General features: G+C 70.7%; 59 protein-coding genes, 1 tRNA gene, 1 other RNA gene and 1 pseudogene (1 of these 62 only partly in view). 18 read left to right on the top strand and 44 right to left on the bottom strand.

The window, feature by feature from the left end:
• Positions 1-217: the end of an NUDIX domain-containing protein gene (locus tag AB0C15_RS19845; protein WP_357353912.1), read on the top strand. It extends 281 nt beyond the left edge of the window; the window shows 217 of its 498 coding nt (coding positions 282-498); its start codon lies beyond the left edge, outside the window; the stop codon is at positions 215-217.
• Positions 218-220: 3 nt separating this feature from the next.
• Here the strand turns inward: AB0C15_RS19845 and AB0C15_RS19840 are convergent, their stop codons facing one another.
• The 4 genes from AB0C15_RS19840 to AB0C15_RS19825 form a co-directional block, all read right to left on the bottom strand.
• Positions 221-1,210: a hypothetical protein gene (locus tag AB0C15_RS19840; protein WP_357353910.1), complete on the bottom strand. Its 990-nt coding sequence runs from the start codon at positions 1,208-1,210 to the stop codon at positions 221-223.
• Positions 1,171-1,503, bottom strand: a complete 333-nt coding sequence (locus AB0C15_RS19835; RefSeq protein WP_357353908.1) for a PadR family transcriptional regulator — start codon at positions 1,501-1,503, stop codon at positions 1,171-1,173. Before AB0C15_RS19835 ends, AB0C15_RS19840 begins: the two co-directional genes overlap by 40 nt.
• Positions 1,504-1,523: 20 nt before the next feature.
• Complete coding sequence (locus tag AB0C15_RS19830; protein ID WP_357353906.1) at positions 1,524-2,396, bottom strand: AraC family transcriptional regulator; 873 nt, start codon at positions 2,394-2,396, stop codon at positions 1,524-1,526.
• A 205-nt stretch (positions 2,397-2,601) separates the two neighbouring features.
• Complete coding sequence (locus AB0C15_RS19825; protein ID WP_357353904.1) at positions 2,602-3,225, bottom strand: GNAT family N-acetyltransferase; 624 nt, start codon at positions 3,223-3,225, stop codon at positions 2,602-2,604.
• A gap of 65 nt (positions 3,226-3,290) precedes the next feature.
• Between AB0C15_RS19825 and AB0C15_RS19820 the strand changes: the two genes are divergently transcribed.
• Positions 3,291-4,166: a transglutaminase domain-containing protein gene (locus tag AB0C15_RS19820; protein WP_357353902.1), complete on the top strand. Its 876-nt coding sequence runs from the start codon at positions 3,291-3,293 to the stop codon at positions 4,164-4,166.
• Positions 4,167-4,191: 25 nt separating this feature from the next.
• On the opposite strand, the gene AB0C15_RS19815 is transcribed toward AB0C15_RS19820, so the two are convergent.
• From AB0C15_RS19815 to AB0C15_RS19805, 3 genes are all read right to left on the bottom strand, one after another.
• Positions 4,192-5,127 (bottom strand): thioredoxin, encoded by a 936-nt coding sequence (locus AB0C15_RS19815; RefSeq protein WP_357353900.1) that lies wholly within the window; start codon positions 5,125-5,127, stop codon positions 4,192-4,194.
• 5 nt (positions 5,128-5,132) lie between these two features.
• Positions 5,133-6,359: an epoxide hydrolase family protein gene (locus AB0C15_RS19810; protein ID WP_357353898.1), complete on the bottom strand. Its 1,227-nt coding sequence runs from the start codon at positions 6,357-6,359 to the stop codon at positions 5,133-5,135.
• Positions 6,360-6,509: 150 nt separating this feature from the next.
• Positions 6,510-7,346, bottom strand: coding sequence for an SDR family oxidoreductase (locus AB0C15_RS19805; protein ID WP_357353896.1), 837 nt, complete (start codon positions 7,344-7,346; stop codon positions 6,510-6,512).
• A 124-nt stretch (positions 7,347-7,470) separates the two neighbouring features.
• On the opposite strand from AB0C15_RS19805, the gene AB0C15_RS19800 reads away from it, so the two are divergent.
• Positions 7,471-8,073: a TetR/AcrR family transcriptional regulator gene (locus AB0C15_RS19800; RefSeq protein ID WP_357353894.1), complete on the top strand. Its 603-nt coding sequence runs from the start codon at positions 7,471-7,473 to the stop codon at positions 8,071-8,073.
• On the opposite strand, the gene AB0C15_RS19795 is transcribed toward AB0C15_RS19800, so the two are convergent.
• Positions 8,074-8,874: a class I SAM-dependent methyltransferase gene (locus tag AB0C15_RS19795; RefSeq protein ID WP_357353892.1), complete on the bottom strand. Its 801-nt coding sequence runs from the start codon at positions 8,872-8,874 to the stop codon at positions 8,074-8,076.
• A gap of 137 nt (positions 8,875-9,011) precedes the next feature.
• Here AB0C15_RS19795 and AB0C15_RS19790 point away from each other — a divergent pair, with 137 nt between their 5' ends.
• The 3 genes from AB0C15_RS19790 to AB0C15_RS19780 all read left to right on the top strand — a co-directional run bounded on the left by AB0C15_RS19790 (position 9,012) and on the right by AB0C15_RS19780 (position 13,380).
• On the top strand, positions 9,012-9,923 hold the full coding sequence (locus AB0C15_RS19790) for an expansin EXLX1 family cellulose-binding protein (protein WP_357353890.1): 912 nt from the start codon (positions 9,012-9,014) through the stop codon (positions 9,921-9,923).
• 119 nt (positions 9,924-10,042) lie between these two features.
• Positions 10,043-10,414, top strand: coding sequence for a hypothetical protein (locus tag AB0C15_RS19785; RefSeq protein ID WP_357353888.1), 372 nt, complete (start codon positions 10,043-10,045; stop codon positions 10,412-10,414).
• A gap of 170 nt (positions 10,415-10,584) precedes the next feature.
• A complete protein-coding gene (locus tag AB0C15_RS19780) occupies positions 10,585-13,380 on the top strand; it encodes a TIM-barrel domain-containing protein (protein WP_357353886.1) in 2,796 nt (931 codons plus the stop codon).
• A gap of 62 nt (positions 13,381-13,442) precedes the next feature.
• Here AB0C15_RS19780 and AB0C15_RS19775 read toward each other — a convergent pair whose 3' ends face one another.
• Positions 13,443-13,607, bottom strand: a complete 165-nt coding sequence (locus tag AB0C15_RS19775; protein ID WP_357353884.1) for a hypothetical protein — start codon at positions 13,605-13,607, stop codon at positions 13,443-13,445.
• 83 nt (positions 13,608-13,690) lie between these two features.
• Positions 13,691-13,981 (bottom strand): hypothetical protein, encoded by a 291-nt coding sequence (locus AB0C15_RS19770; RefSeq protein ID WP_357353882.1) that lies wholly within the window; start codon positions 13,979-13,981, stop codon positions 13,691-13,693.
• Between the two features lie 242 nt (positions 13,982-14,223).
• On the opposite strand from AB0C15_RS19770, the gene AB0C15_RS19765 reads away from it, so the two are divergent.
• Together AB0C15_RS19765 and AB0C15_RS19760 are read left to right on the top strand one after the other, a co-directional pair.
• Positions 14,224-15,030, top strand: coding sequence for a helix-turn-helix transcriptional regulator (locus tag AB0C15_RS19765; protein ID WP_357353880.1), 807 nt, complete (start codon positions 14,224-14,226; stop codon positions 15,028-15,030).
• Positions 15,017-15,208 (top strand): DUF397 domain-containing protein, encoded by a 192-nt coding sequence (locus AB0C15_RS19760; RefSeq protein WP_357353878.1) that lies wholly within the window; start codon positions 15,017-15,019, stop codon positions 15,206-15,208. The genes AB0C15_RS19765 and AB0C15_RS19760 overlap by 14 nt, the downstream gene beginning before the upstream one ends.
• A 214-nt stretch (positions 15,209-15,422) precedes the next feature.
• Here the strand turns inward: AB0C15_RS19760 and AB0C15_RS19755 are convergent, their stop codons facing one another.
• The 3 genes from AB0C15_RS19755 to AB0C15_RS19745 form a co-directional block, all read right to left on the bottom strand.
• Positions 15,423-15,599, bottom strand: a complete 177-nt coding sequence (locus AB0C15_RS19755; protein WP_357353876.1) for a hypothetical protein — start codon at positions 15,597-15,599, stop codon at positions 15,423-15,425.
• 60 nt (positions 15,600-15,659) lie between these two features.
• Positions 15,660-15,983, bottom strand: a complete 324-nt coding sequence (locus AB0C15_RS19750; protein WP_357353874.1) for a nuclear transport factor 2 family protein — start codon at positions 15,981-15,983, stop codon at positions 15,660-15,662.
• Between the two features lie 124 nt (positions 15,984-16,107).
• The gene (locus AB0C15_RS19745) at positions 16,108-16,938 is read right to left on the bottom strand and encodes an SDR family NAD(P)-dependent oxidoreductase (protein WP_357353872.1); all 831 of its coding nucleotides are present in this window, start codon (positions 16,936-16,938) and stop codon (positions 16,108-16,110) included.
• 56 nt (positions 16,939-16,994) lie between these two features.
• Between AB0C15_RS19745 and AB0C15_RS19740 the strand changes: the two genes are divergently transcribed.
• Entirely contained in the window at positions 16,995-17,645 is a 651-nt protein-coding gene (locus AB0C15_RS19740; protein ID WP_357353870.1) for a TetR/AcrR family transcriptional regulator, read from the top strand.
• Between the two features lie 55 nt (positions 17,646-17,700).
• Here the strand turns inward: AB0C15_RS19740 and AB0C15_RS19735 are convergent, their stop codons facing one another.
• The 3 genes from AB0C15_RS19735 to rnpB all read right to left on the bottom strand — a co-directional run bounded on the left by AB0C15_RS19735 (position 17,701) and on the right by rnpB (position 19,339).
• Positions 17,701-18,024 (bottom strand): hypothetical protein, encoded by a 324-nt coding sequence (locus tag AB0C15_RS19735; RefSeq protein WP_357353868.1) that lies wholly within the window; start codon positions 18,022-18,024, stop codon positions 17,701-17,703.
• Between the two features lie 78 nt (positions 18,025-18,102).
• Entirely contained in the window at positions 18,103-18,777 is a 675-nt protein-coding gene (locus AB0C15_RS19730; protein ID WP_357353866.1) for a hypothetical protein, read from the bottom strand.
• Positions 18,778-18,923: 146 nt separating this feature from the next.
• Positions 18,924-19,339, bottom strand: an RNA gene (gene rnpB, locus AB0C15_RS19725) — RNase P RNA component class A.
• A gap of 127 nt (positions 19,340-19,466) precedes the next feature.
• On the opposite strand from rnpB, the gene AB0C15_RS19720 reads away from it, so the two are divergent.
• Positions 19,467-20,228, top strand: a complete 762-nt coding sequence (locus AB0C15_RS19720; RefSeq protein WP_357353864.1) for a sulfite exporter TauE/SafE family protein — start codon at positions 19,467-19,469, stop codon at positions 20,226-20,228.
• 48 nt (positions 20,229-20,276) lie between these two features.
• Here the strand turns inward: AB0C15_RS19720 and AB0C15_RS19715 are convergent, their stop codons facing one another.
• Positions 20,277-21,509, bottom strand: coding sequence for an MFS transporter (locus tag AB0C15_RS19715; RefSeq protein ID WP_357353862.1), 1,233 nt, complete (start codon positions 21,507-21,509; stop codon positions 20,277-20,279).
• 54 nt (positions 21,510-21,563) lie between these two features.
• Here AB0C15_RS19715 and AB0C15_RS19710 point away from each other — a divergent pair, with 54 nt between their 5' ends.
• Positions 21,564-22,025: a MarR family transcriptional regulator gene (locus tag AB0C15_RS19710; protein WP_357353860.1), complete on the top strand. Its 462-nt coding sequence runs from the start codon at positions 21,564-21,566 to the stop codon at positions 22,023-22,025.
• 127 nt (positions 22,026-22,152) lie between these two features.
• Here the strand turns inward: AB0C15_RS19710 and AB0C15_RS19705 are convergent, their stop codons facing one another.
• Positions 22,153-23,043: an NmrA/HSCARG family protein gene (locus AB0C15_RS19705; RefSeq protein WP_357353858.1), complete on the bottom strand. Its 891-nt coding sequence runs from the start codon at positions 23,041-23,043 to the stop codon at positions 22,153-22,155.
• Between the two features lie 85 nt (positions 23,044-23,128).
• On the opposite strand from AB0C15_RS19705, the gene AB0C15_RS19700 reads away from it, so the two are divergent.
• Entirely contained in the window at positions 23,129-23,692 is a 564-nt protein-coding gene (locus tag AB0C15_RS19700; protein WP_357353856.1) for a helix-turn-helix domain-containing protein, read from the top strand.
• A gap of 112 nt (positions 23,693-23,804) precedes the next feature.
• On the opposite strand, the gene mctP is transcribed toward AB0C15_RS19700, so the two are convergent.
• The 7 genes from mctP to AB0C15_RS19665 all read right to left on the bottom strand — a co-directional run bounded on the left by mctP (position 23,805) and on the right by AB0C15_RS19665 (position 30,514).
• Positions 23,805-25,454, bottom strand: a complete 1,650-nt coding sequence (mctP, locus tag AB0C15_RS19695; RefSeq protein ID WP_357353854.1) for a monocarboxylate uptake permease MctP — start codon at positions 25,452-25,454, stop codon at positions 23,805-23,807.
• Positions 25,454-25,696: a DUF3311 domain-containing protein gene (locus AB0C15_RS19690; RefSeq protein ID WP_357353852.1), complete on the bottom strand. Its 243-nt coding sequence runs from the start codon at positions 25,694-25,696 to the stop codon at positions 25,454-25,456. Before AB0C15_RS19690 ends, mctP begins: the two co-directional genes overlap by 1 nt.
• Before the next feature lie 134 nt (positions 25,697-25,830).
• Entirely contained in the window at positions 25,831-27,009 is a 1,179-nt protein-coding gene (locus AB0C15_RS19685) for a bifunctional RNase H/acid phosphatase (RefSeq protein WP_357353850.1), read from the bottom strand.
• A gap of 3 nt (positions 27,010-27,012) precedes the next feature.
• On the bottom strand, positions 27,013-27,750 hold the full coding sequence (locus tag AB0C15_RS19680; RefSeq protein WP_357353848.1) for a C4-type zinc ribbon domain-containing protein: 738 nt from the start codon (positions 27,748-27,750) through the stop codon (positions 27,013-27,015).
• Positions 27,740-28,612, bottom strand: coding sequence for a Nif3-like dinuclear metal center hexameric protein (locus AB0C15_RS19675; RefSeq protein WP_357353846.1), 873 nt, complete (start codon positions 28,610-28,612; stop codon positions 27,740-27,742). Before AB0C15_RS19675 ends, AB0C15_RS19680 begins: the two co-directional genes overlap by 11 nt.
• 83 nt (positions 28,613-28,695) lie before the next feature.
• Entirely contained in the window at positions 28,696-29,268 is a 573-nt protein-coding gene (locus AB0C15_RS19670) for a flavoprotein (protein ID WP_357353844.1), read from the bottom strand.
• A 16-nt stretch (positions 29,269-29,284) separates the two neighbouring features.
• Positions 29,285-30,514 (bottom strand): helix-turn-helix domain-containing protein, encoded by a 1,230-nt coding sequence (locus tag AB0C15_RS19665; RefSeq protein ID WP_357353842.1) that lies wholly within the window; start codon positions 30,512-30,514, stop codon positions 29,285-29,287.
• A gap of 248 nt (positions 30,515-30,762) precedes the next feature.
• Between AB0C15_RS19665 and AB0C15_RS19660 the strand changes: the two genes are divergently transcribed.
• Positions 30,763-31,434, top strand: a complete 672-nt coding sequence (locus AB0C15_RS19660) for a bifunctional DNA primase/polymerase (protein ID WP_357353840.1) — start codon at positions 30,763-30,765, stop codon at positions 31,432-31,434.
• Positions 31,435-31,963: 529 nt separating this feature from the next.
• Here AB0C15_RS19660 and AB0C15_RS19655 read toward each other — a convergent pair.
• Genes AB0C15_RS19655 through AB0C15_RS19635 form a run of 5 tightly spaced genes read right to left on the bottom strand, consistent with a single transcriptional unit; the run spans position 31,964 to position 38,227 of the window.
• Positions 31,964-32,686, bottom strand: a complete 723-nt coding sequence (locus tag AB0C15_RS19655; RefSeq protein ID WP_357353954.1) for an FAD:protein FMN transferase — start codon at positions 32,684-32,686, stop codon at positions 31,964-31,966.
• A 49-nt stretch (positions 32,687-32,735) separates the two neighbouring features.
• Positions 32,736-33,326 (bottom strand): FMN-binding protein, encoded by a 591-nt coding sequence (locus AB0C15_RS19650; RefSeq protein ID WP_357353838.1) that lies wholly within the window; start codon positions 33,324-33,326, stop codon positions 32,736-32,738.
• A gap of 13 nt (positions 33,327-33,339) precedes the next feature.
• Complete coding sequence (locus AB0C15_RS19645) at positions 33,340-34,758, bottom strand: ferredoxin reductase family protein (protein ID WP_357353836.1); 1,419 nt, start codon at positions 34,756-34,758, stop codon at positions 33,340-33,342.
• On the bottom strand, positions 34,755-36,137 hold the full coding sequence (locus AB0C15_RS19640; RefSeq protein WP_357353834.1) for a DUF1501 domain-containing protein: 1,383 nt from the start codon (positions 36,135-36,137) through the stop codon (positions 34,755-34,757). The genes AB0C15_RS19645 and AB0C15_RS19640 overlap by 4 nt, the downstream gene beginning before the upstream one ends.
• Positions 36,138-36,145: 8 nt before the next feature.
• The gene (locus AB0C15_RS19635; RefSeq protein WP_357353833.1) at positions 36,146-38,227 is read right to left on the bottom strand and encodes a DUF1800 domain-containing protein; all 2,082 of its coding nucleotides are present in this window, start codon (positions 38,225-38,227) and stop codon (positions 36,146-36,148) included.
• A 433-nt stretch (positions 38,228-38,660) separates the two neighbouring features.
• Between AB0C15_RS19635 and AB0C15_RS19630 the strand changes: the two genes are divergently transcribed.
• Positions 38,661-38,918, top strand: a complete 258-nt coding sequence (locus AB0C15_RS19630) for a DUF3040 domain-containing protein (RefSeq protein ID WP_357353831.1) — start codon at positions 38,661-38,663, stop codon at positions 38,916-38,918.
• 20 nt (positions 38,919-38,938) lie between these two features.
• On the opposite strand, the gene AB0C15_RS19625 is transcribed toward AB0C15_RS19630, so the two are convergent.
• Both AB0C15_RS19625 and AB0C15_RS19620 read right to left on the bottom strand, forming a co-directional pair.
• Positions 38,939-39,856 (bottom strand): SWIM zinc finger family protein, encoded by a 918-nt coding sequence (locus tag AB0C15_RS19625; RefSeq protein WP_357353829.1) that lies wholly within the window; start codon positions 39,854-39,856, stop codon positions 38,939-38,941.
• A complete protein-coding gene (locus tag AB0C15_RS19620) occupies positions 39,853-43,149 on the bottom strand; it encodes a DEAD/DEAH box helicase (protein ID WP_357353827.1) in 3,297 nt (1,098 codons plus the stop codon). Before AB0C15_RS19620 ends, AB0C15_RS19625 begins: the two co-directional genes overlap by 4 nt.
• Before the next feature lie 182 nt (positions 43,150-43,331).
• Between AB0C15_RS19620 and AB0C15_RS19615 the strand changes: the two genes are divergently transcribed.
• Positions 43,332-43,538, top strand: coding sequence for a hypothetical protein (locus AB0C15_RS19615; protein ID WP_357353825.1), 207 nt, complete (start codon positions 43,332-43,334; stop codon positions 43,536-43,538).
• 8 nt (positions 43,539-43,546) lie between these two features.
• On the opposite strand, the gene AB0C15_RS19610 is transcribed toward AB0C15_RS19615, so the two are convergent.
• The 3 genes from AB0C15_RS19610 to AB0C15_RS19600 all read right to left on the bottom strand — a co-directional run bounded on the left by AB0C15_RS19610 (position 43,547) and on the right by AB0C15_RS19600 (position 45,944).
• Complete coding sequence (locus tag AB0C15_RS19610; RefSeq protein WP_357353823.1) at positions 43,547-44,689, bottom strand: polysaccharide pyruvyl transferase family protein; 1,143 nt, start codon at positions 44,687-44,689, stop codon at positions 43,547-43,549.
• Between the two features lie 100 nt (positions 44,690-44,789).
• Complete coding sequence (locus AB0C15_RS19605; protein WP_357353821.1) at positions 44,790-45,245, bottom strand: GNAT family N-acetyltransferase; 456 nt, start codon at positions 45,243-45,245, stop codon at positions 44,790-44,792.
• Positions 45,246-45,338: 93 nt separating this feature from the next.
• A complete protein-coding gene (locus AB0C15_RS19600; RefSeq protein ID WP_357353819.1) occupies positions 45,339-45,944 on the bottom strand; it encodes an HAD-IA family hydrolase in 606 nt (201 codons plus the stop codon).
• Between the two features lie 253 nt (positions 45,945-46,197).
• On the opposite strand from AB0C15_RS19600, the gene AB0C15_RS19595 reads away from it, so the two are divergent.
• A complete protein-coding gene (locus tag AB0C15_RS19595; protein WP_357353817.1) occupies positions 46,198-46,938 on the top strand; it encodes a 3-oxoacyl-ACP reductase family protein in 741 nt (246 codons plus the stop codon).
• 149 nt (positions 46,939-47,087) lie between these two features.
• Here AB0C15_RS19595 and AB0C15_RS19590 read toward each other — a convergent pair whose 3' ends face one another.
• Positions 47,088-47,294 (bottom strand): DUF664 domain-containing protein, encoded by a 207-nt coding sequence (locus tag AB0C15_RS19590; protein WP_357353815.1) that lies wholly within the window; start codon positions 47,292-47,294, stop codon positions 47,088-47,090.
• A gap of 209 nt (positions 47,295-47,503) precedes the next feature.
• On the opposite strand from AB0C15_RS19590, the gene AB0C15_RS19585 reads away from it, so the two are divergent.
• Positions 47,504-47,962: a hypothetical protein gene (locus AB0C15_RS19585; protein ID WP_357353813.1), complete on the top strand. Its 459-nt coding sequence runs from the start codon at positions 47,504-47,506 to the stop codon at positions 47,960-47,962.
• Positions 47,963-48,026: 64 nt separating this feature from the next.
• Here AB0C15_RS19585 and AB0C15_RS19580 read toward each other — a convergent pair whose 3' ends face one another.
• Both AB0C15_RS19580 and AB0C15_RS19575 read right to left on the bottom strand, forming a co-directional pair.
• On the bottom strand, positions 48,027-48,230 hold the full coding sequence (locus AB0C15_RS19580) for a heavy-metal-associated domain-containing protein (RefSeq protein WP_357353811.1): 204 nt from the start codon (positions 48,228-48,230) through the stop codon (positions 48,027-48,029).
• An 8-nt stretch (positions 48,231-48,238) separates the two neighbouring features.
• Positions 48,239-48,643, bottom strand: coding sequence for a nuclear transport factor 2 family protein (locus tag AB0C15_RS19575; RefSeq protein ID WP_357353809.1), 405 nt, complete (start codon positions 48,641-48,643; stop codon positions 48,239-48,241).
• A gap of 83 nt (positions 48,644-48,726) precedes the next feature.
• On the opposite strand from AB0C15_RS19575, the gene AB0C15_RS19570 reads away from it, so the two are divergent.
• A complete protein-coding gene (locus tag AB0C15_RS19570; RefSeq protein ID WP_357353807.1) occupies positions 48,727-49,314 on the top strand; it encodes a TetR/AcrR family transcriptional regulator in 588 nt (195 codons plus the stop codon).
• Positions 49,315-49,701: 387 nt separating this feature from the next.
• Here the strand turns inward: AB0C15_RS19570 and AB0C15_RS19565 are convergent.
• The 6 genes and pseudogenes from AB0C15_RS19565 to AB0C15_RS19540 all read right to left on the bottom strand — a co-directional run.
• Positions 49,702-49,773: transfer RNA gene (locus tag AB0C15_RS19565), tRNA-Val, on the bottom strand.
• Between the two features lie 75 nt (positions 49,774-49,848).
• Positions 49,849-50,313, bottom strand: a complete 465-nt coding sequence (locus tag AB0C15_RS19560; protein ID WP_357353805.1) for a peroxiredoxin — start codon at positions 50,311-50,313, stop codon at positions 49,849-49,851.
• Between the two features lie 111 nt (positions 50,314-50,424).
• Positions 50,425-50,862: a DUF3052 domain-containing protein gene (locus AB0C15_RS19555; RefSeq protein WP_030330240.1), complete on the bottom strand. Its 438-nt coding sequence runs from the start codon at positions 50,860-50,862 to the stop codon at positions 50,425-50,427.
• Positions 50,863-50,974: 112 nt separating this feature from the next.
• Positions 50,975-53,704 carry a thiamine pyrophosphate-dependent enzyme gene (locus AB0C15_RS19550; RefSeq protein WP_357353803.1) on the bottom strand — a complete coding sequence of 910 codons (2,730 nt, stop codon included), beginning with the start codon at positions 53,702-53,704 and terminating at the stop codon, positions 50,975-50,977.
• A 51-nt stretch (positions 53,705-53,755) separates the two neighbouring features.
• Complete coding sequence (locus AB0C15_RS19545) at positions 53,756-54,160, bottom strand: MarR family winged helix-turn-helix transcriptional regulator (RefSeq protein ID WP_357353952.1); 405 nt, start codon at positions 54,158-54,160, stop codon at positions 53,756-53,758.
• 115 nt (positions 54,161-54,275) lie between these two features.
• Positions 54,276-54,528 (bottom strand): annotated as a pseudogene (locus AB0C15_RS19540) (hypothetical protein); the annotation flags it as partial.

The following is a 54,528-nucleotide window of genomic DNA, read 5'->3' as shown; positions in this document are numbered from 1 at the left end:
CCGCTGCGAGTACCTGAACCTGGGGTTCCTGTGCCGGCTGGTGGGCGGCACCGCCCGGGTCAACGACGACGAGTCGCTGGACGTGCGGTGGTTTCCGCTGGACCGGCTGCCCGAGTTGGACAAGCACGCCCTGCTGGTCATCGCGTACGCGTTGCGCGAGAACCGGTTGTCCGGCTACCTGGAGCCGGGCACGACGTTTGACGACGTACCCGACTGAGGTTCACGCCGGGGTGGGCGCGACGGCGACCGGCGCGGCGGGGGCCGACCGGGCCGCCCGGATGGTGTAGGCGAGCGCGTACGGCATGCAGGCCAGGTAGAGCATGGGCTCGATCAGCACCCGGTTGGTGATCAGGAAGATCTCCCAGTCGATCGGTCGGGGCAGGCCGAAGTTCCAGTCCGTCCAGCAGGCGAAAATCCACACCGGCGCGGAGATCGGGTCGACGCGCTCCCGTGCGTCGATGGTCGGCCCCACGCCGACTGCGGTCGGGTACGCGTCGACGATGGCGAGGATCACCGCGAGGTCCGCGGCGACGAGCGCGCCGAGCACGCCTACCCACCAGGCGGCGCGGAGGCGGCCCCGGGCGGCGAGGCTCGCCGCGGCCCAGAGCGCGAGGGTCAGGCCGGCCAACCAGAGCAACAGACCGGGTACGGCGCCGGCCAGGCTCTCCGGGCTGGTGATGCGCACGAACAGGATGACCGCCACACCGATGGGGAGCACCACGCCGAGCGTTGTGCGCAGCGGGCTGTCGAGGGCGTTGTGCCGGGCCCAGCGGGCAGCGAACGCCGCCAGCACCACCCCCAGCACGACGATGAACGCTGTCCAGATCGGCTTCTGCGCCCGTTCCGCCCAGCTTGCCCGGAACATCAACCAGTTGTAGATGGAGAACATCGCCCACCCGCCGAGGGCCACGATCCCGACGCAGGCGAGGGGGGACAGCAGCACCGCCGCGGCGGTCCGGCCGACCCGACCGCGCATCAGGGCGCGGTCGACGATCGGGGCGCCGGCCCGGCTGACGGCCAGACTCAGCGCGAAGCCCAGCACCTTCGTCCGGCGACCGCTCTCGGCGAGGACGTGCAGCTCAGCGGCCCACTCGCGGCGCAGGTCGTCGCGCACCCCGGCCGGCCACCGACGCGCGGCCAACCCCAACAGCAGCTCGGCGGCCCGGCGGGTCACCACGTCGGGGCCCCGGTGGGCTCGGTGCCGCCCCACGTTGGACGACTGTCGGGTATCGAGGCCCGCAGGTCGGCGAGCGCCTTTCGGGCCTGCGTCACGCCCTCGGCGGTGAGCCGGTAGTAGCGGCGGGCCGGCCGACCGGCCGCGACGGGATCGATCGCCTCCCAGTCGGCGGCCAGCCAGCCGGCCCCCTGCAACCGGTGCAGCACCGGGTAGAGGGTGCCGCTGGGCAGGCCGGTCAATCGCATCAGATCGAGCCCGTAGCGCTGCTCGTCGGGCTCGGCGAGCAGCGCCGCGAGCACCTTCGCGACCGGAATCGTCATCCGCATCCGGCCACTGTATCGGAACTCTACATAGGGGTGGGTACCCGTTCGACCGGGATCCACAGCTCGGCGTCCGCCTCGGTGCCGTCCGCCGACACCCGGACCCGGGAGATCTCCGGTCCGGGTCGGCTGCGGTACGGGTTGGACGGAAACCACTGGGTGAACACGTCGCGCCACAGGTACTGCACCGCCTGCGGGAACGCACCGGAGGTGCTGAACACCGCCCACGACCCGGCCTGCACCGGCAGCGCGTCCAGACCCTCCGGCGGTACGGCGCTCGTCACCACGCCGTGCCAGTAGTCCAGTTCGCTGCCCTCCTGCCGGGTGTCGGCGAGGTTGTCGCTGACGTTGACGATCCCCTTCGGCTCCTGATCGGAGAGCGCCTCGATCCGCCCGGTCGTCTCCCGGTCGATGCTCTTGATGAACGCGACGATCGCCGGGTTCATGCCCTCGTGCACCAGCGGCACCCGGGCCCTGCGCCCCACCAGCGCGAACGCGTCCTTGTCGACGATCCGGTACTCCATGCTGCCGCTCCCTTCCACGGTGAGTCGGAAGGACATCCGGGGCTGGGCGCGCAACGCTGCCCCCGTACGCCGGGCAACTCCTGGCCCCACGCCGTGCACGGCGTGGAACGCCCGCGCGAACGCCTCCGCGGAGCCGTAGCCGTGCCGCACCGCGACGTCGAGCAACGTCCGCTCCCCCGCCAGCACGTCCGCGCCGGCGACGGTGAGCCGACGCCGACGGATGTACTCCGACAGCGGCATTCCGGCCAGCGCGGAGAACAGCCGCCGGAAGTGGTACTCCGACGTCAGCGCGATCCGCGCCAACTCGGCCACCTCGATCTTCTGGTCGAGGTGCCGCTCGATGTACGCCATGGCCTCGTTGAGCCGATCCAGCACCCGGGTCTCCTTCCCTTACGAGCAGCAACGCTAGGCGGCAGGGTCGGTGGCCCACCCGACATCCGGTGCCCGCATCGGTCGGGTCGACAGGCACCTCCGCCGCTCGACCGTGTCGCGGCGGCGGTCACGCGCAGATCTTGGACAGTTTCCGTCAGCGCAGAACGGAAACTGTCCAAGATCTCGGCAAGAGCCAGCAGCCGCCCCGCTAGCGGGGTGGCTGCTGCATGATCCAGGTGGGTACGGGCTCCGACAGGGTGCCCACCACCTCCCAGCCGGCCCGGCGGTACAGCTCGACGTTGCCCGGTTTGCTGGTCTCCAGGATCGCCGGCAGGCCGTCGGCGGCGGCGCGATCCAGCCCGGCCCGCATGACCGCCCGGCCCCAGCCGCGTCCGGCGCTGGACGGGTGGGTGCCCAGCACACCGAGATACCAGAACGGGTACGTCGGCAGGACGTCGTGCACAACGTGGTCGTAGCCCTGCACGCGGGCCAGCACGTCGGCCGGGTACTGGACTTCCACCGGCGATTCGTGCCCGGCGGCCGGCGACCCGGCTGACACCTGACCGGGCGACCCGAGCGGCGCCTGACCCGACGACCCGGCCGGGGGCTCCCAGACGGCGACCGACGCGCCCCCGCCGATCGTCCAGATCGAACTCCTGTGCACCCGCTTGTCGAAGAGGTGGCCGAAGAAGACGGCGGCGTAGCGCGGGTAGGTGTCGTCGTCGGGGAACAGGTGCCGCAGGATGGGATCCTTCACGAACGCGGCAACCAGGGTGCCGACCACCGCGTCGCGGTCCGCCGGGGTGGCGATGGTGATCTCGGGCATCGTCATGACAATCAACGATATTGCAGGTCGGCTGCCCCCACCGGCCCGGCGAAACGGGGCAGACTCGTCCCATGAACGTCGATGACTACCGGCGGCACTCGCCGTACAGCGACCCCGGTCGGCACGGCGCGCTGCTCGACGCCGTGCCCACCGACATCGCGAGCATCGCGGCGACCGTCCGCAACGTGATCGTGCACTACCGCGCCGGCGGCGTCGAGTTGCCCCCCGACCGGCTTGAGGAGGTTAACTGCCGTTGGGTGGACCGCATCCTCGACACCGACCAGTCCCGTTTTCCGCTGCCGCTGACCGCCGAACGTCCGGCCGTCGACCGGGTGGCCGGCTGCTGCCGGGACCACACGCTGCTCTCGGTCGCGGTGTTGCGTCAGCACGGCATTCCCAGCCGCAGCCGGGTCGGTTTCGCCTCGTACTTCGCGCCCGGCTGGCACCACGACCACGTGCTTGTGGAGTACTGGGACGGCCACCGCTGGGTCTGGGCCGACCCGGAGGTCGACCCGGCCGGCGACTGGGGGTCCGACGGCTACGACATCGACCCGAAGGCCGGGCTCTTCGACTCGGCGGCGCGGGTGTGGTCGGCGTACCGGGCCGGCACGATCGACCCCGACCGCTACGGCGTCAGCCCGGACCTGCCGATCCGGGGCGACTGGTTCATTCACGACTACGTCCTGATCGAGCTGGCCCACCGGCAGAAGGACGAGCTGCTGCTCTGGGACGGCTTCGGCGGGATGACCGAGGACATCGCCACCGCCGACCTCACACTGGTGGACGAGATCGCCGCGTTGCTGCTCGCCGCCGACGACGGTGACGAGGCCGCGGAGAAGGCCCTCGCCGACAGGTACGCCGCCGACGCCCGACTCCGCCCCGGCCCGCGGGTGCACATGATGTCGCCGGTCTCCGGCACGGTCAGCGTGGTCGACCTGCGCCGCTGAGCGGCCGGGGCGTGCCCGGCTCCGACTAACCAAAGGTGAAGGCGTACGCGGCCGCACCGGGCTCGTCGAACGTGACCTCCAGGGTCCGCTCACGGACCGTGCCGTCCTGGCGTACGAGCTGGTAGAGGCGACCGTCGTGGAGCACCCCGTGGCCGTCGGCGTCGACGTCGTCGCCGTGGGACGGGCCGGGCGGCGTCCCGTCGAGGAGCACCCGGAACGGGATCGACCCTCCCGCCCCGGGGGCCAGCACGAGGTGTGCGTCCCGGGCGTGGAACCGGAAGGCGATGCTGCCGCCGGCCCGGTCGACCACGACGCTCTCCGCCCCGATGGTCCACTCCCCCGCCAGGGCCCACTGGTTGAGGCCGAGGCCCTCCGGCAGGTGGTAGGCGCGGCGTTCGTCGAGCGCCGGGCCGTTCGGCGACGCGAAGTGGACGCCGCGACTGAATCCGAGGTACGTCTCGGGCGTCCGCAGGTTGTTCCAGTCGGCCTCCGCCTCCGGGCCGAGACCGTGCACGGGCACGGGTGCTCGGTCGATGCCGAGCAGTTGCTGGAGCATCTGCTCGGACTGCTCGTAGCGCCCCTCACCGAAGTGCTCGTCGCGGATGACGCCCCCGGTGTCGGCGAAGTAGAGCGCCGGCCAGTAGTGGTTGTCGAAGGCGCTCCAGATGGCGTAGTCGTTGTCGACAGCGACCGGGTAGTCGATCGACCGGGCCGCGACCGCTCGACGCACCCACTCGACGTCGTGCTCGAACCCGAACTCGGGCGTGTGCACCCCGACGACGACCAGGCCGTCGTCCCGGTACGCCTGCGACCAGGCGCGCACGTACGGCTCCTGACGCAGCCAGTTGATGCAGGTGAGCGTCCAGAAGTTGACCAGGACGACGCGTCCGCCCAGGTCGGCGGGGCCGAGTGGCTCGGTGTTGAGCCACTCGGCCGCCCCGGTGAACGGGGGCAGGTGCACGGCCACTAGCGCAGCGACCGGAAGGCGGTGCGAAGCTCCTCGGAGAAGATCTTCGGCTGTTCCCAGGCCGCGAAGTGCCCGCCCACGTCGAGCTTGTTGTAGTAGATGAGGTTGGAGTACGCCTGCTCGGCCCAACTCTGCGGCGCCTCGTACAACTCGTCGGGGAAGACGCTCACCGCGACCGGGATCTTGACGCCCTTGGCGGCGAAGAACGACAGCTTGTTCTCCGCGTACAGCCGGGACGCGGAGACCGCGGTGTTCGTCAACCAGTAGAGCGAGATGTTGTCCAGGATGTCGTCACGGGTGAGGCCGGCTTTCGCCCCGTCGAAGACCTGCGAGATCAGGGCCAGACTCTTCGCGTCGTGGTCGAGCAGGAAGGACGCCAGGCCCACCGGAGAGTCGGCCAGCCCGGTCAGCGTCTGCGGACGTGTCGCCATCATGAGGGCGTACGCGACGTGCTTCCACACGTAGTTGGCTTCCTCGGCGGCACGCATCTCGTCGGCGGAGAGGCCGGAGGGCAGCGAGCCCATGGCGTTGTTCGCGCCGGTGGTGTCGCCCTGGAACAGCAGGTCGATCTCGGGTGGGATCGCACCGGGCATGTTGGTGTGGATGCCGAGCAGTTCCGGGGGTGCCTGGAGGCCCATCTGGTCGACGATGACCGCGCCCCAGTCACCGCCCTGCGCGACGAACCGGTCGTAGCCGAGCCGCTTCATCAGCTCCGTCCAGGCGGTCGCGATCTTCTGCGGGCTCCACCCCGACTCGGTCGGCTTGCCGGAGAAACCGTGGCCGGGCAGCGACGGGATGACCAGGTGGAAGGCGTCCGACGCGCTCGCGCCGTGCGCGGTCGGATCGGTGAGCGGCTCGATGATTTTCATCTGCTCGATCACCGAGCCCGGCCACCCGTGGGTGACGATGAGCGGCAGCGCGTCCTCGTGCTTCGAGCGCACGTGGATGAAGTGGATGTCCACCCCGTCGATGGTGGTCATGAACTGCGGCACGGCGTTCAGCCGTGCCTCGACCTTGCGCCAGTCGTACTCCTTCTCCCAGTAGCGGGCGACGGCCTGGATCGTCGCGAGTGGCACGCCTTGCGACTGGTCGTCCACCGTTTCCTTGTCCGGCCAGCGGGTGGCCTTGATGCGCCTCTTCAGGTCATCGAGGTCGGCCTGCGGAATGTCGACCGAGAACTGTCGAATCTCCGTGGTGCCCGGACGAGTCTTGGTTTTGACAGCCATGCGTGTTTCCTCTCCGTCTAGGTTTGCGCCTCGCGAGGAGAAATCATGGGGTGCAGGCTCTGCCCGGACTTATGTGCCGTGATTGGGCACGCCGCCGCCATATCTCGGAGCCTAGAACGCCGTACCCCTGGCCCGTGGCGATACGGCTGGTCAGTGCGTCTGCCCCGGTGCCGAGACGGCGTGCTCGGCGGCGCGGCTGACCTGCTCCCACCCCGCCCAGGTGTCCATCCGTCGACGGGCGATGTCGAACGCCAGGTCGTACACCATGCTGCCGAGCAGGAGCCGCAGCGGCGGGTCGTCGCTGTCGACCAGGCGCAGCAACGCCTCGGCGGCCAGTCGGGGTTCGCTGTCGACGGAGCCTTCCGCCCACTGCCGCTCCAACTCGGCGCGCAGTGGCGCGTAGGGCTCCATCGGGGTGGTGGCGCTCAGACTCGTGTAGAGGTCGGTCCAGTAACCGCCCGGCTGCACCATGCTGACCGTGATGCCGAAGGCCGCAGCCTCCATCGCCAGCGCCTCACTCATGCCCTCCAGGGCGAACTTGCTCGCGCTGTACATGCCGGTGCTGGGGAAGCCACCGAGCGCGGCGATGCTGGAGACCTGCACGATGTGGCCGGACCGTTGGGCGCGCAGGTGCGGCAGCACCGCCTGACTGAGCCAGAGCGCGCCGAACAGGTTGACCTCGAACTGGGCGCGCGCCTCGGCCTCGGTGAACTCTTCGATCATGCCCATCGACAGCGTGCCGGCGTTGTTGACGACGATGTCGAGCCGACCGAAGTGCGCGACGGCGGCGTTCACGGCGGCGACGACCGACGCGCGGTCGGTCACGTCGAGGGTCAGGGCGAGCAGCCGGTCGGCGTACTCCTCGTTGAAGGTGGCTTTCTCGATGGTCCGGGCGGCGGCGACCACCCGGTCGCCCCGCTCGAGTGCGGCGTCGGCGAAGGCGCGGCCCAGGCCGCGGCTGGCGCCGGTGATGAACCAGGTACGCATGCGGTCTCCTTCGATCACTGTGAGACGAGACGGTTCGTCTCGTTCATGAATCGAAGGCTAGGCCGGCCCGTCACGGCCGTCAAGACGATACGGTCCGTCTCGTCTCCTGGTATCGTGCCGCTCCATGACGCCGAACACGGCCCGCCGGAACGAGACCTCGCGACGGGCCATCCTCACCGCGGCCTTCGACCTGCTTCAGGACATGGGGTACGCGAAGCTCAGCATCGAGGGCATCGCCGCGCGGGCCGGCGTCGGCAAACAGACCATCTACCGCTGGTGGCCGTCGAAAGGCGCGGTCATCTTCGACGCCTTCCTCCTGCTCAGCGAGGCCACCGAGGGTGGGCCGCCGACCCTGCCCGACACCGGAGAACTGGCGGCGGACCTGACAGTGGTGCTGCGCGCCACGGTCGAGGAGATGAACGACCCCCGCTACGAGCAACCGATGCGCGCGCTGGCCACCGAGATCGCGCTCGACCCCGAGCTGGCCGCCGCGTACGCCGAACGCCTGGACGGGCCGTTGAAGGAGGCCAAACGGCAACGCCTGCGCAGCGCCCAGCGGGCCGGCCAGATCGCCGACGATGTCGACCTCGACGTGGCCGTAGACCTGATCTGGGGGCCGATACTCAGCCGCTGGCTGCACCGCAGCGGGCCGCTCACCACCGAGTACGCCGACCTCGTCGTCAGCACCGCCCTCAACGGCCTGCGTCCCCGCCGATCCGGCGCGTGACTAGCTCCGACGTGCCGTGCAGACCACGTAGCCCTTGGGGTCACGCCACGGCCCCACCTCGGCGGCGAACCAGGCGCGCACCTTCGCCTCGATGGCTCGCGTCAACTCCGGGCGGAGGGCCGAGTCGGGCTCGACGCCGTAGAACGACAGGTTGGCCGCGGCGAACGCGATGACCGGCTCCGGACGGTCGAAGACGAGAGCGTTGTCGTACCGGTGGACCGCGACCGCGCCGAACGTCGACTCGATCATCTCGGGCAGGTTGTCGCTATGGACGCGTGAGTTGGGCACGACGGGGATGTCGATTCCCGCCGACGTCACCACCTCAGCGAGGAGCGCGGACACCCGTGGTGTCGCGCCGGAGCAGTTGACCACGGCGGCGAAGACCCCCTCCGACCCGAGCACCCGCCGGCACTCGGCCAACGCCCGCCGCACGTCCGGCACGTGGTAGAGCATGTGACGCGCGGTGACGACATCGAAGACCCCCGCGTCGTACGGCAGGTCCGTCGCGGTGCCGAGGTGCGCCGACACACCCGCGACGTCATGGAGCGCGTGCACCGCCGCGGGTGACAGGTCCAACCCCACGAGCCGGCCGCGATGGCCCCGCTCGGCGAGGTTACGGAGAAAGGCTCCGGTGCCGCAGCCGACATCGAGCAGGTCCGCGTCCCCGGACAGCGACACCGCCTGCCGGACCGTGCCGTCGAGGTCGTCGCGATGTTCGCTGTAGCGCTGATGGGTCTGGATTCGCGTGGTCAACGCCTCCAGTGAGAGGTACTCCTGCACATCGGAGATGGAGGGCTTCACCCCGTGACCCCTTTCCCTGGAACGACTCCGCACCGTGATGGCGGGACGTCTCATAGTGCCCACGAGAATCGCGTCGGGCGAGTGCCGCAGTCGGCGTTGTTGCGCTGCCGCAACGTGCTGCGGCAACATCAGGCGCCGTGACGGCACCAGGCACGGCCCCCGACAACCACACCCCGGCCAGCACGCCCCGGCTGGGTCGGCGCGCCCGGCACTGGTTGGCCGGGGCCGGGGTCACCGCCCTGGCCGCCGTCCTCGGCATCACCCTCGCCGTCCGTGGCGGTGCGACCCCCGCCTGCGCCGCGCCGCCGACGGGCAACGCCGTCCACAAGGGAAAAGCCAGCTTCTACGACGCGGGCCGCTCGGGTGGCAACTGCTCCTTCCCCGGCCCGCCGGCGGACCGCCTTTACGTGGCCCTCGGCGCATCCCAGTACTCCGGGTCGGCGGCCTGCGGCAGTTACCTGGAGGTGAGCGGCCCGAAGGGCAAGGTCCGGGTCATGGTCATGGACCAGTGCGGCGGCTGCGGAACCAGCAAGATCGACCTCTCCACCGAGGCGTTCACCAGGATCGCCGACCGGTCGCAGGGCATCGCCCCGATCACCTACCGGGCGGTGGTGAACCCGCCGCTCAACGGCGGGCTGACCTTCCGGATCAAGGGCGGCGCCTCGAAGTACTGGTTCGCGGTGCAGGTCGGCAACCACGGCAACCCGCTCCGCTCGGTCGAGGCGAAAGGGCCCGGTGGCGGCTTCCGCAAGGCCGCCCGCCAGAGCGACAACCACTGGACCATCGACGGCGGGATCGGCCCCGGGCCCTACAGCATCAGGGTCACCGACGTGTACGGCCGCCAGGCGACCGCCACCGGCATCCGCCTGGTCACGAAGCAGGTGCAGCGCAGCACCGCCACCCTCGCCAGCGCCTCCCCCACCCCCAGCAGCTCGCCGCCGGCCCCGCCGAGCCCCAGCATCGTGCCCTCGCCGAGCGAGTCGGCCACACCGACGGCGACCGTCGAAGCGCTCGCCGGCGCCGCCCCCCTCGACCGCCCCCACTGCTGAACGTCCGTTGATCGACTCGGCTTTCAGGAAGTCGGCCCATCCCCAGCCGTCGGACACCCCGATTTCATGAAAGCCGAGTGGCAGCGAATCAGTCCTCAGGCCCGCCGTACCATCCCACGATGATCTCGGAAACCTTCGATGCCCGTGGCGGGCTCACCTACGTCGACCGCCTCGCCTTCATCCGAGGAGACACGCTCAGAGCCGTCCGCCGGATGGCCTGGCCGACGGTCAAGCTGCACGCCAACGGCAGCACGCTGACCTTCACGTCGCGTGCCGGGTCGGACACCCTGGAGCACTTCTACGTCGCCGCGGTGGCGCACCACCCGTTCCACCGAAGGTTCCCGCTGCCGGCGACCGCCGTCGCCTTCGAGGTCGAGGAGCGCGATCAGGTCCTGCTCTTCTGGACTCCCCGCGCGCGGGCGGTGCTGCGTGCACTGGAGACGTTGGGCTGGGACGCCGAGCAGCCCGAGCCCTGGACTCCGTACGCCTGATCTGGCGTTCGTGGGGTTGTCGTCACCCTGCGCAGCGGCGGGCGGCCGGACGAGTACGGCAGGTGACGAAAGAGAGAAGGGACACCCTCGGAGGCCCGTTGACATGCGTTTCCGGCTGGTGACAGCGTTGTCTTCGACTCATTTCCTCCATTTGAGACGAGGAGCGCATCTTGCTCTATCGGAACTCACCGCGTCGCCGCACGACAGCAGCCGCCGCGGCCGGCATCCTCATCACCGGGCTGGCTCTCGCCCCGTCCGCGCCGGCGCAGGCCAGCCGTCACAAGGCGCAGGACGGTGCCGTCCGGTCGGGTGACGCCCGTTTCGAGGTGCTGTCCCCGACCCTGATCCGCACCGAGTACCAGCAGGACGGCAGGTTCACCGACGCCGCCACGTTCAACGCCGTCGGGCGGGACGACTTCCCCCGTACGCGTTTCACCAAGAGCACCGACCACGGCTGGCTCACCATCGACACCGGCGCGATGACGTTGCGCTACCGGGTCGGCTCGGGGGCGTTCACCGCCGACAACCTCACCGTGCAGCTCAAGGCCGGCAAGCAGACCGTGCAGGGCCAGCCGTGGGCCGGTCACACCGCCCCGGCCTGCGCGTTCGGCGCGCTCTGCGAGGCAGAGTCGTTGCGGCTGAACGGCCCCGGCGTGGCCACCGACCACCAGGGGTACACCGGACGCGGGTTCGCCGCCGGTTTCGCCGCCACCGGCGACTCGGCCACCTTCGCACTCGACGCCCCGGCAGGCGGCACGAGGCAGCTCACCGTCCGCTACGCCAACAGCACCGGCGGCGACGGCCAGAACGTGGCCCGCACCCTCACGGTCCAGGTCGACGGCGACGCCGGCCACACGCTGACCCTGCCGCCCACCACCAACTGGGACACCTGGGGCACGGCAAGCGTGCCGATCGACCTCACCGCCGGCCGGCACGAGATCCGCGTGCTGCGGGGTCCCGACGACTCCGGCAACGTGAACGTCGACAGCCTCGCGGTGGTCGACCCGGGTGCTCCGTTCCCGGCACCGGCCGCGGCCCAGCCGCAGCCCCTGCGCTTCGGCACCCTGGGTGAGGCCGAGACCGGCGCGCTGACCGGCGGCGCACGGCCCGCGAACGACCACAACGGCGCTTCGGGTACGGGATTCCTGGCCGGCCTGGAGAGCACCACCTCCGCCGTCGCGCTCACCGTGACCGATGTGCCCGCCGCGGGTGACTACCGGGTGCAGATCCGGTACGCGAACGGTCAGGCCGGCGCCCAGCCGAGCCAGACGCGCACCATGTCGGTGACGGCGGGATCGGCGGCACCGGTCACGGCGACCCTTCCGCCGACGAGCGGGTGGGACTACTGGAACACCGTGTCCGTCCCGGTGCACCTCGATCGTGGCACCAACACGGTGACCCTCGGCTGCCCCACGGACGCGAGCTGCAACGTCAACGTCGACACCGTCGCCGTCACGACCACGGTCTCGCCGCTGCTCGCCCCGCACGCGCCGCTCGGCGGCTACCGCCGGGGCCTGGACGGTGTGACCGGCTCCGCGCTCACCGCCCCGGGCCTGCTCTACCAGGACGGCTGGTACCTGCTCGACGACTCGGCCTCGGCCCTGCGCACCACCAAGCCCCGGCCCGCGCCCGAGCAGGACGGCTACGTCTTCGCGTACGGGCAGGACTTCACCCGTGGCCTGAAGGACCTGTCGACGCTGACCGGGCCCACGAAGCTGCTGCCGAAGTGGGCGTACGGGGTGTGGTACTCCGAGTACTACGACCGCACCGCCACCGAGTTCCAGGACATCGTGGCCCGGGCGAAGGCCGAAGGCGTACCCATGGATGTTCTTGTTCTCGACACCGACATCAAGGCGCCGGACAAGTGGAACGGCTGGAGCATCGACCCCACCCGGATCCCCGACCCGAAGGCGTTCTTCGACTGGGCGAAGAAGCAGGGCCTGCACACCGGCATCAACATCCACCCGAGCATCCTCGGCTCGGACCCGAAGTTCGCCCAGGCGCAGGCCACCGCGAAGGGCAAGCTCCAGCGGGTCGGCTGCAACGGCGGCCCCGACTGCTACACGTTCGACTTCGGCGACCCGGACCAGCTCAAGGCATACCTGCACCTGCACGACGGGATGATCCCGAAGGGCAGCAAGGGCCCGGACCTGTGGTGGCTGGACTGGTGCTGCGACAACACGAAGTCCTCGCTCGCCGGCGTGACCGGCGACGCGTGGATCAACCAGCAGTACGCCGACAAGACCGGCTTCGCCTTCTCCCGCGCGTACGGCTCGTTGCAGGCCGGCGGCTACAGCAGCCCGACCCCGGTGGCCACCGGCCCGTGGGCCGACAAGCGCACCACGCTGCACTTCACCGGCGACACCACCTCCGACTGGTCGACGCTCCAGATGGAGGTCGGCTACACGCCTGGCGAGTCGGCCGCGACCGGGCTGGCCGCGGTCAGCCACGACATCGGCGGGCACACCGGCGGCCTCAAGGAGCCGGGCAGCGAACCGGGCAGCACCAAGCTGCCCGACGACCTCTACGCCCGGTGGGTCCAGTTCGGCACGTTCCAGCCGATCGACCGGCTGCACTCCAACCACAGCGACCGGCTGCCCTGGCAGTACGGCCCGGCGGCCAACGCCTCCGCCAAGAAGTTCCTCAACCTGCGCAAGGAACTACAGCCGTACACCTACGCCGCCGCCAAGGAGGCCACCCGCACGGGTACGCCGATCGCCCGCTCGATGTACCTGGCGTACCCGAACGAGCAGGCCGCGTACGCCACCGCCGGCTCCCAGTACCTCTACGGCCCGGACTACCTGGTGGCACCGGTGACGACGCCGGGCACCACCGCCACCACCTCGGTGTGGTTCCCGCCGGGCAACACCTGGACCGACATCTTCACCGGGAAGACGTACCGGGGCGGCACCACACAGAACATCACCACCACGCTCGACACCATGCCGGTGTTCAAGAAGCACTGAGGTCTTAGGGATCCGGTTGCCGGCCGGGTGGGGGCAACCCCGCCCGGCCGGTTCTTTTCTGGCTAGCGTCGAGGCCGGCGGGCCAGCGACAGCCAGCCGAGGAACCGGCCGTGCATCGCCGGCAGGTCAGGGCACAAACCCAGGTTGTACGCGTCGTCGACCGCCTCCTGCATCGACGCGGCCAGGTAGAACGCCAACGCGATCGAGTGCCCGTAGAACTCGGTCACGAGGACGAGCTGAGCCGGGCGGCAAGGCCAGGATGCCGCGCAGTTGCGACACCGCCACGCCGGACGCATCGGCAGGTGCGGCGTCATCCGACCCGCACCCGACGTCGCGGACGTCTGGCCGGCCTGGTCGGCGCGACGGGCAGGGGCTGCCGCCGTACACCCGCTCGCATCACGTACAACTCGCGCCGTGCGACCGCGTCGCCCGCCGCGTTGAGCTGGTAACCCTCAATCCAGACCCAACCGTGGTACGTGTGCCGCCCGGGCAACTCACGGATCACGCGCACGAAGATCGGGCGCAGGAACTGCACGCTCGCCGCGGTGGTCAGGTGGATGACGTCGCCGGCCTTCATCGTCTCGGGCTTGTTGTCGGGCATGGTCTTCCCCTTGGTGCCGTTGGGAAGGGGCCGCTCCCGTGAGTGCTCGCCCGTCGGGAGCGACCCCGCTGCGAACGCGACCACCGGATCTCGTGGGCCTGCCAGCCGCGCCGCCTGGTGACACTCTGCTGCGCAGGCCACTACGCTCGGAAGGTGTTCCAGGTGTCCGGGCCAGAGCTGGCAGGACAGGCTCCAGGCATGTGGCACCTCGGGTAGTCGATCTCCGATTTGAGGAGCGTTGAATGGCTGACGTGCCGAGTCCCCTGGCGGACTTCATCGTGAGCGAGATCCGCCGTGCCCGTGGATCGTCCGGGATGACGCAGGAGGCGTTCGGCCGGGCAGCAGGCTTCAGCGCCTCGCACGTCAGCGCCGTGGAGAGCGGCACCCGAGCGCTGACGATGGACTTCATCCGGGGAGCGGACCGCGCCTTCGACAACGACGGGCTGTTCGGACGCCTGGTGACGAAGTTCGGCGCACCGTCGTGGTTTCTGCCGTGGCTTGATGCGGAGCGCGGCGCGCGACAGCTTCGCCTCTTCGAGCCACTTCTGATCCCGGGCCTACTTCAGACCGAGAACTACGCCCACGTCGTGATGCGGTTGAACGACCTCATGTCCGCCACCGAGGTCGACCAACAGGTGAGCGCCCGCATGAGCCGACACAAGATCCTCACCGGCGACAGCCCGCCGCAAGTGGTGGCCGTGCTGGACGAATCCACGCTTCGTCGCGGGGGCGACGAGCACGCCGGCATCATGGCCGAGCAGATCGCCCACCTCCTCACCATCGCCCAACTCCCGCACGTTCACATCCACGTGATCCCGGCAGGCGCGGGCCTCCACATCGGGCTGTCCGGGCCGTTCGCGCTGGCGCGGGCCGATGACGGGGCCTGGGTCGGGCACCTCGAAAATCAGCTCGGCGGGATCGTGGTCAACACCGAAGATGGGCTACATACTCTTCATGCAAGGTGGGAGAACGTGAGGAACGAAGCACTCCCGCGCCGACAGTCCAACGAGCTGATGAAGGAAGTGCACAGCCACCATGGACCTCACTAACGCCATCTGGCGCAAGTCCCGGCGCAGCGGATCGTCCGGGGGCAACTGCGTCGAGGTCGCCGACAACCTGCCTGGCGTCGTCGGCGTACGCGACAGCAAAGACCCTGCCGGCCCGGCACTGAGCTTCGGTCCGGCTGCTTGGCGGGCGTTCGTCGCCGAGGTCGCCGGGCGGCCCTGACCCGCCGCCGCAGGCACGACGCGCGAACTCCACCACGTGTGTTGGCTGGGCCGGCAAGTCAATGTTCTGGTGAGCGGTATACCTCAGAGTCATATTCATACCTCTGAGGTATACCGCCAACTACCGCATCCACCCGGCGGAGGTGACCGACGGTAACCGCCAACCGCGATCGCAGGGGCGACCGGAACGGGAGTGTCCCGATCGCGGCGAGGGCTCAGGTGTTGATGGCGCCCATCACGCTCGCGGCGGTGTTGCCGCGCGCAGCGCGTTCTCCGGCTGCTACCGCCTGTTCCGGGGTGGCGCCACGAGCCATGGCCGCGGCCACGGCCTCGGTGCGCTGCTGCTCGATCTTCTCTTTACGCCTCTGCGTGAACCAGCTCCAGATAGACATCGTCCAATTCTTTCCGAGCGTTGGCCACAGTAAACCGGCTTCCCGCTCAGGGGTGACGAGTCAGACGGGCTCGATCGCGAGATCGGTGACCTGGTCGTCCTTGATGTCGAACACAAATGCGAACGACAGGGGCCCTCCGGGGAAATCACCGTCCCCGGAGGCCACCATCCGGTCGTCGGCGAACGAGGTCGGCGTGAGCACGACCTTGGGGTCGATCAGGTGCCCCTGGATCCACTCGCGGATCTCGGCCTCGCCGACCCAGGTCTTTCCGTCATCGCGCACGGTGGCACCGTCGCCGAAGACCGCAGCCAGCGCGTTCGTGTCGTGCGCGTTGGTGGCTGCGACGAAGGCATCGACGGCCTTGGGTAGAGTGATGTCGTTCATTTCTGCTCTCCAACTTTCTCGGGTGCCAGGACGCGGGCGCGTGCTGGCATGTCTTGGCAACACACAGGCGTCGCGGCAAGGTTGACCTCTCCGCGAGGCACAGACGCAACGTCGGGAAACAGGCTCAGAAGTCAGCTCCGCGGGAGAGCTTCTCGTTCGCGCGCAGCTCCGCGAGTGCGTCCTCGTGCATCGCGACAACGACGTCGTATCCGTCGTTGCCGAGCACGATTCGTTTCGGTGGAACAGGCGCGTTCATCGCGCTGATCACGGCCTGCACCCCGCGAACAGGGTCTCCTGCCTGCTTGCCGTTGTGGTCCACGAACGCCGCCTTGACGCCCTCAACCATGGGCACGTAGGCGTCGACGATCTCGTTGACGTCCTCGTTCTGGAAGTAGGTGAAGGCCCCCGTGCGGAATGCTCCTGGCTCCACCACGAGCACGCGCACACCGAACGGCTCAACTTCCTGGCGCAGGGTCTCCGACAGTCCTTCGACGGCGAACTTCGCCGCCGCGTAGTAGCCGAACCCCTGCGCGCCGACCAGGCCGGCCACCGACGACATGTTCACGATCCAGCCGTCCCCGCGTGCCCGCATACCGGGCAGGACCGCGCGCACCACCTCGACCACGGCGAACAGGTTGAGGTCGAACGTGCGGCGGATCGTCTCGTGAGGGGCACCCTCGATCGAGCCGTACCAGCCACGGCCCGCGCTGTTGACCAGCACGTCGATCCCGCCGAACCGCTCCTCGGCCGCCTTGACCGCCGCACGCACCTGGTCGGCATCGGTGACGTCGAGCTGGAGAACCAGCACCCGGTCGCCGTGTGGTTCAGCCCACTCCCGCAGTTCAGAGGGCCGACGCGCGGTCACCACCACCTGATCGCCCTGCTTCAGGGCGGCCTCGGCGTAGACCAGGCCGAACCCTCCGGGGGTCCCGCCAGTGATGAACCAGGTCTTCATGACTTCTCCCTTCGCTATAGAACGCAATGTAGCGCTACATGAGCTAATGTAGCACCATGCAGAACGCACGGGATCGACTCCTGCTCGCCGCAGCGGAGTTGCTGGAGAGTGGCGGCACGGTGTCCACGAGGGCGGTGTGCGATCGCGCCGGGGTGCAGGCCCCGACGCTGTACCACCACTTCGGCAGCAAGCAGGGCCTGATCGACGCCGTGGCGAGCCACGGCTTCACCCAGTACACGGCGATCGAGAGTTCTGGCGACCCGCTGGACGACCTGCGTGAAGGCTGGGACAGGCACGTGCAGTTCGGGCTGGAGCACCCGTCGTTCTACGGGCTGCTCTACGGCCGCGCCCAACCGGGAAAACCCTGCGCCGTCACGGCTCCCGCACACGCCGCGTTGCGCGAACGGTTGACCGCCGCCCGGGGCCTGCTCAAGGTGCCGGCGGCCGATGCCGCCGAGCAGGTGTTGGCCGCCAACGTCGGCATCACGCTCACCCTGATCAGCCAGCCGGAGCCGGATTTCGGGCTGTCCGGACGCGTCCGCGAGGCCGCGCTGGCCGGTGTCCTGCGCATGCCCCCCACCGACGCCCGCGCGACTCGTGCGAGCGCCGCACTGACGCTGCGTGCGCTGGTCGGCGATGACCAGGGCGACCTCACCCCGGGCGAGCACGCGCTGCTCGGCGAGCTATTGGACCGCCTGGCCCACTGATCGAGCCGAGCCGGCAGCGATCACGCCCGATTCCCAAGCTGACAAGGCGGTTGGATCAGGACCAGTTCGCCGGCTCCAGCTGGTTCGAACGGACACGGAACTGGGTTTCTCCGCCGTCGGCTTCCACCTTGTCGAGAGCAGTGCTGACAAAAAGGATCTGGCCCTCCTGCTGACCGACGACATGGCACCTCACGAACACAGACCTGGGCAGCGCAGCGCCGAGAGGGATGTCGTCCTCCCCGAAGAAGATCGGCACCTTGTCGACGAAGTACCAGGTTCGTCCGTCCGCGTCGACCAGCCGCACACGGACCCACCCCGGCCAGTCTTCGTCGACCCATGCAATCGCTTCGCAGCGCAGCAATGCGGTGGACCTCGTCACCGGGCTGATCCTGCCAGGTCGGTCACGCCTGAGCGGCGCGCGGACGCTACCGCCCTCACGTCGAACACGCCGACCCCACTACTTCAGACCACGCGCTCTTTTAGTTTCGTGGACCTTATTGTTGAACCTGTCCCGCAGTCGGGTTCCGAACTTTTCATCGCCGTCGTAGGAAAAATGGACCGCCCCAGTCATTTGCATCGAGGCCAATTCCACGAAGGTGGATGTTCCGATCTTGGCCTTCTCGCGCCAGCCGACCCTACGGCCGAGGTCTCCGCTGGCGGCAACGTCGCCTTGCGACCGCGACGGCTCAATATCGTTCGACGCCGGCGGTCGGTGGTATTTGTCGTAAACGAGCTGCGGGGAGTGCAGGTTGTAGAACGATTCGATTTTCTGGAACGTTGGCCCACTCGTCGGGTAATCACGTACGTTGACGCGGAGGTACCACATCATGTTGAACGCATGATCAGCATTCCGTGGAGGCGTTTCGGGATCCATCTTCCCCACCAGCCTGCCCAGATCATTCCGTTGATATTCTTGCAGCCCTGGATCCGGCCCCCTCTTGACCGCGTCCTTTAAATTTTTCAGGGCTTTGCGGTACTCACTCGACTTGTTGGGCGGGGTCGAGAATCGGATGGCCGCCCCCATTTCGACGGGACGATAGAACGTGCCAGGGTTTGAAACAAAATCAGAAGGCCCCTTGTAGAGGTCGGCATCTGTCATGTATTCAAGGCCGACAGTTCCCGAGTTGTTCATCAGCGCTGGCCCTCCCGGAGATGGCTGTTGCGGATGCCTGTCCGCACTCCAACGGATGAGCGGCGCTGTGGTTCACCGACCGGGCGACCTTTTTCAGTCGAGCGTAGAACTCAGAGCCTCGATCACAGCCCTGAGCTGGTGGGCGACGGACGAGTCGACCTGTACGCCGGATTCTGTGCGCGACGCGTACCCCAAAGGGTTTGCGCCGGCGGCGGCCATCCATCTCGGCCTGCCGTTGCCGGCAGGCTCCAGCGGCCTACCCGCAGACATCGGGCGGGCAGCCCTCAAGCGTCTGCGCCGGGTCGTCATCTTGCGGTGACAGCCCTTGCTTGGCCTTGCTCCGGGTGGGGTTTACCGAGCCACCCCGGTCACCCGGGGTGCTGGTGGGCTCTTACCCCACCGTTTCACCCTTACCGTCCCCATTGGGGTCGGCGGTCTGTTTTCTGTGGCACTGTCCCGCGGGTCGCCCCGGGTTGCCGTTAACAACCACCCTGCCCTGTGGAGTCCGGACGTTCCTCGGCGGCAGGCCGAAGCCCGCCGACGCGGCCGCCCGGTCGACTCGTCCGTCGCGCTCCCATCCTAACGACGAGCGTGTTGCCGGTATTGCCGCCCCGCCTGGACAAGATCGCGCAGCTCACCGCCGGTCCGGCGAAGCCGCCTCGGAGGCCGACGGCTAGCCTCGTGGGGCTATGGATCTCTCCCACGCCGCGCTGCTGCTCGCCGCCGGTCTCGCCGCTGGCACTGTCAACGCGGTGGCCGGTGGCGGATCGTTGATCACCTTTCCGGCGATGATCGCAGTCGGGTTGCCTCCGGTGCCGGCGAACGTCAGCAACTCCGTCGCCGTCTTCCCCGGATATGTGGCGAGCGTGGCGGGCAGCCGGCAGGACCTGCCGCGCCCCCGTGCCCTGGCCACGCTGGTGCCCACCACCATCGTGGGCACCATTCTCGGGGCGTTGCTGCTGCTGGCCACTCCAGCCCGCGCGTTCGAGCTGGTCGTACCCTTTCTGGTCCTCGGCGCGACCGCCGTGCTGGCCTTCCAGGACCCGCTGCGTCGGCTGGTCGGTCACCCCCGGGACATGTCGCCACGCCAGCGGACGGTCGCGGTGCAGACGATGGTCGCGCTCGGCGCGATGTACGGCGGGTACTTCGGTGCCGCCCTCGGGGTGATGCTGGTGGCCGGGCTGGCCCTGGTGTTGGACGCGACCCTGGCCCGGGTGAGCGCGATCAAGAATCTGCTCTCCGCGGTGGTGGGGTGCACGACGCTGGTGGTGTTCGCCCTGTTCGGCCCCTTGAACTGGGCGGTGGTCGCGGTGGTCGCGCCCGCCACCCTGATTGGGGGGTACGCGGGCGCGCGGCTCGTCCGTCGGCTGCCGTCGGTGGTGCTGAAGACGGTGATCGTCGTGTTCGGTACGACGATCGGCCTCTACCTGCTCTGGCGCGCCCTGCACTGAGGTCCGCGCCTCCCCCTCAAACCCGGCCCGCCCCAATGCCCCGGCGGGTCAGTAGGTCTCGCCGACCGGCTCTTCGGCGGTGTTCTCGGCGCTCGCGGCGGCGCGGTTCCAGCGGGACCAGAGCACCCGTTCGCCGTAGCCGGCGGCCATCACGTGCGCGAAGGCCAGGTAGACGAGCACGCCGACGGCGAGCACCCCGAAGCCGACCCAGAACGGCAGTGCCAGGGACTGCTCGGCGAGCTTGCCGGAGATGATCGGTGCCGGTGCGGCGGCGCCCCAGCGGACCAGGTTGAACGCGCCGGTGGCGACGCGCCGGTCGGTGGAGCCGAGGCCGAGCGCCAGGTCGGTGAGGTTGGCGTTGGCCAGGCCCATGCAGAGTCCGGCGAGCACCAGCACCACCAGCGCCTCGGCGGTGCTGCCGGAGGTGGCGAAGAGGACCATGCAGACCAGCAGCCCGGCGATGGCCACGCCGACGGTCTGCACCGCGCCGATGCGGTGGGCCAGCCGGTGACCGATCACCAGGATGCCGGTGGCCAGGCCGAGACCCCAGCCGGTGAACGCCAGCCCCAGCGGGATGATGTCCAGCTTGAGGAAGAGCGGCGTGTAGCCGAGCACCACGAAGAACACGAAGTTGTACGCGGCGGTCACCGCGCAGAGGGCGATGAACGCCGGGCGGCGGTAGGTGGCGAAGATCTGGCCGACGCGTACCGGGGCCTGCCGGTTTGTGGGTTCGCGCAGTTTGCGGGCGGCCACGCCGAGGGCGAGGACCATGAAGACGCCGCAGACGAAGAACGGCAGCCGCCAGCTGACCTCGCCGAGCAGGCCGCCGATCAGTGGTCCGACGGCGAAGCCGAGGCCGAGGGCTGTCTCGAAGAGGCCCACCACCCATTCCCGGTCGACGGCCAGGTTGACGAGCACCACCATGGCGGTGGCGAAGAACATCGCGTTGCCCAGCCCCCAGACGCCGCGCAGCACGGAGAGCTGCACGATGTTGTCGCTGAACGAGGCGAGGATGGCGGCGAGGCCGACCACGGAGACGCCGGTGATGAGCACCGGCTTGAAGCCGAATCGGCCGCTGGCCAGCGTCGCCGGGATCATGCCCAGGGCCATGACCGCGATGTACGCGGTGAACAGCAGCTCGACCTGCCAGGCGGTGACGCCGATCGCCTCACCGATGGCGGGCAGGATCGGGTCGACGACGGCGATGCCGGCGATGGCGAGGAAGGCCACGAGCGTGGTGGCGTAGATGGCACTGCGGTTCGGTTCGGAACGCCGATCCACTCCGACTCCTCAGATAGCTGCATCGTACAGGTATTTACTCTGTATCATACAGCTATGAGCGATGACCACGACGAGAGCACCCTCGGCCGGATCGAGACCGAGGTGGCCCTGCTGATGCGCTTCGGCGAGGCCACCCGGCGGGCTACCGGCACCGCCGAGCACCGGGTGCTGGACCGGGCGGCGTACGTCATCCTGCGCCACCTGGCCGACGCCGGCCCGCAGAACGTCTCGGCGCTCGCCGCCCGCCTCAACCTGGACGGCTCCACGGTCACCCGGCAGGTGTCCGCGCTTCAGCGCGACGGCCTGATCACCCGTACCCCCGACCCCTCCGACGGCCGCGGCACGGTCATCTCCCCCACCTTGGCCGGTCTCCAGCGGATGGCCGCCGTGCAGGCCGCCCGCACCCGGCTCTACGGCGACATGCTCGGCGACTGGAGCAGCGAGGACCGGGACACGCTCGCGGCCCTGCTGGGTCGCCTCAACCAGGCCCTGGTAAATCGCAACCGCCCCCGCTGACCCCGCGTGGTGGCGTCGCGCCCTCCCCCTGCTCGGCGATCTTGCACTTTCTGTCGCGACACATCAGGCATTTCGCTTGTATCGACGACCGAAACTGCAAGATCGGCGCGATCTTCCAAGATCGGTTTCAGGAGAACGTTCGGCGGGCCCAGGTGCGGAAGTCGGTGGCCGGCAGGCCGAGGGCACGGGTCGTCTCCGGACGGGCGGGGCTTCCGATCTCGTTGATCCGCTCGACCGCGTTGACCATGGCGGGCAGCAGGCCGCGCTCGACGGCCTCCTGCGGGGTGAGCACGGGCGCGGTGATCGCCCGGCCGGTGACGTCACTCAGGATGGCCGCGACCTCGGTCATGGTGAGCAGGTCGCCGGCGAGTTCGACGTCCAGGCCGTCGAGCTTCCCCGGGTTCGTGAACGCGGTCGCCGCCGCTTCGCCGATGTCGTCGACGGCGATCCACGGTATGCGCGTGTCTTCGGCGAAGCCGGTGATGATCGTGCCGCTGGACCAGTCGCCGAAGAGGTAGGACCAGCCGACCAGGTTCTCCATGAAAGTCGAGGGCTTCAGGACCGTCCAGTGCGCGAAACCACCCGAGCGCACCATCTCGTCGATTGCCGCCTTGCTCTCCCAGTAGTGCCTGTCCCACCGACCCTCGGCCCAGCCGGGCTGACTGCGGTGGAAGTCGCCGGCACCCGAGACACTGCTGTGCACCACGTGCGTCACGCCGGCCCGGCGCGCCGCCTCGACGACGTTGCGGCCGCGGGTCACCTCGGCGTCGCCCTGCATGTTCGTCACGTCGGGATACGGGATGGAGAAGAGGCCGTTCATCCCGTCCGCCGCGGCGAGCAGCGAGTCGGCGTCGTCCAGGTTGCCGGTGACCAGTTCGGCGCCGCGCTCCCGCAGAGCCTGGGCGCTGTCGGCTCCGGGATCGCGGACCAGGGCGCGGACCGGGACGCCACGATCGAGCAGCGCTCGGGCCGTCGCCCCGCCCTGCTTGCCCGTCGCGCCGATGACGAGAACAGCCACGATGCCTCCTGAGAATAAGTGGGGCCTCCCCCCACTTCCCGTCGGCTACGATACGGGGGACCACCCCACTTCTGCAAGGCGGGCCATGAGAGCGGACGCGCAGCGCAACTACGACCTCATCGTCGCGGCAGCGTCCGAGGCGATCGCCCGCGACGGCGCGTACGCCTCGCTGGAGGAGATCGCCCGATCCGCCGGGGTCGGTTCGGCGACCCTGCACCGACGCTTCCCCACCCGGTGGTCACTGCTCCAGGCGGTCTTCGGTGGATGTGTCCGTAACCTGGCGGCGCGCGCCGGAGATCTGCTCGACGCGCCGGACGCGCTGGACGCGCTGACGACCTGGCTGCACGAGGTGACCGCGTACGCCACGACAACCCGCGGCCTCGCGGACTCGCTCCTGAACGAGCCGCCCGAGGAGTCCGATACCTGCGGCGCGACGCTCGTCGCCGCCGGTGAACCACTGCTGGGTCGAGCGGTCGACGAGGGTTCGGTACGGCCCGACATCACCATGGCCGACCTGATGATCCTCGCCAACGGCATCTCACTCGCGGCGCAACCGATGGGCGCGGCCAAGGCGGAACAACTGCTGACCCTCGCCCTCCAGGGGATCGGGTCAGCGGCCCGGCGCGAGTCGGTCCACGAGGGCTCGTGATGCCCAGGCTTCGTCGATCATGGAGTTGTGGTGGGGGACGACTGCCGTGAACAGCCATCAACCAGGCACCACAACTCCATGATCGACGCGGAAAACCGTGCGGGGGCCGGGGTCAGGCGACCGGCTCGCGGGCCGAGTCGGCGTCGCGGTCGGCGCCCGGGGTGACGCGGGGGTCGCCCTCGTCGGCGAAGTAGTCGTCCGGCTCGGTGCCGTCGACTCCGTCGTCCGCCTTCGCGGCCCGCAGCGCCAACGTCACCAGGGCCGCCACGGCCAGGTTGACCGCCACCGCCACGATGCCGACATAGATCGTCCTGGTGGTGTCGAACCCGAACTCCGACAGCGGGAACGCCGAGCCGCCGAAGTGCTTCCGGGTCGGGCTGGCCACCTGGTAGAGCATCCACATGCCCAGGCCCATGCCGGCCGCCCAGCCGACGATCAGGCCGGTGCGGTGGAACCAGCGGGTGTAGAGGCCCAGCGCCACCGCCGGCAGCGTCTGCAGGATGATCACGCCACCGATCAGCTGGAGGTCGATGGAGAACTGCGGGTCGAGGAAGACGATGCAGGCCACCGCGCCGACCTTCACCACCAGTGAGGTGATCTTCGAGACGTTCGCCTCCTGGGCCGGCGAGGCGTCCCGCTTCAGGTACTCCTTGTAGATGTTGCGGGTGAACAGGTTCGCCGCCGCGATCGACATGATCGCCGCGGGCACCAGCGCCCCGATGCCGATCGCCGCGTACGCGACACCGGCGAACCAGTCCGGGAACTGCTGGTCGAACAGCAGCGGCACGACGGTGTTGCTGTCCACCGTGCCCTCCTTGGCACCCGGCAGCGGCTTCACGCCGGCCGCGATGGCCATGTAGCCGAGCAGGGCGATCAGACCGAGCAGCAGGCTGTACGCGGGCAGCGCCGACATGTTCCGCTTGATCACGTCGCGGTTCCTGCTGGCCAGCACACCGGTGATGCTGTGCGGGTAGAGGAACAGCGCCAACGCCGACCCGAGCGCCAACGTGACGTACTGGAGTTGGTTGTTGCCGTTGAGCAGGATGCCGTCGTTCGGGTTGGGCGAGGCGTCGAACTTCGCGTCCGCGGCGGCGAAGATGTCACCCCAGCCGCCCAGCTTGTACGGCAGGTAGATGACCGCCACCAGGATGACGATGTAGATCAGGCTGTCCTTGACGAACGCGATCAGCGCCGGCGCTCGCAGCCCCGACTGGTACGTGTAGGCGGCCAGGATGGCGAACGCGATGATGATCGGCAGGTGCCGGGCCAAGGCGTTGTCGCCGGTCACGCCCATCGTCTTGAGCACCGCCTCGATGCCGACCAACTGCAGGGCGATGTACGGCATGGTGGCGACGATGCCGGTGATCGCGATGAGCAGTGCCAGCACCGGCGAGTCGAAGCGCTTGCGGACGAAGTCGGCCGGGGTGACGAGGCCGTGCCGGTGCGACACCGACCAGAGCCGCACCAGCACCAGGAAGACCAGCGGGTAGATGACGATGGTGTACGGCACGGCGAAGAACCCGGCCGCACCGGCACCGAACATCAACGCCGGCACCGCCACGAAGGTGTACGCGGTGTAGAGGTCACCGCCGACCAGGAACCAGGTGATCCAGCCGCCGAAGCTGCGCCCGCCCAGCCCCCACTCGTCCAGGTGTGCCATGTCCTTCGGCGCCCGCCACCTGGCGGCCACGAAGCCCATCACGCTGACCAGGAGGAACAGCACAGAGAAGACGATGATCTCGGTGAGATGGTCGCGCCACATCAGGAGTCACCCCGCTTCTTCGTCATCTGGTAGACCAGCGTGGTGGTGCCGACGCCGAGCAGGATGAAGGCCAGTTGCAGCCAGTAGAAGCGCGGGAAGCCGAAGACGCGGGGCGAGTCGCCGTTGAAGAAGATCGGCACCAGCGGCACCACGATCGGGATGAAGAGCAACCAGTTCCAGGGGCTGTGGTCCTTCGCCCTGGTCGGCGCCGTGCGTGGCGCCTCCGGTTCGGGTGCAGCCATGTGACAGACCTCCGGTGGTCGAGGCTCTCGATGCAACGGCCGGAGGCTACGACCCTGTGATGGCCGTCACGCGACCCGAACGGCGAATCGTGCGCCGAGCGGCAAGTGCGGTGCGCCGAATGACGCCGCCCGCATCAGAGCGCGGCGAGGTGGGCGGTGTCGTTGACCGTACGCACGGCCACGCCGCCGTCGGGCCACATGTCGAGCACCGAGATACCGGCCGCGTCCAGGAAGAGCCGGTGCAGGAAGCCGTCACCGGCCGCCAGGGCGTCGCGCAGCACCAGCTTGATCGGCGAGACGTGCGAGACGACCACCACGGTCTCACCGGGGTACGCGGTGAGCAGCCCACCGACGACCCGGTTGGCACGCTCGGCCACGTGGGTGAACGACTCCCCGCCCGGCGGCGCGACCCGGGGTGAGGCGAGCCAGGCGTCCATCTCCCCCGGCCACTGCTGGCGCACCTCGGCGAAGGTACGCCCCTCCCACTGGCCGAAGTCGCACTCGATCAGGTCGTCCTCGGTGCGCACCGGCACGTCACCGAGCGCGCCGGCGATCGACGCCGCGGTCGCCGTACACCGGGACAACGGTGAGCTGAGCACGGCCGCGACGGACGGAGCCAGCTCAGCCACCCGGGCGCTGGTGGCCTGCACCTGGGCGCGGCCCCGCTCGGAGAGCGGCACGTCGCCGCGCCCGGAGTAGCGCCGCTGCTCGGTGTACGGGGTCTCGCCGTGCCGGACCAGGATCAGCCGGGTGGCGGTGAAGGTCGGCCGGGGCTCCCAGGAGGCTGGCGCGGTCGCCGGGTCGCTGCCGGTGGCGGGCTGCCCGGCAGCAGCCGGCGCGGGGCGACCGGTGGCCGCGGCCGGCGCCTGACGCTCGGGGGCCGCGGTCGCCGGGGGACGACCGGCGGCGGCGTCCATGGCGGCGTTGGCGAGGGCGTCGGCGTGCCGGTTCTGCTCGCGCGGGATCCAGCTGAACCGGACCGCGGTGAACCGGCCCACGAGCGCGGCGGCCTGGGCGGCGAGGGGCCGCAGGCCGGGGTGCTTGATCTGCCACCGGCCGCACATCTGCTCGACCACCAGCTTGGAGTCCATCCGGACGTCCACCTCGGCGGCGCCCAGCTCGGCGGCGGCGGTCAGCCCGGCGATCAGGCCCTGGTACTCCGCGACGTTGTTGGTGGCGGTGCCGAGCGACTCGGAGCGCTCGGCGAGCACCTCGCCGGTCTCCGGGTCACGGACCACCGCGCCGTAGCCGGCGGGGCCGGGGTTGCCCCGGGACCCACCGTCGGCCTCGATGGAGACGACGCGCGGCGCCACGACCTACAGGCCCGACTCGTTGGTGCGGACCATGATGCGCCGGCAGTCCTCGCAGCGGACCACGTCGTCGGGGGCGGCCTTGCGGATCCGGGCCAGGTCGGCGCCGGACAGCTCCAGGCGGCACCCGCCGCAGCGGCCCGCGGTGAGCAGCGCGGCACCCAACCCGGTGTCCTCGCGGATCTTGTCGTAGAGGTTGACCAGATCGCTCGGGAGGTCGGCGGCGAGCGGCTGACGCGCCCCCCGCTTGAACTCCTCATCCTTGGCGATCTCGGCAAGCGCGTCGTCGCGGCGCTGCTCGGTCGCGGCCCGCTTGTCCCGCGCCTCGGCCAGCCGCGCCTCCACGCCGTCCAGGACACCCTGCGCGGTCTCCCGCTGCTCCATCAGCTCCAGCTCAGCGTCCTCCAGGTCGCCCTGGCGCCGCTTCAGCGAAACCAGCTCGTGCTGGAGCGCCTCCAGCTCCCGGGCCGGCCCGGTGCCGGCGGCCAGCCGGTTCTCGTCCTTCTCCTTGCGGGCCCGGACCTGCTCGACGTCCTTTTCCAACCGGGCGATGTCCCGGTCCAGGTCGTCCACCGCCACCTGGGCGCGGACCCGGTCGTCCTCCATCGACGACAGCTCGCGGGCCAGCGACTCCAGCTCGGCCCGCTCGGGCAGCGAGCGCCTGCGGTGGGCGAGCTGGGCGAGGTTGGTGTCGATCGCCTGGAGGTCGAGCAGGCGGCGCTGCACCTGAGGGTCAGCCTTCACGGTCGGGCTCCTTGTCGTCCACAACTGGTGCGGCGGCGTGCACGGTCCACGGGTCGGTGTCCAGGTCGGACACCAGCGTCTCGACGTCGAGCGCCTCCCGGAGGAAGGCAGCCAGGTCGTCCAGCCACGGTCGTTCGGTCGCCCAGTGGGCGGCGTCGATCAGAGCGGGACCATCGGCGGCGAGGTGCTCGCCGGCCGGGTGGTGCCGCAGGTCGGCGGTGAGGAACGCGTCCACCCCGGCGGCAGTCGCGGCGCCGAGGAAGCTGTCCCCCGACCCGCCGCTGACGGCGAGGGTACGAACCATACGCCCGGGATCCCCCGCCGCGCGAACTCCCCAGGACGTGACGGGGAGCACGGCTGCGGCGTGCCGGGTCAACTCGTCGAGGGTCATCGGCTGGGGCAGCTCGCCGATCCGGCCGAACCCCCGGTCGTCACCGTGGGCGGGCGAGCCGGGCGCGGGCCGCTGGAGCGGACGCAGGTCGGTGAGCCCGAAGCGGGCGGCGAGGGCGTCCGAGACGCCCGGGAAGGCCACGTCGGCGTTGGTGTGCGCCGCGTAGAGCGCCACGCCGGCCCGGATCAACCGGTGGATGATCCGACCCTTGAAGGTCGTCGCGGCGACCGACGACACCCCGCGCAGCAGCAGCGGGTGATGCGAGACGATCATGTCCGCGTCGGCGGCGAGGGCTTCGTCGACCGTCTCGGGCACCACGTCGACCACGCAGAGCACCCGGCGGACCGGGGCGCTGGGCTCGCCGAGCACCAGGCCCACCCGGTCCCACTCCTCGGCCCAGACCGGCGGAAAGCGCCGTTCCAGCTCGGCCACCACGTCGCTCACCGTGAGGGCTGACCCGCTTGTGCTCATGGCGGGCCAGCTTACCGGCGTGGAGGCCACCGGGCGGTGACACCCGGCCCCGCCGCGTCGGGCGGGAAGGACCGCCGGGTGCGTTAGGCGGCGTTCCAGGAGACGGTCTGCAGCGCGACCAACGGCATCGCCCAGGGGAAGGCGTGCAGGTGCTGTTCCCCCGTCCCGGGTGGGTGCAGAGCGATCACGTCGTCGCCGAAGAGCACCGTGACGCCCCACTCGGCCAACCGGGCCACCCCGGCACGGAACGCCGGGTGGCAGGCCATCGCCTCGTTGGTGTACGGCACCGCGACGATGGGGACGCCCTTGCCCTGGGCCTCGACCAGCAGCCCGAGCGCCAGGGTGTCGGTTATCCCGGCCGCCCACTTGTTGACCGTGTTGACGGTGGCCGGACAGACGATCATGGCGTCGGCCGGCGGCAGCACGTCCGGGTCGCCGGGATTCTTGTAGTGCGTCCGCACCGGGTGGCCGGTCTGCCGCATCAGGGCCGACTGGTCGACGAACTTCGCGCCGTCCGGCGTGGTGACCACGCAGACGTCCCAACCGTCCCGTTGGGCGAGGTCGACCAGACGACCGACGTGCCGTGCCAGCGGCGAACCGCAGGCGATGACGTAGAGCACCTCCCGGTGCCCGCTGTTACGCGCTGCACCGGCCATCAGACCGGCTCCGCGCTCATACCCCTACTCCCATGTGCTCAGCCAACTCCGCTACCGGAGAAGGCGGCGCACCACGTGTGCGACGGAGGATGTCGGACATCACCTCGTGCGCGATCGGCCGGCAGCGGATCTCGGACGGGGCGAGGCGATCACCGAGCAGCAGCATCTCGCCGGCGTTCGCCACGTCGCCTATCTGCGCGTACCCGCGGGCGATGTCGAGCAGGTGGTGGGCGCGGCGCTCGGGCAGCAGCGCGTTGAAGGCGGGCTCCTCGATGCGCAGCTGGTGCACCTCCACGGCCCGCCCTCCGTCGCCCAGCTCCACCGCCGCGGCGGCCCGGTGCAGTTCGACGTTCGTCGGGCCGAACGACGTCCAGTAGTGGTTGTGGTCGCCGCCGAGCAGGGTGGCGGCCTCCTGGGCACAGTTGATCAGGTCGTCGACGCTCGCCTGGTCGCCGATGCGGGAGGCGGCCATCGCGCCCTGGAGCAGCAGCATCCCGTAGACGGAGAGGCGGGCCGGGGAGACCGCGTTGCTGCCACCCGGTGCCAGCCGGTTGGCGATCTGGACGTTCAGCTCCAGGGCCGGACGGGCCCGCCCCATCGCGACCAGGGCGTTGCACACCCGGGTGGTGGCGATCCCGGCCAGCAGCGGGTCGTCGGCCCGCTGTGCCACTGCCATCGACCGGTCGGCGGCCAACCAGGCGAGCTCGCACTCGCCGAGCTTGCGCAGCACCGAGGAGGCGATCTGGTAGACCTGGCCGAGCAGGTGGGCCGCCTCAGCGGCTTGGTCACCGCCGTAGGCGGCGTCGGCCGCCTGGGCGTCGCGCAGGAGCTTGGGCAGGGCCCGGGTGAGCATCCCGTAGCGGCCGTACTGGTAGGTGAGCCAGGCATGGTTGACGGCCTTGCGCATGTCGTCCATCGGTGGCGGGAACGGCACCGCGTCGAAGTACGCGCTCATCGAGTCGTAGCGTTCCAGCGCCGCCCGAATCTCCTGCACCTCGATCTGGTCGATGCAGTTGAGGGCGTCGGCGCGCCGCTCCGGATCCTTGCCCATCAGCAGTTGCACGTCCATCTGGAGGATGTCGGCGATCTCGTAGAGGACGGAGAACTTGTCCAACCGACGGACGCCGCGTTCGACCTTGTCGACCCAACTCTTGGACTTGCCGAGCCGGTCCGCGAAGACCTGCTGCGACATCTTGCGCCGCCCCCGCCAGTAGGCCACTCGCCGTCCTATGGGTAGCTCGTCCATCTCCCCATCCTCCCCTGCCACCGACAACCAATCGAGTCGGGGCGATGTCCGCGGGTGCGGCGACTGCCGTTCATTTTCATGTTTCGGCTGGTCGCACAGGATGTGCGTCAGCCGTACAGCTGGTCCTCGTACTTTTCGTGCAAGTTGCACGGGCCGTTCGTCAACCTCAACGATCGTGGGTTACGGCAGTGACGGTGCTCGACATTCGACCTGGCGAACGCCGGGCCCGACGAGAGGATTTGGCACACATGTGGGGGAATGTCGGACCGCGCGTTGCCGAACTGTCGCCGCTGGAACGGGTCCGGCTGCGCCGGGTCGCCATCCGGTACGCCGTACACGGCTGGGAGGTGACCCCCGGCGCCTGCCTGGCCCGCAGCCGCTTCGTGTGTGGCCGGGCCGGTTGCCCCACAGTGGGCTGTCACCCCGCCCTGGAGAACTGGGAACTCGCCGCCAGCGCCGACCCGGCCCGGGTGGCAACCTGGTGGCGGAGCCGACCACACGGGGTGCTGCTGCCCACCGGCCGGGCGTTCGACGTGCTTGAGGTGCCCGCCCACCTCGGCCGGCACGTGCTCGACGCGGTGCAGACCCACCCGGCCGGCACCGGCGTACGCGGGCCGGTGCTCGTCACGCCCACCGGGCGGTGGATGTTCCTGGTCCGCCCCGGTGATCCGCTCCGACCCGAGTTGGAGCACTGCTTCCACGTGGTCCGGCACGGCCCCGGCTCGTGGATTCCCGCGCCGCCCACCCGGCTGCCGGAGGGCACGGTCCGCTGGGCGGTCGCACCGGAGCAGGCCCGCTGGCAACTACCGGATTCGTACCTCGTGCAGAACACGTTGATCGGGGCGCTGCGCGCCGCCGGGGTGACCCTCGCCCCCGACCTGCTCCCCGGCCACCTGCCGCTGCCCCGACGAGGCATGTGACAGCCGCCCGACCGACGATTCGATCAGGTGCCCGACAGCGTCGCCGGGCCGCCGGTCCTCGTTGACAGGGGAAGAGCGCCGACGCGCGCCACGAACGGGGGACCGATGTCCAGCAACGACAGAGCGCCTCACCCCGGCGGCACCGAGCCGCCCCGGCGCAACCACCCACGACACCGCTGGGCCGGCACCCGACCGGCCGGCTCCCGCCCCGGCCGCCCACGCCCCACCGGCTCCCGCCCAGCCGGCACCCACCGCCCCGTCCGCTAACCCCGCCCGCGCCCGCGCCCACGCCCGCGCCCGCGCCCGCGATCTTGCACTTCCTGTCGCGACAATCTCCTCGGAATAGGACGAACCGCCAACAGAACCTGCAAGATCGCGGGCGCGAGGGGGTGCGGAGCGGCGTGCGGGCGCGTGTGGGGGTGCGGAGCGGCGTGCGGGCGCGTGTGGGGGTGCAGAGCGGCGTGCGGGTGTGAGGGCGCCCGGGGTGCGGGGGGAGCCCGAGGGGCCGAGCCTCAGGGGGCTGAGGAGGTCAGTCGGTCAGGGGTAGGTCGATGGAGTGGTGCTGGCGGGCGTTGTCGGTTATCGCCGCGTGGGTGTGGTCGTCCAGGCGGGCCAGCCAGTTGAGGCCGGGGGTGCCCATGGCGAGGGCGGCGGTGGCGTACGCGTCGGCCACCCCGAGGTCGGTGCCGACCACGGTCACCGAGCGCAACCCACGTGCCGGCGCGCCCCGGCGGGGGTCCAGCACGTGTCGGCCGCGCTCGTAGACGCCGGAGGTGGCCACCGCCAGGTCGGTCCCGGTGAGCACCAGGCAGGCCGCCATCGCGTCCCACGGGTGTCGGATGCCGATGCGCCACGGCTCCCCCGATGGTGACAGGCCCCGCACCCGTACGTCACCGCCGGCGTTGACGCAGTGGTTGACGGCTCCGGCGGCGACGAGTCGGTCCGAGGCGACCTGAGCCGCCCAGCCCTTGACGAAGCCGGACGGGTCGAGCCGGCCGGTGGCGTACGCGTCGAAGAACCCGTCGGTGGCGCCCCACAGGTCGGCACAGGTCTCCAGCACGTGGCGCAGGTCCGCGGACGCCTCGGAGAGCAGCACCTCACCCCGGTCGAAGCGGCACACCTCACTGTCGGGCTGGTAGGTGCTGAACCGCGCGTCCACCTCACGCATCCAGGCGAAGACGTCGTCGGCCAGCTCGCGCAGGGTCGCCGGGGGCAGGTCGTCGGCGAGGTCCAGGGTGATCGCCGTACCCATGATCTGCTCGACCCGGCACAGCCCGGGTCGGGTCAGCGTGGCCCGCATGTCAGAACGCCTGCTCGATGGCGGAGCGCAGCGACTGCTTGTAGGAGTTGCTGGTCTCGGTGGCCCCGGAGACGGTGTCGAGGTTGGCGTTCTGCTTCCGCACCACCTCGCCGCCGCCGCCGTCGTAGCGGTTACGGACGTCGCCGCTGTGGATGTCGGACTCACCTCCGCTGGGCAGCGACAGCGCGACGGCCTCGACGATCTTGTTGCCTGTGACGACGATCTGGACCTGCACGTACCCGTACTCGTTCTCGAAGCCGCTGCCGGTGACCCGGCGGGTGGTCGACTGGGGTGCCTTGGTGGTGGTCCGTGGAGCGCTGGGGGCCTTCGTCGTCCTGGTGCCCGATGGACGCGCGGTGCTCTTGCCGGGCTTGGGTGACGTCGACGGCTTGGCGCTCACCGACGCGGTCGGCGAGCCGTCCGCCGCTTCGGGCTCCGGCGTGCCGGGGTCGACGCCGGGCCCGGAGGGGTCGACCGGTTGGGTGGTGGGCAGGTTCTGGGCGACCTGGGTGGGGGCCGGTGAGCCCTTGAACACCACAAGCGCTGTGGTGCTGGCGGCCAGGCCGGTGATCGCGAGGAGCGCGCGACGCATGGGGGTGCCCTTCCTACAGCTCGAACGTGGCCAGGTGGATCTGCCGCTGGGGCACGCCGGCCCGCCGCAGTGCCCGCACCGACTGTTCCACCAACCCGGGCGGCCCGCACAGGTAGACGTCGCGGCGGGCCACGTCGGGCACGAGTTGACGCAGCCCGTCCGGGCTCATGAGCTGGCGGGGGCCGGGGTCGTCGCGGGAGCCGATGACGTACCAGACGGCGGTGTCGCGTTCCTGGGCCAGCCAGTCCAACTCGCGACTGAGCAGCACGTCGGCCGGGGTGCGGGCCCGGTAGATCAGCGCCGCTCCCGGTGGCAGTTCCTCGAGCATCGCCCGGATCGGCGTGATGCCACTGCCGCCGGCGATCAGCAGCGCGCGTTCGCGGAGTCGGTGTGCGGCGGTGAAGGTGCCCGACGGGCCTTCGGCCCAGACCCGGGTGCCGGGCTCCAGGTCGCGCAGGTCTGCGGTGTGACTACCGACGATCTTGACGGTGACCCGCAGCCAGCGGCCGTTGGCGGCGGCGGAGACGGAGAACGGGTGCGACTGCCACCAGCAGCCCCGGGTGAGGAACCGCCAGCGGAAGTGTTGGCCGCCGAGCACCGCCAGCCGGCCGAGCCGCTCGCCGGTGAGGTAGATGGAGATGGTGTCGGGGCTTTCGGCGACCACGTCGGCGACCCGCAGCCGGTAGCGCAGGTTGAACGCCAGCGGCGTGATCACCCGACCCCAGAGCAGGGCGGCGACCACCAGCAGGTAGAGCGCGATCCAGCCGGTACGCACCGGGCCGGGCTTGTAGAGCTGCGCGCCGTGGGTGAACTGGTGGCCGTAGCCGAGCAGCAGGATCAGGTAGCTGGACAGGTGCAGCGCGTGCCACAGCTCGTAGGGCAGCGCCCGCCGGATCGCCCGGACGCTTGTGAACCCGACGAGCACCATGATGCCGGTGGCGACGAACGCCGAGAGCATGTCCTCGTAGTCGCCGAGCAACGTGCCGACCTCGGCGAGGATCGACTGGTTACGCAGGTCGGCGTACCCGACCAGGATCAGCGACATGTGCGCCAGCACGGTGACCAGCAGGGTGGCACCGATGTCCCGGTGCCAGCGGGCCATGTGCTCGCCGCCGATCCACCGTTCCAGCACCGGCAGCCGGCTCATCATCAGCACCTGTACCAGCAGCAGGTAGCCGGCGACCAGGCCGCTGATCCGGCCGGCCGCGGTGACGGTGGCCGCGGTGGTCCGCAGCGATCCGGCGGGGGTGCCCAGCCACCAGGGCAGCACGCTGGCGAGCAGGCCGACCAGGAGCAGCACGCCCAGCAACCGTCGGCCGCCGGGTCCGCGCCGGGCCGGGATCTGCGGGGGTACGGGCGCAGCCGACCGGCCGCCGTGCCGGGACGAGGTCCCGGTACGACGGCCGGCGGCGTGGGTGTGCGAATACGTCACGCGTACAGCTTCATCGGGGCGTACTTCTGGCGGGGGAAGACCTTGTCGACCTCCGCGTTGGTGAGCCCGAACCGGCCCTGCGCCACCGCGCCGTAGACGTTGAACATGTTGTTGTACTCGGGCACGTCACCGGAGTCCAGCTTGTCCAGACCGTTCCAGGTGCCGAGCAGCGAACCGGCGAGCTTCTTGCCGGACAGCAGGGTGACCACTCCGCCGTGCCCGTGGTCGGTGCCGTTGTTGTTGGAGCTGACCCGCCGGCCGAACTCGCTGGACACCATGATCGTCACGTCGGCGGCCTTCGGGCCGAGGTCGGTGAAGAAGGCGGCCATCGCGTTGGCCAGTTCGTTCAGCCGCCGGTACAGCTGGCCGCCCTCGCGGGTGCCCTGGTTCTCGTGGGTGTCGTAGCCGCCCATGCCGACGGTGGCGACCCGGACGTTGGCGCCGCCCTTGATCAGTTGCGCGAGTTGCTGGAACGCGTTGCCGACGCCCTCGTACGTGACGCCCTCGGCGGGCTGGTACGGCTTGGCGGCGAGCTTCTGCGCGGTGGCGAGCGCGCCCATGCCCTCCTGTACGGCTTCCTCGACCGGGTGGTTGATGCCGGTGAAGAGCCCCTTGATGGCCTTCTCGGTGGCGGCCCGGAAGCGCTCGTCACCGTTGAGCCGCAGGGAGCCGACGTTGTTCAGGGAGAGCGCGCCGTTGTTGCCGACGAGCGAGCGGGGCAGCGTGCTGCCGATGCCGACGCTGCGGAACGCGGTGCCCTTGCCCAGGTTGTCGACCAGACCGTCGAGCCAACCCCGGCCGCCGGTCTCGTTGGGCAACCCGCCCAGGTTGCAGGCGTCGGCGGCCTGGAAGTGGCTGCGGGACAGCCGCTCGTCGGAGACCGCCGGGATGAAGCCCAACTGACCGGCCGTGAGCCACTTCTCCAACGGCTTGAACGCGCCGGTCAGCTTGAAGCCGCGGCCCAGGGCCAGCGAGTCGTTGCCGAGCAGCAGGTCGGGCCGGGCCTTGTTGAGCACCGCGTCGTTGTCCGGGGCGATCAGGCTCAGGCCGTCCAGCCCGCCGTAGAGGAAGACGTGGATCAGGGTGCCGGTCTTGGTCGCCGCGAACGACGCCGAGGTGGTGACGAACTGGGCGGTGGCCAGCGCGGTGGCGGTGGCCGCGGCACCGGCGACGAAGGTCCGCCGGGTCACCCCGCGACCGTCCTGCTGGGCCTCCTCCAGGTTCTCCAGGGTGCGGTACCTGTCGAACTCGGCGGCGTTCTCGGCGGCGACGATGTCGGCCTCGGCGCGCAGCAGGGCCTCGGCCGGGTTGTCGGCCAGCCCCCGCACGTCGGGGCATTCGGGGTGCAGGGGGAAAGAGTTGTACACAGTCTTCTCCATCGGGTGCCTCACCTGAGGTGGTGCTGGGGGGAAGCGAGGATCGCCCGCGCGACGGCGGTGATGGCCCCGTTGAACGTGGCGTCGACCTTGGCGGTCGCCGCCACACCGGCCACGCCGAGGATGAGGTTCTTCTCCCGCGTGCTCAGCTTCTGGCCCACCAGCCGCTGGGCGAGCGCGTCCACGTACGCCCCGGCCGTCGCCGGTGGCTTGGCGACCAGCTTCTCCGGCGCCGTGTACGTGAAGGTGGTGCGGTAGCCGGCGAGGATCTCGCCCGCCTCGTTCCAGCCGTTGACCATGGTGCCGGCCGAGGTCCACGCGACGTAGACGTCCGGGTAGCCGTCCGGGGTCGGGTGACCCATCGGGGACTGGCCCAGCTCGCGCATCTTGTCGTGGATCTGGCGCAGCCCCCGGGCGTACGCGGTGCGCTTGCTGTCGCCGTTGTTGTGCTTCGGCGACGCCTCGGGCGAGACGCCCAGGGTGCGGTACGTGGCGACGAGGTACTCCATCGGCCGGCGCACCTTCTGCCCCACACCGGCCCAGAACTCCGAGGAGCAGAAGAGCGTCATCAGGACCGGCTTGATCATGCCCTTGTTGGTGGTGTACGTCTTGGCCAGCCGGTCCACCAGGGACTTCGGCGGGGTGTCCGAGACGAACCGGGTGGCCAGGCTCTGCGCCACGTACTTCGCGGTCGACGGGTGCGTCGCGATGTAGGTGATGTACGCGTCGATCGCCGCTTCGGCCTTCTTCGGGTCGGACGAATTGTTCGCGTGGGTGAAACCGAGGATCTTCACCTTGCCGACGTAGTGCTGCTCGGGGCGGAAGACGTACTTGCCCTTGTCGTCCACACCGCGGCCGGTCTGCAACATGGCGGCCTGCCGGACGTCCGGCTCCTTGTAGCCGCCGTCGACGCCGACCGAGTAGAGCTCGAGGTTCTCCCGGGCGAGGTTCTCGTTGATCGCGTCCTTGCGGGAGTCCTTCTGGTTCAGGTAGATCAGCAGCGCCGGGTGCTTGTTCGCGGCGACGAGCATCTCGGGGTAGCTGCCCAGGGCGTGCTTACGAATGACGTCCTGGTCGAAGGAGTTGCGGTACGTCTCGCCGCCGTCGAAGTCCGCGGCGACGTGCAGGAAGTCGTTCCAGAAGTCGACCATGACCTCGAACAGTTGGCGCTTGGACCAGATCTGCCGGGCGATGGTGGCGTCCACCATCTCCCGCTCCGGCTGGGCGTCCTGCTCGTTGAGCTTGTCCCGCTGGTCGCGCAACTGCTGCACGGAGAGCTTCTGGGTCGGCAGCTCGGCGAGCTTCAGCTCACCCTTGCTCGGCTCCAACTTGTCCGGGTCGAGCTGGGCGCGGATCCAGGCGTCCATGCCCTCGCGCTTGATGTCGGCGACGACTGCGGGCGTCACGCCGAAGGTGGCACGCCGGGCCAGGTGCAGGATCGGGTCCTTGGCCAGCACCGTCTTCACGGTCACCTTGGTCGCCGCCGCGGCCGCGGCCGGGCCGGCGAAGCTCCGCCCGCCGGCCGGCGCGTTCTTCTTCAGCGCCTCACCGGCCCGCGAGCCCATGTAGCTCTCGTTCTGCTCGGTGTAGGTACGCACCGTGCTCGGCTGCTGGCCGCTGGGCCGCGCCGCGGTGCCGTCGGTCACCGTGCTGCCGGTCGCGTCGCCGGCCGCCGCCTCGTCGCCGAAGAGGCCACGGATCTGCGGGGTCATGGCGAGCGCCGCGCCACCGGCGACGACGGCGGCGGTGCCACCGAGGGCCACCATCGCCTTACGACGACCGACCTTGCGGCCCGGCTCGTCGTCATCGTCGATGGTGGGCAGTCCGGCGCCGGCCGGGCTCGCCAGGGCCGGGCGGCCGAGGCCCTCCGGGCCGACCCACTGCGGACCACGTGGGGCGGGTGCGGGCTGCCCGGCGTACTGCTCGCGCGGGTCGGCCTGCGCGGCGTAGCCGCCCTGGTAGGGGTGGGGCGAGTCGTAGCCGTACGGCGCGGGCGTGTGGGGGTGCCCGTAGCCGTCCGCGTTGGGGTTCTGGCGTCCGTCCCAACCGCGGTCGTCCCGCGGTCGACGTGGTGGCACATTCTGGTCGGCCATGTACCAATCCCGATTTCTGATGAGCGCCGAAGACTGCTGCCGGGCAGGTGCGGCAGGTGCGGCGACTGTTGCCTGAGGGGGGTTGCTACGGCAAGGTAACCAAGCCCTCAGGGCCCTTCAAGGTGGGCGGAACACCCTCGTGCGGGCACTTAAGACAGCGTTCAGTACCAGCTCGGCAGCGGGCGGTGGGGTGGGTCCGTCCGCAGACCTTCCCAGCAGGGCGTACGCACGGCACGCGGGGACGGATCGGACCGCGCACCCGTACGCGACGCTTTCGGCGGCGTTCACCACCAAAGGCAAACTTAAGGTGGGAGTAAGCCGGACATGAGGCGCGCTCGCGTGGCGGGAAAAGTAGCAGGAGCGGGTGAGCGTGAGCCGCCACCGTTGCGGGTATGCCGCCGAACCGCTGAACGCGTGAGGGGAAGGCAGCGCCATGCTCAGCAAAGAGGATCAGCGCAGATTCGACCAGATCACCCGTCAGCTCCGCGAGAGTGACCCGGCCTTCTTCAAGCGGCTGGATCATCGGGTCCGGGCCCGCAGAGGCCGCTACCTGATGTTGTTGACCATCGTGCTGTGGGCGTCGCTGCCCGCGATAGCCGTGTTCGCCGGTCGGATGACCGGAGCGATCTGCGCGGTGGTGCTGGTGGCCAACGCCGCGATCATGTGGCGTTTCCGCCGCCGCTGGACGTGACGGCTCACCCGCTTGACCGCTCAGCTGTCGGCCGGACCGAACGCCCGGTACGCGCGGCGCAACCGTTCGAGCAGTCCCGGCCCACCGATGGCCGGGGCGGGCGCTCCGAGCTGGCGCAGCAGCAGATCGGTGCCGGTCACCAGTCGGGGCGGCCGATCCGGCAACGGCACCGGCGCCGACCAGAACCGGTCCGCCGCTTCCGCGAGCGGCGTCGCCGACAACCCGGTGAGCGCACGGGCGGCACCGACCGGCGCGGCGACGTCGACCACCGCCGCCGCACAGTCCGGTTCGGACGGTGGTTCGGCAGACGACTGCGGTGGCGTGGCCCCGGTGGTGGCCACGCGGCGGGCGCGGAGTTCGTCGAGCAACTCCGCGCGGGACCGACCGCGCCAGTGCAGCAGCTCGAACGGGTCCGCGTCGAACGCCTCGGCCAGCAGGTAGAACGTCGCCGCGAGGTGTTTGCAGGGCACCGCGAAGTCGGGGCAGTTGCAGCGCTGGGTCAGCTCGTCCACACCGGCCGGGAAGAGCGGCGCGCCGGCGGCGGCGAACAGCTCCTCCAACTCGTCGGGGAGGTCCCCGGCGAGCAGCCGGGCGCTGAAGAACGCCTGCCCGGCCAGCTCGGCCTCGATCCGGGACCAGAGCACGGCCGGGAAGGGGCTCAGCGCGATCGACACCTGGTACGGCTTCGGCCGGGAGCCCTGCACCACCGCGCTGACCCGCCCGGGTGCGATGTCGAGGGTGAGCACCTGACCGGCCCGCGCGTACGACCGGCCCCGGGTCAACCGGGTGCCGAGCGCGAACGACTCCAGCACCTCCAGGAACCGCCGTGACCACCAGGACCGGCCGATCGCGCCCCGGGCGCTACGCGCTCGCAGACCCCCGTCGACCCGACGTGGACGCCCGTAGTCGGCGAAGTCGCTCACGGTTCGCTCGCTCACTCCACCACCGCCCCGGCTTCCAGGGCGAACAGGTCCCGCAACTGCCCGGTGGACAGCTCGGTGATCCACTGCTCACCTGTGCCGACCACCCGCTCGGCGAGGCTGCGCTTGTCGGCGATGAGCGCGGCCACCTTCTCCTCGACCGTGCCGGCGCAGACGAACTTGCGGACCTGCACCCGTCGGCGCTGCCCGATCCGGAACGCCCGGTCGGTGGCCTGGTCCTCGACCGCCGGGTTCCACCACCGGTCCACGTGCACCACGTGGTTCGCGGCGGTCAGGGTCAGCCCGGTGCCGCCAGCCTTGAGGGACAGGACGAACAGCGGCGGACCCTCGGCCGACTGGAAACGCTGCACCAGGGCATCCCGCTCGGCCTTGCCGAGGCCGCCGTGCAGGAACAGCACCTCCCGACCGAACCGCGCCGACAGGTGACCGCGCAACATCGCACCGAACTCGGCGTACTGGGTGAAGAGCAGCGCCCGCTCCCCCGCCGCCAGCACCTCCTCCAGGATCTCGGTGAGCCGTTCCAGCTTGCCGGAGCGGCCCTCCAGCGCTGAGCCGTCGCGCAGCAGTTGGGCGGGGTGGTTGCAGACCTGCTTGAGCCGGGTCATGGTGGCCAGCACCAGGCCGCGTCGCTCGATGCCGTCGCTGGTCTCGATCCGGGCGAGCATGTCGTCGACCACCACCCGGTACAGCGCGGCCTGCTCGGCGGTGAGGTTGCAGAGCACCTCCATCTCCAGTTTCTCCGGCAGGTCCGAGATGATCGACGAGTCGGTCTTGAGCCGGCGCAACACGAACGGGCCGGTGATCCGGCGCAGCCGTTCGGCGGCCTCGGCGTCACCGTGCCGCTCGATCGGCTCGGCGAACCGCTTGCGGAACGTCGCGGCCGGCCCGAGCAGACCCGGGTTGGCGAACTGCATGATCGACCAGAGGTCCGCGAGGCGGTTCTCCACAGGCGTACCGGTCACCGCCACCCGCTGCCGGGCGGGCAGCGCGCGCACCGCCTCGGCCTGTCGGGTCGACGCGTTCTTGATCGCCTGCGCCTCGTCCACCACCACCCGGTGCCAGTCGATGCCGGCCAGGTCGACGGCATCGCGGGCGGCCACCGAGTAGGTGGTGAGGACCAGGTCCGCGTCGTGCGCGGCCGCGGTGAAATCCGCCCCCCGGGCCCGCTCGGCACCATGGTGTACGTGCACCCGCAGCCGCGGCGTGAACCGGGCCGCCTCCCGCTGCCAGTTGCCGACGAGCGACATCGGACAGACCAGCAGGGTCGGCCCGGCCTCCGGCGGGTCCCCGGCGAGCAGCGCGAGCAGTTGCACCGTCTTGCCCAACCCCATGTCGTCGGCGAGCACACCGCCCAGGCCCAGCGAACGGAGGAAGGCCAACCAGGCCAACCCCCGCTGCTGGTACGGCCGCAGCGTCCCGATGAAACCCGGCGGCGGGTCCAGCGGGGTGAGCCGCCGCTCGACCGCGCCGGCGAGCAGATCGCCGAGCGCCCCGTCGGCGCTCACCTCGAGCACCGGCAGCGCGCCGGTCGCCTCGCCGTCGGCCAGCCCGAGGCGGAGCAGGTCGGCGACGCTCAACTCACCCGTGGAGCGGAGCAGGCGCAGACCGGCGGCGAGCCGCCCCGGGTCCAGTTCCACCCACCGGCCGCGCAGCCGCACCAGCGGGGTCTTCATCTCGGCCAGCGCGGCCATCTCCTCGGCGGTCAGCGGATGGTCGCCGAGCGCGATCTCCCAGCGGTAGTCGACGAGGGCGTCCAGACCGACACCGGCCTCGGTGCCGCCCACCGTGCCCGGCGCGGTGCGGCTGCGGGCCCGCAACCGGGCGCCCAGTCGCGCCGACGGACGCTGCCACCAGGACGGCAGCAGCACCCCGAAACCGGCCGCGTGCAGCACCGGGGCGCCCGCACTGAGGAATCGGTGCGCCCCCTCGACGTCCAGCTCCATCGCCTCCGGGGCGGCGGTACGCAGTGCGGTGTCCAGGTCCGGCCAGAGCCGGCTGGCCCGGCCCAGCTCGGCGAGGAGTGTCTCCTGCGGACTCGTCGTACGGCCGACCAGGCCGCCGAGGGTCTGCGGCGCGCGCCAGACCTCCCCGGCGTCGACGTGCAGGCCGGGCTCGTCGGCGGCCTGCAACCCGAACTCCAGCCGCCAACGCCCGCCGCCTGTCGACCCGACCGGCACGGGCGCGCTGTCGACCGGCACCGGCGCGCTGTCGGCGGGCACCGCCCGGGTGGCCAGGAACGGTTCGGTGACCTCGTCGGGGGCCGGTTCGACAAGCCGGAAACTGGCCCGCACCGGGCCACCGGCGGCGTCCCGCTGCCAGGCGTCCAGTTCGGCGGAGAGGGTGGCCAGCCCGACCGGGTCGATGGTGAAGTCCCGTCGTGGGCCGGCGAGCGCGGCCAACCAGGCCGGTGCCGGGCCACCCGGGCGCAGCCCCCGGGCCAGGGTGGTGGTGGCGAGCGCGCCCCGCGCGGCGGCGTCGGTCAACGCGTCGAGCGCGTCCGCGACCAGCTCGGCCGCGCTCAGCTCGCGCCGGTCCGAACTTGTGGCCGTGGCGGCCCCGCTGGGCGGCGGACCAACAGCGGCGGCGGACGCCGACAGCGGGGCAGCGGGTGACTGACCGACGGCGGCGCTCGGCGACGACGGGACGGCGGCTCGGGCGGCGGGTGGCAGGGCCAGCGCCAGCGACCGCGCCCAGGCGGCGTCGGTGCCGGTCAGCAGCGGACGCCAGACCGCCTGCGCGGGCACCGACACGGCATCGCCCGACGCCGCCACGTCACCCGTCGTCGTGCCGGCATCGGGCGTCTGGTCACCCGTCGTCGTGCGTACGCCGGGGAGGGTGCGGCCACGGGTCACCAGGTCGGCGGCGAAGTCGGCAAGTTCGGCGAGGTGTCGCAGCGTGGCCCCGGGTACCGCCGGGATGTCGTCCAGGGAGCGGAGCAGCGGCAGGGCGGCGTCCGGGGCGTACACCAGGATGGGGACCCGCCACCCGGCCAGGGTGAGCCGGCCGCGGGCCGCAGGTGCGACGGTGGTCCGGATCAGCTCGGGTGAGTCGGTCGGCGCGCCGGCCAGGGTGGGCAGGGTGAGCAGGGCGCTGTCCAGCCGGGTCGGCTCGGCGGCCTCGGCGAGGAGGCCGGCCAGGTCGGCATGCCCGGCGGCGAAGGGGTGCGGGCGTTCCCGGGCCGGCCGGCCCGGACGCGGTGTGGGGATCGGTGCGGCGCTGTCCTCGGCCCAGACGGCAAGGCCGCCGGTCGAGCTGCCGCCAGGCAACCACAGCCCGTGGATGACCAGCACGTGCTCCCCCTAGTCGCCGTCCGCCCCCAGGATAGGCGGCCGGACCGACCAGGCCAGCGCACCCGCCGCCGCCCCTGCGCGATCGTGCAATTTGTGCTGACGTATTGCAACGAGTGCACCTTTGATCCCCCGCTGCCCCGCTATCCGCTGCGGGCTGGCGCTGCGACGGGCAGGATGGGCGCATGGCTTCATCCGTGCGGATCCTTCTCGTCGGCGGCACGGCGGACGGGCAGACCATCACCGTCGAACTGGACAGCAACGGCCGCCCACCGCTGACTTACCACCACCTCGGCTCCGGCGGCCTGGCCGACGCGCAGATCTACGAGTTGGAGACCGCCCGCGAGGAGTCCCGCGAATGGCGCTACCGGTGGACCGGCCCGGCGGTGTGACAGCCCGGTCAGACCCGGGTGAGGGTCTGGTTGCGCAGGCTCTCCAACACGCCGCGGGTGACCTCCGAGGTGCCCCGCGCCTGGTCGCACACCTCCGCCACCCGTCGGGCGGTGGCCTCGGCGCGTTGCTCACGCTCGTCCCAGAGTCGGTCGACCTCCGCCAGCAGCGGCCCCTCGACCTCCCGTTCCACACCGCGTAGCGCCGGCACACCGAGCCGTTGGGCCAGGTCGAAGACCTTGCCGGCGTACGGCAGGGGCAGGAACGGCGTACCGACCATCGCCGCGAAGATCAGGAAGTGCAGGCGCATCCCCACGGCCAGGTCGAAGTGGCGCATCAGCCCGAGCACCTGCTGCGGCGAGTACGTGCCGTGCAGGATCCGACCCCGGTCGGCCGCGACCATGTGCGACAGCACCCCGTGGGCGTGCCGGATGTCGTCACGTTCCATCGGCACGAACAGCACACACGCGTCGATCCGGTGCACCAGGAAGTCACCGATCTGGGCCAGCAACCGGTGGTAGCCGTCCACGTCGAGGCGTTCGGCGGCCCGGCCCGGCTCCCGCACGCTGATCCCGACCAGCCGCTGACCGACCGGCACACCCTCCTCGGCCAGCAGGTGGGCCGGAAAGTCCTCGGGTTGCAGGAGGAACGCCGGGTCCGCGGTGACCGTGATGGGGTTGAGCAGCCCGGCCTCCTCCAGCACCATCCGGGACTCCTGGTCCCGGACGGTCACCTGGGTCGCGCCGGAGAGCGTCTCCCGGACCATGCCGGTGTCCACCGACTCGCTGAGCGGCCCCACCCCCACCGCGTACGTGATCAGCGGCAGGCCCCGCTCCTGGGCGACCCGCACCACCCGCAGGTAACGGCGGGCCTCCCGGTCGTAGAGGATGCCCCCGCCGCCCAGGATGAGCAGGTCGAGCTGGGCCAGGACCAGGGCCGAGTCGGTACGGCTCACGCCCTCCCAGGGCACCGCCTCGACGTCCGGGTGGGCGGCCCGGGTGTGCTCCGGGTTCCGCGAGAAGACGATGATCCGGGCGTTCGGTTCCTGCGTGCGAAGATCGGTGAGCAGGCCGGTGAGGATCGCCTCGTCACCGAGGTTCCGCCCACCGTACGAGCCGAGCACACCGATGGTCAGTCCGGCGCCGTGCGTCATCCGTCGCTCCTCCCCAGGTGCGGTCCGCGCCGTTTTCCCGCTGGGCAGGTGAACAGTCCTGCCCAGGGGACCGTCCTGGGGTCGAGCCGGCGACGCCCGCTCAGCCCGCCGGGGCGATCGGCTTCGCCATCTGCTGCGAGACGACCTCAAAGCCCAGACTCCGGTAGAGGCCGATCGCCACGGTGTTCGTGCCGAAGACGTTCAACCCCAGCTCGGGTACGCCGAGGCTGGCCAGTTCGGCCTCAATGAGCTGGATCATCCGCCGCGCGTGCCCGCGTCCCCGGTGTGCGGGATCCACCTCGATGTTGTGGATCCAGGCTTGGCGCGAGGCGGCCGCCGGCAGCATCACCCAGATCCAGCCGACCTCGGTGTCGCCCACCCGGCCCAACCGCAGCAGCGCCTCCTCGGTCGCCGCGCCCGCTGGCAGGGACTCCCGAATCTGGCTGACCGAGCGCTCGAGGGCCGCCTCCGGGGTCAGCCCCCGGTGCGCCACCAGGTCCTCGGCGTACCCCTGTTCCAGCGCCCCGAGCAATCGGGCCAGTTCCTGCTCCGTCATCGGTGTCAACGTCAACTCCACCGGATCTCCCCTCGGTCGTCGCCGGTGCAGAGTGCAGCAGATCCAACCCGGGTACGCCACCGGGTTCGCCGGTCAGCGCACGGTGGGCGACGGGTCGAGGTGGCGCGCCAACTGCGTCAGGTCGTCGAGGCGCAGGTCGCCATCGAGCCCTTTCAGCGCGGCGGTCATCGCGCCGGCGGCCCGCCCCGCCCGCAGGCCCACCTCGGCATCCTCGACGACCAGGCACCGCGTCACGAGTACGCCCAGCAGGGCGGCGGCTCGCCGGTAACCCTCCGGATCCGGCTTGCCGACGCGCACGTCCTCCACGGTGACGAGCACGGGAGCGATGATCCCGGCGGCACCGAGCCGAGCCTCGGCCAGCCGCCTGTCGGCGCTGGTCACCACGGCCCAGGGCAGGTCCAGCCGGGTCAGCGCGGTCAGCACCTCGTGCGCCCCGCAGGTGGCCACCACGTCGGACAGGTCGTCGTACTGCAAGGCGAGTTGCCGCGCCGCCGCCACGGCGACAGTGGTGTCGTCGAGTATGGGCAGCAGGCGGCGAATTGTCCGGTCCGCGGGACTGCCGTGGGCGATCGTCAACGCCGCCGCCGGGTCGACCCCGTACTCGACCGCCCAGCGCTCCCAGGCCCGCTCGACGGCGGCGTCGGAGTCGACGAGGGTGCCGTCCATGTCGAACAGCACCGCGCCAATGTCACCCAGCCCCACGATCACCCTTCCCGTCGCCCGGTGCCCCAGGCCACCCTCCCCCGCCCCCAAGATCTGCGCAACTTCGGTGATCCTGCTGTCTCGTCGGCCGTTGAGGCAGCACGATCCCTGACGTTGCGCAGATCTTGAGGCTGAGTGGGTGCGGTCGCGGGTATCAGACCTGGAGGTGGGAACAAGGGGTCCGATCACCGCCAGACGGGGAGGTCGGCACGGCCACATGATCGTTTGCATGACGACACTCAACGACAAGGTTGCCCTGGTGACCGGTGGTTCCCGCGGCATCGGGGCCGGCATCGCCCTGCGCCTGGCTCAGGACGGAGCCGACGTGGCGTTCACCTACCGACAGGACGCGGAGCGGGCCGCGACAGTGGTGCGGCAGATCGAGGCGCTCGGCCGACGGGCGCTGGCCGTCCAGGCCGACGGCGCCGACCCGGGCGCCGTGCGGGGCGCGGTCGACCGGACGGTCGCCGACCTGGGTCGGCTGGACATCCTGGTGAACAACGCGGCGGTCTTCCTCGTCGGCGCCGTGAACGAACTGGGCATGGCAGAGGTGGAGCGGACGATCGCGGTGAACATCCGGGCGCCGTACGTCGCGGTGCAGGCGGCGCTGCGGCACCTGGGCGAAGGCGGGCGGATTATCAGCATCGGCAGCAACGTCGGGGAGCGGGCCGTCTTTCCCGGGCTGACGCTCTACTCGATGAGCAAGACCGCGCTGGTCGGCCTGACCCGGGGCCTGGCCCGCGAACTGGGACCACGGGACATCACCGTCAACCTGGTCAACCCCGGGCCGACGGAAACGGACACCAACCCGGCGGACGGACCGAACGCGGCGGCCATCAGCGGGTTCACCGCCGTCGGCCGCTACGCTCGCCCCGCCGACATCGCCGCCACCGTCGCGCACCTGGCCAGCCCCGAGGCCGGCTACGTGACCGGCGCGGTGGTCAATGTGGACGGCGGCTTCACCAGCTGAGGATCCCGGGCGGCGTCGCCGCACCCTGCGGCGCCGCCCCGGGTTCCTCGCGAACACGGTCCGGCAGTACGTGGAGCACCCCGAGCACCGCACGGCCATCGGCACCCGACACAAACTGGATCGGCTGCACCTGACCCTGAGGTGAACCGTCAGCGGGGCGGGTCCTCGCCGGTGAGCCCGTCCACCGACTCCCGGATCAGGTCGGCGTGACCGACGTGCCGGGCGTACTCCTCGATGAGGTCGACGAGGACCCGGCGCAGGCTCGGTACGCGACCGTCGGGCCACTCACCCCGGGCCAACTGCTCCGGTCCGGCGTCGGCCAGCAGGCCGGCGACGGTGGCACGGGAGCGGGCCACCGCCTCTCGCCAGAGCGTGTGGAGCTGTTCCGGGGTGTCCTCGGCGGCGGAGTGCCATTCTCAGCCGGGGGTCCGCGTCCCAGTCGACCGTCTCCCACGGTGCTCCGGGTGAGCGCCCGGCCAGCTTCAGCGAGAAATAGAGATCCTCGACGGCTAACGGGCCGATCGGGGTCGGTCCATCCCGCGTGGACCCGAATAGGGTTCCGTGGGTGAAGCCACGGGCGGTCCTGCTGGACCTGGGAGTTTCTCCGTCGCCCGCCGGGTCGGCTGAGCTGCTGCTGGCGGACGAGCGGAGCTGCCGCCTCGTCTTCGTCGCCGAGGAGCCGCGCCGCGTGGCGATGGCCACCTTCGTCGGTTTCGCGCAGGTGCTCTTCGGCTATCCGAACGACGAGGCGTTGCCCGGTCACCCCCTCCACGACCCCGACTGGGAGTACGGGTTCTACGAGGTGCAGGGTTCGCCGTGGCCCGGCCGGTTGGAGGCACAGAACGCGGTGCCCTTTCCGGATCAGACATCCTCAGGGTGGCGGCAGCTGCGCCACTTCCTCGTGGTCTGCCACGAGGACCTCGTCGAGGTCCTCGCCGACGATGTGAGCGTCGAGGTGTTCGACATGTCGTTCGAGGAGGTGGCCTTGCACGCCCTTCGGCTCAACCTGAGCAGCAACTCCTGATGCCCCACGAGATCCTCGTCGGGCTGCGGCGGTCGGAACGGCGGGACGAGACCCCGGTCAGGCGTCAGGGCACTTCGTAGCCGGCTTCCTCGACGGCGGCACGCACCTCGGCGATGTCGAGAGGTCGGTCGCTCGTCACCGTGGCGGTGTCGCCTTCGACGTCCACTGCCACGGCGGTGACACCGGGAATCCGTTCGATCTGCTCCGTGACGAAGCCCGCGCAGTGCCCGCAGGCCATACCGATCACGCGATAGCTGCTGACGGTCATGTCGACAGCTACCCCTCGTCGCCGGCCCTGACCGGCACGGGACGGGTGAGCATGTGCGCCTGACGCATCCGCCCGTCGGCAGCGAACTGCCCGAAGAAGTACACGTCCATACTGCCCTCCCGTTTGGAGGTCTCGAAGTGCAGGGTGTAGCGGGCGGCGATCCGGTCCCCGTCGGCGATCGCCTCGTGCACCTCCCACCGCGCGTCGGTCTGGTGCTTGCGCGCCGGCCGGCTGTGCGCGATCAGCTTGGCGCGGTCCATCAGGTGGCCGTCGGCAACCTGCACAATGTCGGGCGTGTGATAGCGGTCCACGACCGTCGCCGGATCCTCGCCGCCGCGGACCAGATCGTGCATGAAGGAGGTGAAGAAGTTGGCGATGAACTCCTTCGGACTGATGCCACCGAGACCACCCATGTCACCACCGTCGGCTCGCGATCCGGCAAATCTTTACGGCTTGTAAAATATCGATCCTCGGAAACTTTGGCAAGGTGTAAGAGATGAGTGGTTCAGGGGACCAGAAGCGACGCGCCGACGCCCGCCGCAACAGCGGTGCGATCCTCGACGCGGCGGTCCGACTGCTCGACGCGCAGCCCGACGCTAGCCTTGACGCCATCGCCGGCGCCGCCGGCGTCACCCGGCAGACCGTCTACGCCCACTTCCCGTCCCGCGAGCACCTGATGGTGGCCGTCGTCCGACGGATCACCGACGAGGCCGTCGCCGCGATGGACGCCGCCGAGCCGGACCGCGGATCCGCCACGGACGCGCTACTCCGCGTCCTCGAAGCCGGCGCACAGACCGCCGGACGGTATCCGGTCCTGATCCAGCAGATCGCGTCACTGCCGGCAAGCCCGCAGGTCGACGAGGAACGCCACGCGCCGGTCGCCGATCGGATCCACCGGGTGATCCGGCGTGGACAGGCCAGCGGCGAGTTCGACAGTGGACTTCCGGCCGGGTGGCTCGCCGCGATCACCATCAAGATCGGCCACGCCGTGGGCGCGGAGGTCGACGCCGGGCGAATGTCCCGGGCCGAGGCCACCGACGCGCTGCGTACCGTCCTGATCAGGCTGCTGCGACCAGGCGGGTGATCACCTGCGCGCGCGGATCTGGCACCTTCCGTGGCCAGCCTGCTGCCGAGCGTCCGTCGGCAACGATGGGCGACATGGTTCGGTTGATGCAAGCGAAGACATGCGACGACCTACCCGGGGAGGCGCGGTGACGCAGCGCCCGCCGCACCGGCGGGGCTGGTGCCCCGTCTGTAAACGCCTCGTACCCCTCACCGCCGAGGGAGACGCTGCGCGGCACAACGGCACCATCCGTGCCTTCGCCCCGCCCGAGGAGTGCCCCGGGGGTGGACAGCGAGCGGAAGCCACGGAGCCGTGAGCAGGAGCACGGCCCGGCGTAGTGGGCGGGGCCGGGAGACAACGAGGGCCGCCGGATCACCGACGGCCCTCCTCGCATGCTGATCCAAGGGGTGGGCGCGGCAGGTTTCGAACCTGCGACCCCCCGCTTGTAAGGCGGGTGCTCTCCCACTGAGCTACGCGCCCGGATCGCCCGTGTGGCGGGCCGGTGGCTGGCAAGCTTACCTGCCCGCCACCGACCCGGGCGCACGGCGTACCCGGTCAGTTGGCCGCTTCGGCGAGGGCCTTGCGCCAGCTCTGCTGGTCGCGGGCCTCGCCCGGGCCGTTCATCTCGGCGAAGCGAACCACTCCGGTCCTGTCGATGACGAAGGTGCCCCGGTTGGCGAAGCCGGCCACCTCGTTGAACACCCCGTACGCCTGGGCGACGCCGCCGTGCGGCCAGAAGTCGGCAAGCATCGGGAACTGGTAGCCCTCGCGGTCGGCCCAGACCTTGTGGCTGTAGGCCGAGTCGACGCTGACGGTCAGCACCTGGACGTCGTCGTTCACGTACTCGCCGAGGTTGTCTCGCACCTCGGCCAACTCACCCTGGCAGGTGCCGGTGAAGGCGAGCGGGTAGAAGATCAGCAGCACGGTGCGCCTGCCGCGGAAGTCCGAGAGTCGGACCTCCTGGTTGTTCTGGTTCTTCAGCACGAAGTCCGGCGCTTCGGCACCAACCTCGATGGGCATGCGAACTCTCCTCGCTGCTCGGCCTCGCCGGCGACGGCGTCGGGGTGGGGGGACGGCACCAGCGTGCCACCCGGCGGTGGGCGGACCGTCGGGTGAGCGGAGCGGCGCTGGCTACTTCTTGGCCTTGGCCCCTCGACGCAGCACCAGACGTGCGCCGCTCCAGTCCCGCCCGGCGTTGACGGTCGAGGTCTGCTGAAGGCCGGCGGTGGGCGCGGACTCCGCGACCTCGCTCGGCTCGACGTGCCCCTCGCGCCCCGCCTTCGGGGTGAGCAGCCACACGACGCCGTTGTCGGCCAGCGGGCCGAGGGCATCGACGAGCAGCTCGAAGAGGTCACCGTCGCCGTCCCGGTACCACACCAGCACCGCGTCGACCACCTCGTCGGTGTCCTCGTCGACCAGATCTCCACAGCGGTCGGTCAGGGCGTCTCGGAGATCCTGGTCGACGTCGTCGTCGTACCCCATCTCCATGACGACCATCCCCGGTTCGATCCCGAACCGGTCCGCCAGGCTGCGTACCCCGTCGGCGGCCTGACCAGCGGTCGCGCTCACTGTCGCGTGCCTCCTCATCTCGTCCCTGCTCGCGGCGTCGGTGTGACGCCGTCAGGCAGAGTCCACACACTTGTGGGTCTGCGCGCAAGTGGCGCACCGGGTGGAACGGAATTTACCGTGCCAGCAGCGTACGGGCACCGTCGGTAATGGCTTCCGCGGAGACCAGTACGTGACGTGCTGCCGGACCTAATGGTACAAACGAGTCAACTCCCGCCACCCGTCGTGCCGCGCCGACGTACCCGGCGTCGACAAGCGCGGCGATCACGCCCTCACCGACCCCGCCGGAGCGGCGCGTCTCGTCCACCACCAGCACCCGGCCGGTCGCGGAGGACTCCCGGATGATGTCGGCCACCGGCAGCGGGGCCAGCCACCGGAGATCAACAACACGGGTGCCCACCCCCTCCTCGGCGAGGACGGCCGCAGCCCGCAGCGACATCCGCACCCCGTTACCGAACGTGATGATGGTGAGGTCGTCGGCCGAGCCGACCGGATAGACCCGGGCACGCCCGATCGGCACGTGCCCGGCCACCCACCCGCCCGGCTCCGGATAGCCGGCCAACCACTCTCCGTCACCCTCCGTGTACAGATCGCGGGTATGGTAGAGCGCGATCGGCTCCAGGAACACGCAGACGCTGCCGTCCACCGCCGCGCTCGCCAGGCAGGTCCGCAGCATGGGCGCGGCGTCGTCCGGCCGCGCCGGCACCGCGACCACCAGACCGGGCACATCCCGGAGTACGGCGACCGAGTTGTCGTTGTGGAAGTGCCCGCCGAACCCCTCCTGGTACGCCAGACCGGCCACCCGCACCACCATCGGGTTGCGGAACGCCCCCTGCGAGAAGAAGCTCATGGTGGCCGCCTCACCGCGCAACTGGTCCTCGGCGTTGTGCAGGTACGCCAAATACTGGATCTCCGGCACCGGCAGCATCCCGGCGAGCCCCGCGCCGAGGCCCAGCCCGAGCACCGACGTCTCGTCGAGCAGGGTGTCGAAGACCCGGGCCGCGCCGAACCGGTCCCGCAGCCCCTTCGTCACCCCGTACACGCCGCCCTTGGCCGCCACGTCCTCACCGAAGACCGCCATCTGCGGGTGGTCGAGCATCCCGTCAGCGAGTGCGGCGTTGATGCTCTGCGCAAGCGTCATCGGCCCGGCCAGTTCCGGCGGCTTGCCACCGAACGCCTCCGCCCGCGCGCCCGCCCCCGGCCCGCTGGCCCGCGCCGCGGCGTCGGCCACCGCCCGCGCCACCCGCACCGGACGGCGAGGCGCCAGCGCCGACACCACGTCTGCCGCGGACGCCAACTTCAGCTCGCCGAGCACCTCCTCGGCCAGCCGACGCACCTGCCAGCCGGTCTCGTCGTAGCGGGCCAGCAACTCCTCACCCGTCGCCACCCCGGCGTCGACAAGCAGCCGCGCGGTGGCGGCCACCGGGTCCCGGTCCAGGTCCGCGGCCAGCTCGGCCGGGCTGCGGTACGCCGACTCCGCGTCCGCCCCGGCGTGCCCCATCAGCCGTACCGTTCGCAGGTGCAGCACGGCCGGCCTTCGGTTCCGGCGTACCCAGGCCGCCGCCTCGGCCGCCACCGCGTACGTCCGAACCGGGTCGGCCCCGTCCGCGCTGAAGTAGCGGACACCGGGCTTCGCCCGCAGGGTCGCCTCCACCCAGCCCTCCGGCGAGCGGACGCTGATGCCCAACCCGTTGTCCTCGCAGACGAAGAGCACCGGGATGCGCAGCCCCGCGTGGTCGTACCACCCGGCGGTGTTGAACGCGGCGGTGGCGCTGGCGTGGTTCACCGAGGCGTCCCCGAAGGAACAGACCACAATCGCGTCCGTCGGCCACGGGGCGTGCGCCGCGCCCGCGCCGCTACCGACCCGCACCCCCGCTCCGGTACGCCGCCCGGCGCTGTCCAGCCGACGCAGCCGCTCCACCGCCAACCCCATCCCCACCGCGCGCGGCAGGTGCGAGGCGATCGTGGAGGTGGTCGGCACGATGGCCAGGTCGGCGCGACCGAACACCTTGTGCCGGCCCCCGGCGATCGGCTCCTCGCTGGAGGCGACCATCCCGCGCAGCACGTCCCGGGCCGCGTCCGCGTACGCCGCGAACCCGTTGGCGGCCACGCTCGCCGAACTCTGTTCCGCCCCGGACGGCTCCGATTCGGACAGCCGCGGATCGGCGGTGGAGTGGCGGTCGCGGGTCGGCCCACCGTCCACGGACGAACCGGGCTCGGCGGACGGCGCAGAACCGGTACTCAACGCCCGGTCGGTGATCCGTACCCCGTCGGAGCCTGCGGTCGCCGCCCCGTCGCCGCTCAACGTTCGGTCGGTGATCCGCGCCTCGTCGGAGCCGGCGGTCGGCACCTGGTCGCTGCTCCGCGCCCGTTGGGTGATCAGCTGCGGGTCAGCCGACCCGTCGGCGGCGGCCAGTGCCGGGTCGGCGGCGGCGGCCAGTGCCGGGTCGGCGGCGGCGGCCAGTGCCGGGTCGGCGGCGGCGGCCAGTGCCGGGTCGGCGGCGGCCTGGGCTGCACGGAGGCAGAAGAAGGCGCCGGAGCGGTAGTGCAGCAGCGCCGGATCGGTGGGGCGCAGCGCAGCGGCGACCGCAGCGTTGCCCTCGTGCCCGGCCGAGCCGATGGTGTAGAAACCCTCCCCGAAGCTTCGCAACCAGCGGCTGGCCAGGTCGAGCTGCCGACTTGTCACCTGCGCGTCGAACAGGTCCAGCACCTGCGCGCCAGTCAGTGGGGCGTCGTCGGTGACCGGGTCGGCGGGGTCACGCCGTCGCTCTGCGGCAGGCAGCGCCGCCAGCGTCTCCCGGAGCCGGTCGTCGAGATCTTGCGGGGTGGTCACGTCGGACAGCATTACCGACGGGAGCCCTGCTCGCCCAGTGGGACACGGCCGACGGGGATACGGTCACGCCGTGTCGAGCGACTCCGGGCAGCCGCCGTCGGACACCTTCCACAGCAGGTCACGAAGGGTGCTCAGCTCCTCATCGCGCAGTCCGGACAGGAGTCGGGAGTCGGACATCACCTCGATCACCCCGGCCCGCACGACGCGGCCCTTCTCGGTCACCACCAACGTCTTCTGGCGGCGGTCCCCGGGGTCGGTGCGGCGCTCGACCAGCCCGGTCTGCTCCAGCTTGTCGACAAGCACCGTCACGTTCGACCTGTCGCAGCCCAACTGGCCGGCGAGATCACGAGCCGGCAGGGGATGGTCCGGGTCCAGTTCGTGCAACGCCCGCGCGGTCGCCGGCGTCAGCCCCAACTCGGCGAACGCGGAACCCTGCCGGTGTCGCAGGGCCTCACTGACGTGGGCCATCCGGCGCAGCACGTCGGTGGTGAGACCAGCCCGATCCACCGGCCCGCCCACTGCGGAATCCACCTGCCGCGTCACGACCACATCGTACGCAGCAACCCGTTCGCCCAGTTCAACATCAGATTCGGGCGTACCGGCCGGACCGACCACACCGATCCGCAGCCCGCCGCGCCACTTCGCAACCCAACCCGGGCTGCGCTGGGCTGCGCTGGGCTGGGCTGGACCGGGCTGGGGCAGGGGCCGGGCAGGACCGGGCCGGACCGGGCAGGACCGGGCCGGGCAGGACCGGGCCGGGCAGGACCGGGCCGGGCAGGACCGGGCCGGGCAGGACCGGGCCGGGCAGGACCGGGCCGGGCAGGACCGGGCCGGGC

Source organism: Micromonospora sp. NPDC048835 (genome assembly GCF_040649995.1).
In the GTDB taxonomy this organism is placed as follows: Bacteria; Actinomycetota; Actinomycetes; order Mycobacteriales; family Micromonosporaceae; genus Micromonospora.
Note: the sequence above shows the minus strand (reverse complement) of the source record. Positions and strands in the feature narration are given on the sequence as shown.

Coding starts and splice junctions, on each gene's coding strand:
- AB0C15_RS19835 (WP_357353908.1), bottom strand. CDS start 1,503: ATGCGGATGACGATTCCGGTCGCGAAGGTGCTCGCGGCGCTGCTCGCC.
- AB0C15_RS19825 (WP_357353904.1), bottom strand. CDS start 3,225: ATGACGATGCCCGAGATCACCATCGCCACCCCGGCGGACCGCGACGCG.
- AB0C15_RS19820 (WP_357353902.1), top strand. CDS start 3,291: ATGAACGTCGATGACTACCGGCGGCACTCGCCGTACAGCGACCCCGGT.
- AB0C15_RS19810 (WP_357353898.1), bottom strand. CDS start 6,359: ATGGCTGTCAAAACCAAGACTCGTCCGGGCACCACGGAGATTCGACAG.
- AB0C15_RS19805 (WP_357353896.1), bottom strand. CDS start 7,346: ATGCGTACCTGGTTCATCACCGGCGCCAGCCGCGGCCTGGGCCGCGCC.
- AB0C15_RS19800 (WP_357353894.1), top strand. CDS start 7,471: ATGACGCCGAACACGGCCCGCCGGAACGAGACCTCGCGACGGGCCATC.
- AB0C15_RS19785 (WP_357353888.1), top strand. CDS start 10,043: ATGATCTCGGAAACCTTCGATGCCCGTGGCGGGCTCACCTACGTCGAC.
- AB0C15_RS19770 (WP_357353882.1), bottom strand. CDS start 13,981: ATGCCCGACAACAAGCCCGAGACGATGAAGGCCGGCGACGTCATCCAC.
- AB0C15_RS19765 (WP_357353880.1), top strand. CDS start 14,224: ATGGCTGACGTGCCGAGTCCCCTGGCGGACTTCATCGTGAGCGAGATC.
- AB0C15_RS19760 (WP_357353878.1), top strand. CDS start 15,017: ATGGACCTCACTAACGCCATCTGGCGCAAGTCCCGGCGCAGCGGATCG.
- AB0C15_RS19755 (WP_357353876.1), bottom strand. CDS start 15,599: ATGTCTATCTGGAGCTGGTTCACGCAGAGGCGTAAAGAGAAGATCGAG.
- AB0C15_RS19750 (WP_357353874.1), bottom strand. CDS start 15,983: ATGAACGACATCACTCTACCCAAGGCCGTCGATGCCTTCGTCGCAGCC.
- AB0C15_RS19745 (WP_357353872.1), bottom strand. CDS start 16,938: ATGAAGACCTGGTTCATCACTGGCGGGACCCCCGGAGGGTTCGGCCTG.
- AB0C15_RS19740 (WP_357353870.1), top strand. CDS start 16,995: ATGCAGAACGCACGGGATCGACTCCTGCTCGCCGCAGCGGAGTTGCTG.
- AB0C15_RS19730 (WP_357353866.1), bottom strand. CDS start 18,777: ATGAACAACTCGGGAACTGTCGGCCTTGAATACATGACAGATGCCGAC.
- AB0C15_RS19720 (WP_357353864.1), top strand. CDS start 19,467: ATGGATCTCTCCCACGCCGCGCTGCTGCTCGCCGCCGGTCTCGCCGCT.
- AB0C15_RS19710 (WP_357353860.1), top strand. CDS start 21,564: ATGAGCGATGACCACGACGAGAGCACCCTCGGCCGGATCGAGACCGAG.
- AB0C15_RS19700 (WP_357353856.1), top strand. CDS start 23,129: ATGAGAGCGGACGCGCAGCGCAACTACGACCTCATCGTCGCGGCAGCG.
- mctP (WP_357353854.1), bottom strand. CDS start 25,454: ATGTGGCGCGACCATCTCACCGAGATCATCGTCTTCTCTGTGCTGTTC.
- AB0C15_RS19690 (WP_357353852.1), bottom strand. CDS start 25,696: ATGGCTGCACCCGAACCGGAGGCGCCACGCACGGCGCCGACCAGGGCG.
- AB0C15_RS19675 (WP_357353846.1), bottom strand. CDS start 28,612: ATGAGCACAAGCGGGTCAGCCCTCACGGTGAGCGACGTGGTGGCCGAG.
- AB0C15_RS19670 (WP_357353844.1), bottom strand. CDS start 29,268: ATGGCCGGTGCAGCGCGTAACAGCGGGCACCGGGAGGTGCTCTACGTC.
- AB0C15_RS19665 (WP_357353842.1), bottom strand. CDS start 30,514: ATGGACGAGCTACCCATAGGACGGCGAGTGGCCTACTGGCGGGGGCGG.
- AB0C15_RS19660 (WP_357353840.1), top strand. CDS start 30,763: ATGTGGGGGAATGTCGGACCGCGCGTTGCCGAACTGTCGCCGCTGGAA.
- AB0C15_RS19655 (WP_357353954.1), bottom strand. CDS start 32,686: ATGGGTACGGCGATCACCCTGGACCTCGCCGACGACCTGCCCCCGGCG.
- AB0C15_RS19650 (WP_357353838.1), bottom strand. CDS start 33,326: ATGCGTCGCGCGCTCCTCGCGATCACCGGCCTGGCCGCCAGCACCACA.
- AB0C15_RS19640 (WP_357353834.1), bottom strand. CDS start 36,137: ATGGAGAAGACTGTGTACAACTCTTTCCCCCTGCACCCCGAATGCCCC.
- AB0C15_RS19635 (WP_357353833.1), bottom strand. CDS start 38,227: ATGGCCGACCAGAATGTGCCACCACGTCGACCGCGGGACGACCGCGGT.
- AB0C15_RS19630 (WP_357353831.1), top strand. CDS start 38,661: ATGCTCAGCAAAGAGGATCAGCGCAGATTCGACCAGATCACCCGTCAG.
- AB0C15_RS19615 (WP_357353825.1), top strand. CDS start 43,332: ATGGCTTCATCCGTGCGGATCCTTCTCGTCGGCGGCACGGCGGACGGG.
- AB0C15_RS19610 (WP_357353823.1), bottom strand. CDS start 44,689: ATGACGCACGGCGCCGGACTGACCATCGGTGTGCTCGGCTCGTACGGT.
- AB0C15_RS19605 (WP_357353821.1), bottom strand. CDS start 45,245: ATGACGGAGCAGGAACTGGCCCGATTGCTCGGGGCGCTGGAACAGGGG.
- AB0C15_RS19595 (WP_357353817.1), top strand. CDS start 46,198: ATGACGACACTCAACGACAAGGTTGCCCTGGTGACCGGTGGTTCCCGC.
- AB0C15_RS19580 (WP_357353811.1), bottom strand. CDS start 48,230: ATGACCGTCAGCAGCTATCGCGTGATCGGTATGGCCTGCGGGCACTGC.
- AB0C15_RS19575 (WP_357353809.1), bottom strand. CDS start 48,643: ATGGGTGGTCTCGGTGGCATCAGTCCGAAGGAGTTCATCGCCAACTTC.
- AB0C15_RS19570 (WP_357353807.1), top strand. CDS start 48,727: ATGAGTGGTTCAGGGGACCAGAAGCGACGCGCCGACGCCCGCCGCAAC.
- AB0C15_RS19560 (WP_357353805.1), bottom strand. CDS start 50,313: ATGCCCATCGAGGTTGGTGCCGAAGCGCCGGACTTCGTGCTGAAGAAC.
- AB0C15_RS19550 (WP_357353803.1), bottom strand. CDS start 53,704: ATGCTGTCCGACGTGACCACCCCGCAAGATCTCGACGACCGGCTCCGG.
- AB0C15_RS19545 (WP_357353952.1), bottom strand. CDS start 54,160: ATGGCCCACGTCAGTGAGGCCCTGCGACACCGGCAGGGTTCCGCGTTC.